We start from the raw sequence: 56503 nt of genomic DNA, 5'->3' as shown, positions 1-56503 counted from the left end.
CAAACTCTACAACCGCGCGTACTACGAGGATGAACTGGCGCGGCTGGGCCGCAAGGGGCCGTGGCCGGTCAGCGTGATCGCGGTGGACCTGAATGGACTGAAGGCCGTGAACGATCAGTTCGGCCACGGGGACGGCGATGGCCTGCTACGCCGCACTGGCGAAGTGCTGAAGAAAGCCGTGGGCGAACAGGCATGCATTGCGCGCACCGGTGGCGACGAGTTCATGGTGCTGCTTCCCGGACGCGACGAACGGGGTGCAGCGACGGTGGTGGAGCAGATCGAAGAGGTGGTCGTCCTCAACAACCAGTTCTATCCCGGGGCGCGGCTTTCATTCTCGATCGGGTCGGCCACCTGCATGCAGGGAGACCGCCTGACCGATGCCGTGAAAACTGCGGACAGACGGATGTACGACGCCAAGCGCGCCTACTACGAGGCGCTGGGCAACGAACGCGCGACGCAGAACGACTGAGTACGAAAAAAGCCGGCTAAGCCGGCTTTTTCATTTTCGTTTGCGGCGACGCACGTCACTCAGATAAACACGATCAACGCCACGCCACCGATGATCAGGCCAAACTTGGTCACGTAGTACAGGTTCTTGTTCCAGGCCTTGAAGCGGCGACGGTACTGACCGCCGAGCCAGACAAAGCGGAACAGCTTGTTGATCATGCCGGTCTGGTCGTTTTCGTCATTCGGCGAACTGGCGGCGGTCATCACCTTGCGCCCCAACCAATGATTGACCGCGGCAGCCCAGCGGTAGCGCATCGGCCGCTCGATATCGCAGAACAGGATCAGGCGATCGGTCTCGCTCTTGTTCTCGGCCCAGTGCAGGTACGTTTCGTCGAACACCACACCCTGCCCGTCACGCCAGCTATGCCGCTCGCCATCTACCTCGATGAAGCAGCGATCGTCATTCGGCGTGGCCAGGCCCAGGTGATAACGCAGCGATCCAGCGAACGGATCACGGTGCGGATTGAGCTTGCCGCCGGGCGGCAGTTCGGCAAACATCGCGGCCTTGACCGATGGCATATCGCGCAGCAGTGCGACCGTGTTGGGGCAAAGCACTTCCGCCGACGGGTGCTGCGCTTCGTACCACTTCAGGTAGAAGCGCTTCCAGCCGTACTTGAAGAACGAATTGAATCCGGCGTCATCGTTCTTGTCGGCGGCCTTGATCTTTCGCATCGCGATCAGCGCCAGGCCTTCGTCACGAATCTGCGGCCAGGCCGAACGGATCTTCTCCAGATCGGGAAACCGCTCGACCGGAATGTACGGCGTGCGCGGCACTCCGGAGAAGATGTACATGAAGCAGTTAAAAGGCGCGACAAGCGCTGAATGATCCAGCAACTGGCGCATAAAAGGCAGACGTACCTTGCCGCGGAAGTGCACATACAGGATGGCACCCAGATAGGCCGCGACGATAATCCACTTGATCACCCGAAATCCTCCAGGACAGACGCCGCCCGAGTGCCGGGCGGGAAACGCGCTATTTTAGCGAATCGGCGATCCCGGCGCACTCGTGTGATTCAGGCGGCATTTTGTCTGCGCACGGCACTCAGGACTTGCCTCGCGACTGGCGGGAGATCCTGTCGATCAGCACTCGCGCGTCATCCGACTTGCCCTGCAGGGTAAGCAGCCTGGCATTGAGCACGATGTTCTCGAGCACGAGCTTGGCGGTGGACGCCCAAAGCGTGGCCAGCAGCGCCTCATGCGACATGCCGGAAGTCTCGAGTTCGGTGGAACGCTCGGCGATCAGTTTGCAGGCCATCGCCCGCAGGGCTTCATCGTCGAACGGCAGGTTTGCGTAGTCGATGGGATCGGCCTTCTCCACCTCCACCATCAGTTGCAGCAGCATCTGTTCGGTCATCGGCAACCTCCTCTGGCAAGCGATCGTCACACGCGGAAATCTGCAGCCATATCAACATCCGTACGTGCTTCAAGGCGCCCGGAGCGACAGGCCTTCACGAACAGATCGTAATCCCGTTCCACCTGATCGGCGTAAGCGTTCGAATAGGCGATCAGGGACTCGGCCATGCGGTCGCTGGCACCGAGATACCCGCTGATCTCGGCGGCGTGTCCGCTGGCCTTGGCATGGGCGCGCGCCAGCACCCAGCCGCACACCTGGCCGTAGGTCGCCAGCAGATCGGCGTCCATGAGTTCGATATCGACCGAGAACTTCATGTCGCGCAACTGGCGGATGTAGAAATGGCGCCCGAACGGCCCCTTCGACCAACCGAGAAACAGGTCACTGGCCGCCTGCATCAGACGCTGCCCGTCCACGACGCGGCGGCCTTCGTGCGACACAGCCGCCGACTTGAAGTAGCGCGCGACCACCGACTTGGTAGCCTCCTTGACCTGCAGGAACAACGGCTTGCCGTGGCCATCGATCAGCAACAGGATCAGGCAGCGCGTGCCGACGCTGCCAACGCCGACCACCTTGAAAGCCATGTCCTGCAGCGTGAAATGATCGAGCAGCCGGCGACGGTCGGCCGCAAGCGTCGACTTGTAGTCGCTGAAGGATTGGTCGATCAGCTTGGACGGATCGTCGATACTGAGCCAGTCATCGTCGGTCTCGAACAGCGTTTGCGCGCCATGGACATGGAACACCGCAGGCGGCGCATCGAGAATGCGCCAGCGGTCCCCATCGTGTTCGGTAAGCTTTGGCAACAGCGATTCATGGGTTCGCGCCGCGGCCCTCTCCATCGCGCGCCGGATGCGCTTCTGCACTTCCGGGTTGACTGCGGATTCGAGCAGGCGCTCGAAGGTAATGCGGTCGTACCAGGTATCGAGAATGGCCATCTCCGCATACTCGGCCATACGGTCACGGTAGCTGTTGGCGACCTGGTAGACCATGTTGTCGGCGGCAGTGGCGCCGTGGCGAAGATGGCGTGCGGCAACGACAAAACTTGCGGCCAGGCGCTTCAGGTCCCACTCCCATGGTCCCGGGCTGGTTTCGTCAAAGTCATTGACGTCGAACAGTAACGCGCGCTCGGGCGTGGCGAAGCCGCCAAAATTCATCAGGTGGCAGTCGCCGCAGATCTGCATCGTGAGCGATGAGTTCGGCGTTCCGGCCAGATCGTGTGCCTGGATGATTGCGCTACCGCGATAGAACGTGAATGGCGAAGCGATCATTCGCCCGTAACGCAGCGGGATGAGGCGAGAGACGCGACCGGCGCTACTCTCTTCCAGCAGCGAAATCGGATCGCGGTCGACGTTGCCAATCACTGCGTGATCACGTCGCTGCACTTTCTGCCGCAGGGCCTTGCCGCGCGCGCGGCGTTCTTCGACTTCTGCCACGTTTTCCACACATCCTCCATGTCTGAGCGTTACGACATTTCTGATTTGTGCAGCATATGCAACCACGCTAAGCGAACGCCGACAGCTTGTCAATTTGGCGCCGCACTCCGGGTACAGCCTGCGTGAAAGTGCCCTGGCGTCACATTCCCTTGACCACCCGCAGAAAATCAGACGGGGCCCTACAAATCTGTCACAACTATCCGTGTAAGCTGTGGTCTGAGTTTCGCATTGCCAACGAGAACATCAGAATTTCATGACCAAAAGTTTTCTTGCTGCCATGCGTCAATACGTGTGGTTCAAAGGGGTCAAGCATCATGTGGTCCAAGGCGTCGAAGCGCTGTCGGACCTGCTTAAGTCCCCCTCCGCTGCGGCCCGCGCGGTTGCTGCGATCGTTGCCGAAACCGAACAAGGTGTGCAGGTATGGGTCTCCTACTTCGGCAAGCCCATGGACCCGCACACCAACTATGTACTGTGGCCGAACCGTGCGCTGAGACCCGTGCGCCGACGCGCCACGATACCGGAGCATCTGCTGCGCGACCGGTAACACGTTGACCGGCGCCCAGACGTTTCTCAATCGCTCGACAAGGAGTGGCCATGCCTGAACCGAAGCATGACGAAGCGCTGGTCAACAACTACCTCGAGCGCATCTCGGCGCTGTCCGTCAGTGCGTTCGATGGAGCGGATGTTGGCCAGGAACTCACGCAGCTCATGCGCGAGGCAAAGCGACATTGCTCCGGCGGCAACCTTGACGTGCTGACGTCGCGATTGAGAGATCGCATCGACGCCGCTGATCGCGAGGATCAACCTCAAGTACGCGATACCTTCGCCATGGCTGTTTCGCTGATTCAGGGCTAGGCCACCAGCTCTCCTCCGACACACAGGCACGACACAAGCTTCTACGCAGCACATGCGAACACGGCGCATGAAAAAGTGCCGCGCTTACGCGCACTCAACTTCAATTCGTATAACTGGGAAACGTTGGCCGGACGGCCGATGAACAACTTGAGGACTTAGACCCAAGACATAAAGGTCTTGGTTGCGGGGGCAGGATTTGAACCTGCGACCTTCGGGTTATGAGCCCGACGAGCTGCCAGACTGCTCCACCCCGCGTCTGAAGAAAGAGATTATGACGCAGTTGCGCGAGCATCGCAAGCCTTTCTTGCACCAATTTTAAGAATGGCCGCGCGAACTGCACCAGCATCACCTCCCAGATGCACCTATGCGGCGCGGCTCGCACGCGATGCGGCCTCGAATTCATCGATCGTGGCACCGACATAGCGATTCACGTTATCCAGCGCTTCCAGCCTGGTATCGAACGGCTGGCGCGGGAACGGGTTGTGCAATGCCATCAGCACTTCGCCATCCTCACGGCGAATGATCTCGATCATGATGGCCCACTTGCCCTTCGGCAAGGCAACGACCTCGTAGATGATCTTGAACCCATCGTACTCGGGCATGGTGAACTCCCTTCTCTGCTGCTGACGCGCACGTACTGGCGCGCCTCACATTCAGGCTAGGAGTCATCCCCGGAAGCAAAAATGATCGCGATCAAACGATGCCGGATTCGGCTTGATATGCGCCATTGCGTGTATCGCAATGGCTGACCCGCTGCTGCCGGACTCAGCGCACCGGCCCAATCAACTTGTCGATCAGGGCATATGCCGCGCTGAATGCGGCAACCTCCGCCGCATGGCGCGTGACGAAGGATGGAGCACTTGACAGGAGTTCGGTATCGCCGGCATCTGAGGGATCCATCCCTTCCTGACCTACGCGTGCCTCATAGCCCCAGCAGCGCTTGCCTGCAGCACCGGCGCCTTCCGTCACCAGCACATACGCATCCATGCCGCGATAACCCTCCACTCGCCACTCTTCTGCTTGCTGCTGCATATGCCGCCTCCCTCGAAGGTCCTGACGATATGAAACTGGAACCGGTCCGCCGCGACGCATTCCGATTCGAAGATCCACCACTGGAGAAAGGATAGGCGCGAGAGCCTGGGAAATACTGGAGGAGAAGATGAAGATTGCGTCGAATGCGCAAATGAGAAAAGGGCCTCCATTTCTGGAAGCCCTTTTCTCGTATAGGTTGGCGCGGCTGGCAGGATTCGAACCCACGACCCCTTGGTTCGTAGCCAAGTACTCTATCCAACTGAGCTACAGCCGCAACCGAGAAAAGAGATTATATAGAAGTTTTCAGTTTTGTGAACCCCCTTCGTGCATTTTTTTCATGTGAAGGGTTCGGCAGTCGCAACTTCCTATAATGAGAGCCCGATGAAGTGATCCGGACCATGAACAAGGCTTTTGTCAAAGAGTCGTCGAACGATGACGACGAAGATCTTCCCGAAGGCGCCACGCCACTGCCCGCCGGCACCAAGAACTACATCACCGCCGCGGGCTACAAGCGCTTGCGCGACGAATTGATGCACCTGATCGACGTAGAGCGTCCGGACATCGTGCAGATCGTGTCGTGGGCTGCCTCGAACGGCGACCGCTCCGAGAATGGCGACTATCTTTACGGCAAGAAGCGCCTGCGCGAAATCGACCGCCGCATTCGCTTCCTCACCCGTCGCCTGGACAAGGCCGAAGTCGTCGATCCTTCGATGCAGGGCGACAACGATCAGATCTTCTTCGGGGCCACGGTCACCTATGCCAATCAGTCAGGCGAGGAAACGACGATCACGATCGTAGGCATGGACGAGGTCGATCTCGACAGCAATCACGTAAGCTGGATTTCGCCGATCGCCAAGGCACTGATCAAGGCGCGCGAGGGCGACACGGTGCCGCTTCGCACACCGGCCGGCATCGAACAGATCGATATTCTGGAAGTCCGCTACCCGCAGAAGTCTTAGCCGTCGTTGCGGTCGCGGAAGATTCGGATCACATCAGGGTTGCGGCGCAGCGCCCGCATGACGTTGGCCAGGTGCAGGCGGTTCTGTACCTGGATCACGAACTGCATGTAGGTAGCCTCCTGATGGCCGCCCTGCTGCGGTTCCATCGCCACGTGCGCGACGTTGGCATCCGCGGAGGTCAGGTCCGCAGCGACGCGGGCCACGATACCCTTGACGTTGCGGACCATGATCTTGATCGAAACGTCGAACGCGCGCGTCGTCTTCTTGGCCCACATCACCTCGATCCAGTGCTCCGGGTCCTTGCTGTGCAGCCGCTTGGCCACCTTGCAATCCTGCACGTGGATCTGCAGCCCTTCGCCCTTGCCGAGGTAGCCGACGATCGAATCGCCGGGGATCGGACGGCAGCAAGCCGAGAAGATCATCGACATGCCTTCGTCGCCGGTAATCGGCACGGCCGGCGCATCTTCCCCCGCGAACGTCTGGACGGCCGCCAGCAACGCGCTATCGACATCTCCCGACAGTTCCTGCAGCAGGATTTCCATCCGGCGCGCGACCACTGCGGGCACACGGCGTCCCAGCGCGAGGTCGGCGAAGATGTCTTCCTTGAGCTTGTTGCCTGTCCACTGGATCATGCGATCCCAGACCGACTGTGGCACCGCCTTGAGCTCGATGCCGAGCTGGCGCGTTGATTGTTCCAGCAGGCGCTCGCCGAGCTGGATCGCCTCGTCGAGCTTGGTGGTCTTCAGGTAGTGGCGAATCGCCGCGCGCGCCTTGCCCGTGCGCACGAACGCCAGCCATGACGGATTCGGCTTCGAGTACGGCGCCGTCACGACCTCGACGATGTCGCCACTCTTGAGCTCCGTGCGCAACGGCAGAAGCTCGTTGTTGATCTTGACCGCCACACACTGGTTGCCCAGGTCGCTGTGGACCGCGTAGGCAAAATCGAGTGCCGTCGCGCCGCGGGGCAGCGCCCGAATATGCCCCTTCGGCGTGAACACGTACACGGCGTCCGGGAACAGATCGATCTTGACGTGTTCGAGGAATTCCTGCGAATCGCCGGTCTGGCTCTGGATATCGAGCAGCGACTGCAGCCACTGGTGCGCCTGCTGCTGGATATCGTTGGCATGGTCTGCCTGGTGCTTGTACATCCAGTGCGCAGCCACGCCGGCCTCGGCGATCTGATGCATCCCACGGGTGCGGATCTGGAACTCCACCGGCGTGCCGAACGGGCCAACCAAAGTCGTGTGCAGCGACTGGTAGCCGTTGATCTTCGGAATGGCGATGTAATCCTTGAACTTGCCCGGCATCGGCTTGTAAAGGCCGTGCAGCGCGCCCATCGCCATGTAGCAGTGCATCTGCGTTTCCACAACCACGCGGAAACCATAGACATCGAGTACCTGCGAGAACGACAACTGCTTGTCGTGCATCTTGCGGTAGATGCTGTAGAGCGTCTTCTCGCGGCCCGATAATTCCGCCACGATGCCGGCCCCGGCCAGCGCGGACTGGGCGGCTTCCAGAATCCGCTTGACCACTTCGCGCCGGTTGCCGCGCGCGGCCTTCACGGCTTTCTCGAGCGTGGCGTAGCGGAATGGCGAGCCGACCTTGAACGACAGTTCCTGCAGCTCGCGATAAATCGTATTGAGACCCAACCGATGCGCGATCGGCGCGTAGATCTCCATGGTCTCCAGCGCGATCCGTCGCCGCTTCTCGGGCGGCACGAAATCGAGCGTGCGCATGTTGTGCGTGCGATCGGCCAGCTTGACCAGAATCACCCGCACGTCACGCGCCATCGCCAGCAGCATCTTGCGGAAGCTCTCCGCCTGTGCCTGCTCCCGGCTCTGGAATTCGAGCTTGTCCAGCTTGGTCAGACCATCTACGAGTTCGGAGACCTTCGGACCGAATTTCTCGGCCAGTTCGCTCTTCGTGATGCCCTGGTCCTCCATCACGTCGTGCAGCAGCGCCGCCATGATGGATTGCACATCGAGCTTCCAGTCGGCACAAAGCTCGGCCACCGCCACCGGGTGCGTGATGTACGGTTCCCCACTTTGCCGGTACTGGCCCAGGTGGGCCTCGTCGGAAAACTGGAATGCCTCGCGCACCAGGGCCTGATCGGCAGGCTTCAGGTAAGCGAGCTTCTCCATCAGCCGCGTGATCGAGATGACCTGTTGGCGCGGCGGCACCGCCGGCTGCGAGGTCGGCCCGAAAAAGTGCCGATAAGACTGCGCCAGCACGGCGTCGATGAACAGATCGCCACCGGGAGCCGCGGGCACCGTGCCAGCCACGGGCTCGGCATTGAGCTCGTTGGTCAACGCGGTGCGTGACTTGCCCTGCTGGATCGGCGGTACGACGGCACGCTCGCCGACGACGTTGTCGCCGAGCGGATCGGGAAGATTGGGAGCACCGGTACGGGCAGTCACAGTGGATTGTCCTGGACGCTTACGTCCGGTCGGTCCGGCTTGCGATGGTGTGGACGCCAGTGCGGAGGAAGCCGGCAGCGGCGCTCCGGAACCCACTGTCGTGGCGGAGGCGGACTGCCCGCTGGTCGCCGGCCGGCCATGCGGAGCCCGCGACGCCGGTTCGGCGGGCGGAGCAACGGCAGGATCGGGCGGCGGGAAAGTCATGGGGACGGCCCCTGTCATTCAGCGGAACGCGCGGCTGAAAGCGCATATATGCGAAGCGACGATGAACCACAGGCCGTCCCGGCAATCAGGTCGGTACCTTCTTCAGCATCTCGATGCCAACCTGGCCCGATGCAATCTCGCGGAGCGCCACCACGGTGGGCTTGTCCTTTGCCTCGACCTTGGGCGTGTGGCCCTGCACGAGCTGACGTGCACGGTACGTCGCGGCGAGAGCGAGCTCGAAGCGGTTCGGGATGTGTTTCAGACAATCTTCGACGGTAATACGCGCCATATCAAATCCACCTTGGGATGAAACCTGTTCGACAGGCCGGTATTTTACAGCACGCGGCCGGAACCTTCCGGCCGCGCGCCTGCTTTAGTGAATTCCGAGCTCGATGAACAACTCGGCGTGCCGTGCTTTCTGCGACGAAAAGCGCAAACGGGTCGCGTGAACGACGTTCTGCAGCTGCTTCAACGCGTCATCGAATACCTCGTTGATGATCACGTAATCGGACTCCGATGCATGCGACATCTCGCTACCCGCAGCAAGCAAGCGGCGGACGATCACATTGGGCTCGTCCTGGCCCCGCTTCTTGAGGCGCTCTTCCAGCGCCGTCAGCGACGGCGGCAGGATGAAGATCTCGACGGCGTTCGAAAACCGCTTGTGCACCTGCTGCGCACCCTGCCAGTCGATCTCCAGCAGCACGTCGGTACCCTGGGCCATCTGCTCCTCGATCCAGACGCGGGACGTGGCGTAGTAATTGCCGTGCACTTCCGCCCACTCCAGGAATTCGCCCCGATCGCGCGCGGCGCGGAACTCGTCCACGGAGATGAAGTGGTACTCGCGGCCGTTCTGCTCACCGGGACGCGGACTGCGCGTGGTGTGCGAGATCGACAGGCGGATTGCCTTGTCCTGCGCCAGCAGCGCGTTGACCAGCGTGGATTTGCCGGCCCCGGACGGGGCCACCACCATGAACAGGTTGCCCGGATAGGCGGTATCGATGGCGGTGTGGGTCGTTTCGCTCATGATCTTATTCGAGGTTTTGAATCTGCTCGCGCATCTGCTCGATCAGGAGCTTGAGCTCCATCGAGGCATCGGCGAGTTCCTTCGCGGCGGCTTTCGAGCCGAGCGTGTTCGCTTCGCGGTTGAGCTCCTGCATCATGAAGTCCAGCCGCTTACCGACCTGGCCACCCTTCTTCAGGATATGCCGGGTTTCGTTGAGATGGGTCTGCAGGCGCGCCAGTTCTTCGGCGATGTCGATGCGGATGCCGTAGACCGTGGCTTCCTGGCGGATGCGCTCGGCAATCTCGTCGCGGCTCATTGACGGCATGCCGTTCGGCGCGACCAGGTTGAAAGCCTCCTTCAGGCGTTCGGTCAGCTTTTCCTGGTGGTGGGCGATCAACTGCGGAATCATCGGCGTCAGGCGCTCGACGATCGCCAGCATGGCGTCGATCCGCTCCTCCAGCGTGGCCTTGAGCGCCGCGCCTTCACGGCGGCGGGCTTCCAGAAGCTGGTTCAGCGCTTCCCGGGCGGCGCCCATCACGGCATCGCGCAGGGCTTCCTGCGACAGTTCGGGCTCCACCAGCACGCCCGGCCAGCGCAGGATTTCGCCCATGCGCATCGTGCCGGCCGAAGCAAACGTTGCCCCGACGGTGGCTTCGAGCGCACGGATCTGGTCGAGCAGTGTCTGGTTCAGCGCCAGCGTGGCGCCGCCGGTGTCGGTGCGCTGGAGGTTGATCCGGCACTCCAGCTTGCCACGCGACAGCTCGCCCATCAGCATCTCGCGCAGGGCCGGCTCGAAGGCGCGACACTCTTCCGGCGCGCGGAACAGCAGGTCGAGGAAGCGCGAGTTGACAGTGCGGAACTCCACCGAAACCGACGCGGTACGGCCACTCGGTTCGCCCTGGGCGTTGGTGAGCGGTGCCTGGCCCGTGGCCAGGCCATAGCCTGTCATGCTGTGGATCATCGTCGGTAATCTCGCGAAAAAATCGAATAATCGAAAAACGCCGGGTAAGGCGCGGCGACCGGCTCCCCGAAAAGATCGGGGGCAGGCGGATCGCCTGAAAAATCAACTGAAAACAGAGGCAGAAAAGCGCGGATATTTGGCAACAGTCCCCGCCAATGAATTCTTTACAAGTGACCGATTAGCCCGGAGAATCCGGGAGCAAATAAGGTCCCGAATCCTATGACAGAGTCCAAGGGCGCTAACCAGTCCAAGAGCGCGCCGCTGCCAATCGGCACGCTGCTGGCCAACTACCGTATTGTAAAGAAGTTGGCCAGTGGGGGGTTCAGTTTCGTCTACCTCGCCACGGACGAAACGGGCGCCCCGGTGGCCATCAAGGAATACCTGCCGTCGTCACTGGCCCGCCGCAGTCCCGGCGAGCTGATCCCGGTCGTTCCGGACGAGAACGTGGCCTCATTTCGCCTCGGCCTGAAGTATTTCTTTGAGGAAGGACGGTCGCTGGCCCGTATTTCGCACCCCAGCGTGGTCCGCGTGGTGAATTTCTTCCGCGAGAATTCCACGGTCTACATGGTCATGAACTACGAGCTGGGCAAGACGCTGCAGGAGCATATCCTGCAGGCCCGGCAGCAGGGCAAGGCCAAAGTCCTCCGCGAACGGTTCATCCGCAAGGTATTCCACGACCTGATGAGCGGCCTGCGGGAAGTGCATATCCACAAGCTGCTGCATCTGGACATCAAGCCGGGAAATATTTACCTGCGCGAGGACGAATCGCCGATCCTGCTTGATTTCGGCGCGGCCCGCCAGATCCTGACCATGGAAGCATCACGTTTCCAGCCGATGTACACCCCGGGGTTCGCGGCACCCGAGCTCTACGGCAAGCATACGGACCTCGGCCCGTGGACCGACATCTACAGCCTGGGCGCCACGCTCTATGCCTGCATGGCCGGAATGCCGCCGCAGGAGGCCAACCAGCGTGAGAAGGAAGACCGCATGACCGAGTCGTTCGGTCGGCTGCGCGCCACCTACACGAACGGACTGGTCGATCTGGTTGAGTGGTGCCTGCGCCTGACACCCGCCGAGCGCCCGCAAAGCGTGTTCCGGCTGCAGAAGGAGCTGCGCGACCAATCGAACGCGCTGGGCGAGCAGTCGGCCGCGGCCATGGCCGCCAATCCCGCAGGCCCCGTCACCGAGCGCCTGAACGCCACCAGCCGTTTCATGACCTTGCTGCGCCGCCGCGAAGAGAAGGCCCTGCCCGCCACCGAGGCAGGCCACGGCGGCAACTGATGCCAAACCGGCACGAACATAACGCATTCCGCTAAGCCAACATGCGATTCTCCGTCTATCAGGAAAGCCGCAAGGGCGGCCGCCGTATCAACCAGGACCGCATGGGCTACTGCTTCACGCGCGACGCCCTGCTGATGGTGCTGGCCGATGGCCTTGGCGGCCACGCGCTCGGCGAAGTTGCCGCGCAGCAAGCCTTGCAGACGCTGGCGCGCCAGTTCCAAACCCAGGCCCGTCCGGCGATCCGGAATCCTGCCGACTTTCTGCAGGACACGATCATGCTGGCGCATCGCGAGATCCACCGCTATGCCGAAGCCAACCGGCTGGCCGATATCCCGCGTACCACTGTGGTGTGCTGCCTGATCCAGCATGGCCAGATCCACTGGGCGCACGCCGGCGACTCGCGCTTCTACCTGATGCGCAAGGGCGCCCTGCTGACCCGCACGCGCGACCACTCGAAGATCGAGAATCTGTTGCAGCAGGAACGCGTGCTGCCGATGGACGTTGCCAACCACCCGGAACGCAACAAGCTCTACAACTGCCTCGGCTCACCGAACCTGCCGCTGATCGACATCGGCGGCCCGGTGCGGCTGAACCCGGGCGACGTGGCGCTGCTGTGCTCCGACGGCCTCTGGGGCAGCCTTGAGGAAGACATCATCGTCGACAAGGTCACCCATCTTTCGGTGGTCCATGCGATACCTGACCTGATCGAACGGGCGCTTGCGAACGCCGGCGAAGGTGCCGATAACACCACCGCCATCGCAATGATGTGGGAAGCTGACGCCAATGTGCCGAACGACGACGCGGTGCTGACCGACACCTTGCCGCTCAATGCGTTCACCACCTCCATCCTCGAGCGTACGGGCAGCGAGACCGATTTGCTGTCGGAGGAAGAAATCGAACGCTCGATTGCCGAAATTCGCGCTGCGATCGACAAGACCAGCAACCTGATGCGCTGAGGCGCCGGGGGTCCCGCAGGCACGCAAGGCTCGCCGGCGTTAGAATCGCGGTCTCACACGATTCTAACGAAAGACTCCACATGCGACCCAGCGGACGCGCGGCCGATGCGCTGCGACCCATCACCCTGACCCGCCAGTACACCCGCCACGCCGAAGGCTCGGTGCTGAGTGCCTTTGGCGATACCAAGGTGCTGTGCACCGCCAGCGTGCTGGCAAAGGTGCCTCCGCACAAGAAAGGCAGCGGTGAAGGCTGGGTCACAGCCGAGTACGGCATGTTGCCGCGCGCCACGCACACCCGCTCGGACCGCGAAGCCGCCCGAGGCAAGCAAACCGGCCGCACCCAGGAAATCCAGCGCCTTATCGGGCGCGCCATGCGTTCGGTGTTCGAACTGGCAGCGCTGGGCGAATACACGATCCACCTCGATTGCGACGTGCTGCAGGCCGACGGCGGCACGCGCACCGCCGCCATCACGGGTGCCTTCGTGGCGGCGCACGACGCCGTATCCGCGATGCTGCGCGATGGCCAGATCAAGGCGAGCCCGATCCGCGACTTCGTGGCGGCCGTCTCCGTCGGCATGGTGAATGGCGTGCCGGTGCTCGACCTCGACTACGCCGAAGACAGCAACTGCGATACCGACATGAACGTGGTCATGACCGGCAGTGGCGGCTTCGTGGAAGTCCAGGGCACGGCCGAAGGCACGCCCTTCAGCCGCGCCGACCTCGACGCCATGACGCGCCTGGCCGAGGCCGGCATCGCCGAACTCGTGCGCCATCAGAAGCAGGCGCTCGGGCTGTAAGCGCAGGGGAATATGTCGATGCAACGTCTGGTTCTGGCCTCCAACAATCCCGGCAAGCTGCGCGAGTTCAGCGCGCTGCTCTCTCCGCTCGGCTTTGATGTCGTGCCGCAAGGCGAACTGGGCGTGCCCGAAGCCGAGGAACCGTTCGCCACATTCGTCGAGAACGCGCTGACCAAGGCCCGCCACGCTGCACGGCTGACGGGAATGCCCGCGCTGGCGGATGACTCGGGTATCTGCGTCGAAGCGCTCGACGGTGCACCTGGCGTGTACTCGGCGCGTTATGCCCAGACCGTCGGCAAGCCAAAGTCGGACGCTGCCAACAACGCCCACTTGATCTCGCAACTGGCAGGCAAGCTGAACCGCCGCGCGCACTACTACTGCGTGCTGGTGATGGTGCGGCACGCCGATGATCCGCGCCCCATCATCGCCGAAGGCATCTGGGCCGGCGAGGTGGTTGACGCCCCGCGCGGCAATGGTGGCTTTGGCTATGATCCGCACTTCCTGCTGCCCAGCGTCGGCAAGACGGCCGCCGAACTGAGCGCTGAAGAGAAGAACGCAATCAGCCATCGTGCCCTGGCACTGCAGGAACTGGTGGCCCGCTTGCAGACCGCCGGCATCAAGAGCTGCGCATGATCCCGATCGTCCCCGTCGGCGGTGGCACGCCGGCCACATCCTCGCCGCTATCCCCGGCCGATAACCAGAAGCTTTGGCTCAAGCCGGGCCAGATCGCCCTGCCCGGCTCGCCGCCGCTTTCTCTCTACGTGCACATCCCATGGTGCGTGCGCAAATGCCCGTACTGTGATTTCAACTCGCACGCGGCACCGGGAAAGCCGGATAGCCACGAGATTCCCGAGGACGCCTACCTCGACGCGCTACGCGCAGATCTTGAGCAATCGCTGCCACTGGTATGGGGACGTCCCGTGCATACGGTGTTCATCGGCGGCGGCACACCGAGCCTGCTGTCGGCCGCTGGCATGGACCGCCTGCTATCGGACATCCGCGCGCTGCTACCGCTCGATGCCGATGCCGAGATTACGATGGAAGCCAACCCCGGCACCTTCGAAGCCGAACGGTTCGCAAGCTATCGCGCCAGCGGCATCAACCGGCTGTCGATCGGCATCCAGAGTTTCAACGACGCCCACCTGAAAGCGCTTGGCCGGATCCACGGCGAGCGCGAGGCACGCGCGGCCATCGACATCGCGCTGAAGCACTTCGACAACGTCAATCTGGACTTGATGTATGCGCTGCCGGGGCAGACCCTGGACGAATGCGCGCGCGACCTGGACGCAGCGTTGTCGTACGGCACCACGCACCTGTCGCTCTATCACCTGACGCTGGAACCGAACACGCTGTTTGCAAAGTTTCCGCCCGCGCTGCCGGACGAGGACACCGCCTACGAGATGCAGGACATCGTCGAGGCCCGTACGGCCCAGGCTGGGTATCGCCACTACGAGACATCGGCCTATGCGAAGCCGCATCGCGAGGCGCGCCACAACCTCAACTACTGGCGCTTCGGCGACTACCTCGGCATCGGCGCCGGCGCCCACGGCAAGCTTTCGTTTCCAAACCGGATCCTGCGGCAGATGCGACACAAGCACCCAGCCACTTATATGGAGCAGGCCCTGGCTGGCAACGCCGTGCAGGAAGCGCGCGAAGTCGGCGCTGACGAACTCCCGTTCGAATTCATGCTCAACGCGCTGCGTCTGACGGACGGCGTGCCGGCATCGAGTTTCCACGACTACACCGGCCTGCCATTGCACATGATCGGCAAGCAGCTTGCCGCAGCCGAGAAGAAGGGACTGCTCGACGCCGACCCTACCGTGATCAAGCCGACTGAACTCGGCCGACGCTTCCTCAACGACCTGCAGGAGATGTTCCTGAAGGATTGAGGTTGCCCACACGGACGACGCAACGAGAGCGTCGAGCCAGAATGAAAAACGCCACGCGATTGCCGCGTGGCGTTTTCTTTTGCCGATGTATCGAGATATCCGATCGGCTTAGTACGCCGTCGCCATATCGTTGGCCACTCGCGCGCGATCGCCGACGCGCAGGTTGCCGATATTGCTTTGCGTCACCGTCGCCACGCGGCCATCGTCCAGTCGGACATTGACGCGATACGCAGTGCTGGTGTTCGACCCGGCCCGCTTCTCGATCTGATTACCCGCCACCGCGCCACCCACCGCGCCGACGATCGTTGCCACGGTCTGGCCAGAACCGCCACCGATCTGGTGTCCAAGCAAACCGCCGGCTGCACCACCAATCACGGTGCCCAGAATGCCCGAGCTGCCCTGCGTGGTCTGGACCGGCTCGATCGATTCCACGCGACCCACGAACACCGAACCGGCAGGCGCCTGATAGGTGTTGGTTCCCGGCTGTTGATAACCAGTCGGCGGCGGCGCCGTGCTGTAGTTGCCGTAACCGCCATAGCCCGGCTGCGCACAACCGGCCAGTCCGGCCACCAGCGCCAGAGCACCGGCAGCACCAAGGACCTGCCACGGTTTACGTTGTTCTTGCATGAAGTATTCTCCTCAAATCGCCTGTACAAACAGCGAACCTGCAGTATGAGACTGCATTCGCGCCTCTCTTAGGAGGCGCGATGGGCTGACAAGGTTCCGCTGAGTCGGACAACTCGAAGAACGACTCCAAAACAGCGAATCCACTCCATCATGATACTGCCAGCCCGCGCATCCCTGTATAATGCGCGGCCGGGCATACGCGCTGTCACGCTACAATGCCCGCAAATCTTCCAGACACCGGAAGCGTGGCCGAGTGGTTTAAGGCAGCAGTCTTGAAAACTGCCGATGGGGTGACCCATCCGTGAGTTCGAATCTCACCGCTTCCGCCAGATTCCTCCGTTCGCAAACAGTCGGACGGTCGGACTGCCCTCGGCATATGCCCGCCTCCCGGGCGGCTCCACCGAATCAGGCCCCCAGACAGGACTTCGCGATAATGCCCAGCTGGACCTCGGCCGCGCCGCCGAAGATCGTGTAGGCCCGCGCATTGAGGAAGTCAGGCAGCAAACACGCGCGCAACACCTCGTCTTCGGAAGGCTCCTCATCGTGGGCGTCGTCCGCGCGCCATCGCAAGCTCTCGGCGCCAACAACCGTCGTCCCCATTTCGCTGATTGCCTGCCGCAGCCTGCTGGCGCGGAGCTTCAGGACCGACGCCACCGGACCGGGGCTCTCACCCGGCGCCACCGAACACATCGTCTTCAATTCGAGCATCTCGAAGGCGTCGAGATCGGCGCGCACCTCTCCGAACCGGAGCCGCCGCAAGGCCGTGACAGTGGTATCGCCATCACACTGTGCCTCTCTCGCCAGCACGTCGCCGATCCGCTTGAGTTGCGAGCGCAGGCGAGGACTGAAGATGCCGGCCCCGCGCTCGAACTCCAGCAGATAGCGCGCGCACTGCCAGCCTTCGTTCTCCGCGCCGATGCGGTTGGCGACGGGCACGCGCACGTTGTCGAAGAACACTTCGTTGACGTCATGGTCGCCACCTATGGTTGGAATCGGGCGAACCGAGATCCCGGGCGTTTCCATGTCGATAAGAATGAAGCTGATGCCCTCCTGCCGCCGCCCTTCGGTGCTGGTGCGCACGAGTGCGAACATGCGATTCGCGTGGTGGGCGTGGGTCGTCCACAACTTGCTGCCGTTGATGACGTAGTGGTCACCATCGCGTACGGCACGGGTTCGCAGCGATGCCAGATCAGAACCGGCGCCGGGCTCCGAGAATCCCTGGCACCAGTAGTCCTGCCCGGAAAGGATGCGCGACAGATATGTCTGCTTTTGCGCCTCGGTGCCGTATCGCAGTATCACCGGCCCGACCAGCCTCACCCCCATCGGATGGACAAGCGGCGCGCCAGCGAGTGCGCATTCCGTTTCGAAGATGAATCGTTCGATACTGCTCCATCCCGTGCCGCCCCACTCCCTGGGCCACAGTGGGACGAGCCATCCACGCTCACGCAGACGTGCCTGCCACGGGCCCGAGATTTCCGGCTCCGGATACATCGCCGTCGTGAGTTGCTGCCCCCGACGCAGTTCCGCAGGCAGATGCTCGCGCAGAAAAGCGCGTACGGTGTCCCGAAACTCGACAAGTTCGGGTGTCAACAGCAGATCCATCAGTGTGCCTCCGCATATGCCGCCACAGCCTGGCCAGATGTCGCCGGATCAAGCAAGGTCTGGCTCATGCGCCAGTCGCCGGTGTACATGTCATTCCCCAATTGCATCGAATGCCAGTCGGCATGGCCATCCTGCAACCGGAAGCGCGTCAGCAGCCGGAACAACGCTGCTACGTGAAGCTCCTCCGAAACGCCCATCCCCCCATGCAACTGCACGGCCTGGGCGGCAACATAGCGTGCGGCACGGCCCGTACAGGACTGGGCTAGCGATGCCGCATCGCGTGCCAGCCGCCGGTCCGCAGCGATGCGAAGCGCGGCCAGTTCGCAAGCGGCACCCGCTTCCTCGCAGCAGACCGCCATTTCGGCAAGCCCGTGCTGTACCGATTGCAGGGCGGAGAGCGGCCGACCGAACTGTTCACGCTGCGTGACGTGAGACACGGTTGCTTCCAGCGCCGCTCGCATCGCGCCAGCAGCTTCCCAGCAGGAAGCGACCAACGCCTCCGCAACGATCGTCATGAAGCCCTCGGCGATCTCCTGCTCGGGAGCGTTTTGACCCAAGCGGGCGTCATCCGACAGATAAACCTCGTCGAGCACGAGGTCTGCCGCGCGGCCGCCGTCCGCGACCAGGCATGCGCGCGACGTCATGCCGTCCACAGCCGACGGAACGATGAACAAGCCGATTCGAGGATGTTCGCCCTCAGCATGAATCGAGGCGCTGATCACCAGAGCATCGGCATCCGCCCCACCCGTAACCAGCGACTTCTTCCCGCGCAGCGTCCATCGCTCGCCGCGCGGATCCCATGTCGCCGTGGTCGCCGGCATCGCCCATGGGTCTTCACGCCCCGGCTCCGTATGAGCCATCGCAAGACAGCGCTCGCCTGTGATCAGCGGCGCCAGCCAGGTATCGCGCTGCTGCATGCTTCCCAGTGCCGCGATGAGCTTGCCGGCCATCAGCACGCCACTCCGATAACCGGGCGCTGCCACGCGATACCGGCCGAACGCCCGCATGAGCAACCCCACCTCGATCGGGCCACCGCCGAAGCCGCCATCGGCGTCGGCAAATGGCAGGGCGAGCCAGCCCATTTCCGCGAACGCTGGCCAGTACGCGCGCGCATCCCTGGCCTGCCGGATGTCGTCGGCATTGCCCGCCAGCCAATGCAGCGCACTGCTCTCGAGCAACGTCTGCGTTTCCGTGAGTGTCAGCTGCATGACTCAATCCGCCTGCGCGCCGGAAGCCTTTGCGACCTTCGCCCACTTCACGGCATCCTGCTTGACGAAACCTGCGAACTGCGTGGGCGTGTTGCCGATGATGTCAAGACCGAGATCACGGAATTGCTGGATCAGCGCCGGGTCCTTGAGCGATTCCTGGACGGCCACGTAGACCCGTTGCACCGCCTCGGGCGACGTACCCGCCGGCGCCAGCAGCCCCAGCCACGGCATGGCTTCGTAGCCGGGCAGGCCCGATTCAGCCACAGTGGGAACGTTCGGCAACGTGGCCGATCGCTTCGCCGTGGTCACCGCCAGCGCACGCACGCTGCCGGCCTTGATGAACGGCGCCGATGACGCATAGGCATCCACCATGACCTGGACGTTCCCGCCTACCAGGTCCGTCAGCGCCGGGGCGCTGCCCTTGTACGGGATATGCGTCATGTCCACCCCAGCCATCGACTTGAACAGTTCGGCCTCCAGGTGTGTGGACGTTCCGGTGCCGGCGGAGCTGTAGCTGAGTGCCTTGCCGCTCGTCTTCATGTAGGCGATCAAGTCCTTCACGCTATGCACGGGCACCGCGGCGTTGACTTCCAGCACGTGGACGACCGAAGCCACCAGCGTGATCGGCGCGAAGTCCCGAACCGGATCGTAGTTGACGTTCTTGTAGATGCTTGGCGCGATGCCCAGCGACGACGCAGCCATCAGCAACGTGTAGCCGTCCGGCGCCTGCTTTGCGACGTAGTCTGACGCAATGACGGTACCAGCGCCAGGCTTGTTCTCGATCACGATTGGCTGGCCAAGCTGCTTGCGCATGCGCTCGCCCAGCGCGCGCGTCATGATGTCAGCGGCACCGCCGGGGGGAAATGGAACGATGATGCGAACCGGCTTACTTGGATAGGCATCCGCCGCCGTCACGGGCGTCGCGGCAACGGCAGCAAGCATCACCATCGACGCTGCAATCATGCGTTTGATCATGACAGTCTCCTCTTGTAGTTTCGTAGTTCTCGATGAACGTTTCGAATCGCTGGAACGGACTAGCGCGCCGCAGGAAGCACCAGCGCGTCAAGCATCGCCACACCCTGACCACGCTCGCGCACCGTCAGCGGATTGATCTCCGCTTCCCCGGCGGTCTCCCCGAGCGCCACGAACGCACGCCCGAACGCAGCGATCGCTTCGCAAGCGCCGTCGATATCCCGAAGTGGCGCGTTGCGATAGCCATCAAGCAGCGGGAATGCCTTCAACTCTTGCAGCATCTCGCGTGCGCCCGTGGCATCCACCGGTAACAGCCGATGTGTCACGTCCCGGTAGAGCTCGGTAAGCGTGCCGCCCAACCCCACGGTCAGGGCCGGTCCGAACACGGGGTCTCGTACCGCGCCGACGATCAGCTCCACGCCCTGCGCGGCCATCCGTTGCACGATCACGCCGTCGATGCGCGCGGTTGGCACATGACGCTGCACGTTATCCATCACGACATGAAACGCCTCGCGTACCGCACCGGCGTTGGTGAGCCGTAACTGAACGCCGCCCGCCTCGGTCTTATGCGGCACATCGGCGCTCAGGACCTTCAGCGCCACCGGGAATCCGAGTTCCGCACCGGCTGCGGCTGCGTCGTCCGCGCTCGTCGCAATGCGCTCGTCGATCGTCGGCACGCCATGCGATGCGAACCACGCGCGCGCGTCGTACTCATTCCCGGGAAGCGATGCCGCGGCTGGCGTCGAACCGGCGCGTGACGCGCCGGGCTGCGCCAGCACGCGCCATGCCTTGCGGGCGCGACGCTCGTGCCAGTGGAGGAACGGCGCGAGCGTCTGCATCGTCATGCCGATATCGGTCATGACCGGAATGCCCGCATCGCGCAGAAATTCACGCCGCGTCGAACGGCCAGTGTCGACGGCGACGATGAGCCTGCCGTGCTCCGCCACGACGGTGGCGAGATCGTCGGCCATCCGGTCCAGCAGGTAGCCCGGCGCGTACACAATGATGGTATCGACGGCATCGGAGCTTGCCAGCGCCCCGAGCGCGGTGCGAACGAACCCGGGATCATTGACGACGTTGCCAGTGACGTCGATCGGATTCGACACCATGCCGTAGTCGGGAATGCCCGCCCGCAACGTATCCTGAAGCGCCGACGGCAGCGTCGGCACCTCGAGCCCGGCGCCGATGCACTTGTCCGCCAGAATTGCCCCCACCGCGCCCGAAATGCTGACGATCGCAACGCGCCGGCCAGCGGACCGCTGGCGATAGCGCGCCAGTTCGGCGATATGCGCCATCTGTGCGAAGTCCTGGCACTCGATCACATTGAGCTGGGAGAATGCGGCGCGATAGATCGCCTGGTTGCCGGCCAACGCAGACGTGTGCGAGCGCACGGCTTCGCGCCCTTTGTCTGTTTCGCCGGCCTTGTAGATGATCAGCGGCTTGTCCGCCTCCGCGCACGCCGACGCCGCCTCGATGAACCTCGCGCCGTCGCGCAGTTCCTCGATATAGCCGATCACGACATCTGTTTGCGGGTCCTGAGCCAGGTACTCAAGGTACGCCGAGTAGTCGATGCACGCTTCGTTGCCCGTGTTGATGAATTGGCTGAAGGGCACACCCAGTTCGCGGGCGATGGCGAACACCGCCGCGCAGACGTTGCCGCTTTGCGTCAGCAGGCTCACGCGCCCCCGCTCCGTCTGCGCTGGCGCGGTCTTGAATACCGATGCAAAGGCCGTATAGGCGTGCGTGTTGAGGTTGGCGAAGCCCATGCAGTTCGGGCCGGCCACCAACATGCCGCTTTCCTTCACATAGGCTTCCATGATGTCCTGCAGGGCCGCGCCGCTTTCTCCGGCTTCTGCGAAGCCTGCCGCATAGACGATCGCCGCGCGGATGCCGCGCGCGTGGCAGCGCTTGAGCATCGCGGTCACATCCTCGGCCGCGATCGCGAGCACCGCCAGGTCGATGCCTTCGGGCAGGTCTTCCACCTGCCGATAGCAACGCAGGCCGAACACGTTCTCGTACTTGGGATTGACCGGGTAGACGGCACCCGCATAGCCGAATCGAACCAGCAGGTCTATCGGCATACCGCCGATGCGGCCCGGATTGTCGCTGGCGCCGATGATCGCGATGGAGGCGGGATTCAACAGGGGTTCGAGCATGTGCGCCATGTCAGCGGGTTCCTTGCTTGTCGGCGTCCACGGCGACATTCTTGACGATGGCCTTGGCAAGGCCGGCATCCCGCGCGCGCAGGAACCCCTCCCCGAGATGAGAGAGCTGATGGGTGTCGAAGTGCGCCGACAGCGCCGAGCGAAGACCCTGCGCGTCCAGCGTGCGGTTCAGGGAGCGCTTGATCAGATGCAGGCCGAACGGCGGCGCCTTGGCGATACGGGCGGCCAGCGCATCGGTTTGCGCTTCCAGTTCCCCTTCCGCGACCACCCGATTCACCATGCCGATGCGCAACGCTTCAGCCGCATCGATCCGATCCCCGGTGAAGAGCATTTCCTTGGCTTTCCTGAGTCCCATGACCCACGGATGAATCAGCACCTCGGTGGCCGCCGCGCCGAGCGAATGGCCGACCGGATCGGAGAAGTACGCCGACTCGGAAGCCACCACCAGATCGCACATATTGGCGATCATGAAGCCGCCGGAGACGCAGGCGCCCTGCACTTGCGCGATGGTCGGCTTTGGGAAATCCCAGATGCGCATGCAGTAGTTGAAATACCGCTCGCTTTCGTACGCCCAGCGCTCCTCCACCGTGAAGTTGGCGCGTTTCTCCTGCGCTTCCTTGAGATCGTGCCCGGCGGAAAAGTGCGCACCGCGACCGCCGATCACCACCACGCGCACCGAGTCGTCGGTGGCTGCTTCGGACATCGCGTGATCCAGTTCGTCCAGCATCAGCTGGCTTTGCGCATTACGGGCGCTTTCGCGCGCCAGCCAGACGCGACGCACGGCGTCGCGCTGTTCGATTTCGATGGTGGTGTAAGGCATCCCGGCTCCTCTGTTCGATGTGGTTTGACGTCTTGGCTGTGTCGAGTGATTCCAATCGAGTGTAAAAGCAGGTATTTTCACAATACAAACACAAGCAACTGTTTTGACCACTATATGGACACCAAGAAAACCCGGAGTACGAGCGAGGGAGAGACAGAAATGCGCGATGAGGCGGTGGGAAGGAAGACCGCGGGCGCGCAAACATTGCGCCGGGGGCTGGAAATCCTGAGGCTGCTGGCCCGCCATCAGGAAGAAGGCGCGACGCTGGCGGATATCGTCACGGAAAGCGGCCTGGAGCGGCCGACGGCATATCGGCTGCTCTGCTCGCTCGAGGAGGAACGCTTCGTCGAGCGCAACATCCACAGCAAGCGCTACCGGCTCGGCATCGACGCTATGCAGCTTGGCGCCGCCGCCGCGGAGAAGGCGCCAATCGTCGATCTGGTCGCGCCTCTGATGAAAAAGCTGGCTCGCGTGTCGGGCGACACGGTCTTCCTGGTGGTGCCACAAGGAGACTTCACGGTCTGCCTGCACCGCGAGGAAGGGCCGTTCCCCGTGCGCGTGTTCACGACGGTGCCGGGCCAACGCCGGCTACTGGGCATCGGCGCTGGCGGCCTCGCGCTGATGTCGGCAATGTCGGACGACGCGATCCGCGAGGTTCACAAGCGCAAGCACACACTTTATGCCGAAGCCGGAATGCCGATCTCGCGACTACTGGCGGCGGCAGCCAGAAGCCGACGCAAGGGCTATGCGGAGATCGTGGATACCATCACCGAAGGCGTCTCCGGCGTGGGATGCGCGTTCCAGTTGCCGTTTGGCGCGTCGGCGGCCATCAGCTTCGGCGCGATCAGCAGCCGCATGAACGCAAGCCGCCGAGACGAACTCGGCGCGTTGATGGTCCGGGAGCTATCGACGATGAACCCGGCTGGATAGCGCTACGCCGTCCGGCCCATCAACGTCGACGCATCAATATCGCGCAGTGTCGGCCTGCCGAGCAATGCCATCGCGGCTTCCAGTTCGGTTTGCAGCAGCGTCAGCATATGGACCACGCCCGGCATCCCGCCGACCGCCAGCGCGTGCAACACTGGCTGGCCAAGCAGTACCGCGGAGGCACCCAGCGCGATCGCCTTGACGATATCCGTACCGCGCCGCACGCCGCCGTCGAGCAGGATCGGCACGGCACCAGCCACGGCGGCGGCAACAGCGGGCAGCACGTCGATCGTGGCGGGAAGCGTGTCGAGCACGCGGCCACCGTGATTCGACACGATGATGCCCGACACCCCCGCATTCAGCGCGGCAGGCACGTCGGCCGGATTGAGCAAGCCCTTGACGAGTACCGGCAACGTGGTCTGTCCGCATAGCCACTCGATGTCAGACCAGGTAGGTGCATGGGCCAACATACCGCGAAAGATCGGACTCCCGACGCTTGCGCGAATCGGCTCGTTCGCGGCAAACCCAGCAAGATTGACCGCGCTGACGCCATCGGGCAATCGAAACCCCGCGCGCTGCTCGACATTGCGGATGCCGCTGACAGCAGCGTCGATCGTCACCACCAACGCCTTGTAGCCCGCCTGCTCCGCCCTGCGGACCAGCGCCAGCGAATCCTCGCGACGTGGCTGCATGTAGAGCTGAAACCAGAGTGGCGCAGTGGATGCGCGCGCGACCTCTTCCAGCGTGACGCTGGCCTGGGTGCTGACAGTCATCCAGGTGCGGGTGAGGGACGCCCCCTGAACCGTCGCCAGCTCACCGTCGGGATGGACGAGCTTGTGATACGCGGTTGGGGCAATCAGGATCGGATAGTCGAGCGTCTCGCCGAACAGTTCGGACCGGGCCGATGCCTGCGACATGTCGACAAGCGCGCGAGGCATCAGCCTGATGCGCTCGAATGCGGCACCGTTCTCGCGCTGCGTTACTGCATCGGCCGCCGCGCCCGCGATGTAGGCGCGAATCGCCGGGTCCGCCCTTTCGTGAAAGCGATATTCGTAGTCACGCAGCGAAACAGTGTCGGTGGGGATCTGCATGAGAGTCAAAGCTCTGCCCAGCGCCTGAGCAGGTTGTGATAGTGGTTGACCAGCGCGAGCACGGCGTCTTTGTCGTCGCCGAGTTGCCTGCGGACTTCCATGATCGTCAGATCGAGTTCGTAGAGCATCGTCCGCTGGCCGTCGTCCTTGACCATCGATTGCGCCCAGAAGAACGAAGCCCAGCGAGCGCCGCGCGTGACCGGAGTCACGGCGTGCAGCGACGACGCAGGATAGACCACCATGTGCCCGGCCGGCAGCTTCACCGTATGGCTACCGTACAGGTCCTTGATCACGAGTTCTCCGCCGTCGTACTCGTCGGGATCGGTCAGGAAGAGCGTGCTAGAGACATCGGCGCGGATACGCATCCCGCCGGTGCCCGGCACGGTACGGATGGCATTGTCCACGTGCGTGCCGAATGTCATGCCGCCTTCATAGCGATTGAACATCGGCGGCAAGACGCGCAGAGGCAGCGCGGCGGAGTGATACGAGGCATTGCGACCCAGCGCGGTCAGGATGAACTCGCCGAGTTCCTGTGCTACCTCGCTATCGACGGGAATCTGCAGATTGAGCTTGGACTGGGCCGCGAGATCGCCCGCAGTAACGCGACCGTCGACCCAGTTCGAACTTTCCAGCCGTTGCCTGCAGTACCGGACTTCCTCCGGCGTGAGGACATTGGGTATCTGAATGAGCATGGCACTTCAAGGTTTGGCGGAGCGGCGCACGTACGCCGGAAAGCGTATGGTAGCCGCTCCGTAAAGCCCGCTACTTGCGTTAGAACGTCATGCCGACGTTAAACAGGAACGTCCGCCCAGATGTGGGTACGGCACGCGCCACGTTGAACGACGACTGATAGTTCAGGCGATTCGTCAGGTTGTAGGCATTGAGCGACGCGCGAAACTTGCCCTGCTTGTAACCGATCATCGCATCGAGCGAGAAGTTATCGGGCATACGCGCGGTGTTCGCCGTGTCCGCCCAATAGGCCGAGGCGTACTGGAGACCACCACCCACCGTGAGCCGGCCCGGCAGTGGCAGGATCGTGTGCGGAATGTCATAGCTGGTCCAGAGCGTCACATTGTGGCGCGAGACGCCTGGGGCGACATTGCCAATCGAGGTAGGCGCCGTGGCCGAGGTGACGATGCCGTCCAGGTAGGCATATGCCATCGTGGCCGACCAGTTGTTCGTAATCCGCCCGCTCAGGCCAATTTCCGCGCCGCGGATGCGTCGGCCTTCACCCGAATCCGAGAAACCGTTGGTGATGTCTCCGGTGATCGGGTCAACCGTGTACGCGTTGTACTTCTTCGTCTGGAAGATCGCACCGGTCACGCCCAGGCGCTTTTCGAGGAAATCCAGCTTGGCGCCCACTTCGATCGTGTCGGCACGCTCTGGCTCGGTGTTGACGCCGTTCTGCGGCACCTCGGACTGCACGCCGCCGACCGCCACCGCGATATCGGTCCCGACCGGACGATAGGTGCGCGAGAACGACGTGTAGAACATGTAGTCCTTGGTCGGCTCCCAGATCGCGCTGATAGCCGGGCTCAGCTTCTTCGAATCGGATACGCCACCGACCGAGGACGCGTTGGTCGAGTACTCGCTGCGGAAGTAGTCCCAGCGCAGGCTGCCCATCAACGAGAACTGGTCGTTGAACCAGACGCGGTCGTTGGCGAATACGCCAACGTCGATCGAGTTCGCATCGCGCGTGGTGCCACCATAACTGACCGTCGCCCCCGGGCTGTTGTAGAAAATCGGGTTCATGACGGTCTGGTTGTTCATGCGGCCCGTCCACGTGCCCATGTCGCGATGGTCACGCTGGTAGATCGTATCCAGGCCGACCATGGCCTTGTGACGGAAGCTACCGGTATGGAACTCGCCCTTGGCGCTCAGCACGTTCTGAATGCCCCAGCCGCGCTGCAGATAGGTGGAGCCGCCGCCCGCGCCGTACGACAAACTCACGTTGCCGCCCGCCAGCAACCGCTGCAGGCTCGCGTAGTTGAGCGACGCCGGGTTGGTTGACGAGAAATCGCGCTCGTAGAAGCTGAAACGCGTGTCGTTGTTGATGGTGATGCCGTTGTCGAGTCGTTTCATGAACGACGACGAGACGATATGGGCGTCGGTGATGTCGCGGTCGGTATTGCGGACGTAGGACGTCGACGACGCGTAACCCGGTACGTTGTACTCAGGCAGCGGACGGAAGATGCCATCCGCACCCTGCGCCAGCGGCACACCGAAATCCGGCGCGCCGCTACGGTGCAGGTAGGAGTAATTCAGGTGCCATTCCGTGCTGGTGCCGAGGCCGGTGCCGAAATCGATGGCGATACCGCGGCGGTCGTCGTCGACATGGTCGCGATCCGCGACACGGCCATTCTGGAACACGCCGTTGATACGTACGGCGGACGTATCATTCAGGCGGATATTGCTGTCGACCGTCGTGCGGTACGTCGACGCCGACCCGACGCCCTGGTCGATGCTGGTGCTCGTGTTCAGGTTCGCCCGCTTGGTCGACTGGTTGATCAGACCACCGATATTGCCCACGCCGAACGCCTCACCCGACGGTCCCTTGATCACTTCCACGCTTTCGGTGTTGAAGCTGTCGCGCTTGTATGCGCCGAAGTCTCGCAGACCATCGACATAGATGTCGCCCTTGGCGGAAAGGCCGCGAATGCGGAACTGGTCGCCGTTCTGCCCGCCGTTGCCCTCACCCGTGGAAATCGTAATGCCCGGCACGTTCTTCAGGATCTGTTCGAGCGAAGTGGCCTGCTGCTGCTCGATAACCTCCTTGGGCACGACGTTGATCGTCTTGGGCGTTTCCTTGATGGTCTCCGGCAGACGAGAGATCCCCGTCGGTGCGTCATTGGTGTTTGGAACACCCTTGCCCGTTACCGTGACAGACGGCAGCACATTTCTGTCGTCGGCCGATCCAGCCGAACTCTGACCTTCAGGCGCGGTTTGCGCATGTACGACCAGCGGAACAGCTGACACGGAGATTGCCAGACCGGCTGAGGCCGCGCCAGAAACCAGCACGCGGATGGCACTCGATAGGATTTTTTGCTGCACGGAAGACTCCAGCATGAATGACTTGAAATGACGTTCAGTGCTGCCGCGCCAGTCGAAGTCAGGCCGCGATCCAGCTTCGATCGCGGCCACCTCATTGCGGGAATGCGGTGTTGCAAGGCAAAGGGATACCCACTCGCGTCCGGGTGGGACGCGAGAACGTTTTCACTCTCGTGGAATGGCGGGTCACGGCCAACCGGAACAACTGGCGCTGGCCTTGGCCCTTGTCAGGCGGGTGTTCGCATTTGCGATTGAATCAAGTGACGGCAGGAAGCACAGGCTTGTAAATGTAAATTATTCGCATTTACATTGTCAACTATAAAGCACTCTGGTTGACCTTATATGCAGACATTTGGAGCCTAGATCCAACGCCGCGCAGCGCCCTTCACCGAACGGCTTCCTGCGTCCCCGTCCGGACCTCGTCGTGGTCCGGGCGGTTCAAGCTACATCAAATCAATACTGTTGCCAGACGCCCCCGGCGAAGGCCCAGCCGCCGCCGTTGCGATACCAGTGCCCGGGCACCCAGAAAGCGCTGTCGCGCCGCGCTTCCCATTGGCCGGCGACCCATTCATGCCGGCCGCCTGACCACCGCCAGTACCCGCCAATCCAGACATGCCCTGGACCGGGCGGTGGCGGCATGACTTCCACGCGTGGCATTGGCGGCGGCACGTTCACGACGATCGGCGCCACACGGGCCTGCTGCACCAGCTCCACCCAGCGCCCGGGATGGAACACCCATTCTCCATGCTCGTCACTCCAGTGCGCGCGCTGGTACACCATGTTCACGCGCGCCTGCTCCCAATGCCCGCCGTTCCATGCATAGCGGCCGCCCTTCCAGGCCCAGTGTCCGGGAATCCAGTAGGCGTCGACATATGGGGCCGGAGGAATCTCCTCGACGATCGGCGCCGGCGGTGCCTGGGTAATGTGTTGCACTTCGACGCGCTCGACATGACGCTGCGGCTCGACGACACAACCGCTCAGGCCGGCGGCCGCAACGCAAACGGCCGAGAGCAGAACAGTGCCGGGAAGTGAAAGACGAGAAGACATCGGGGCGATCCTCCAGAGTTATGTGCCCATAACGGGAGGCGCCAAAACCACGATGACAGACTTACAAACGGTTGCATCGATGTCAGGCCGCACACCGAAGCCTGAAAGCAAAAAGCCCCGCCATCAAGGCGGGGCAAGCACTTCCATGGAGCTACCTGAATTGACCCCCCCAAATTGCGGAGCCGGGCGTGTGCGGCAAGCACACGGCGATCACTCGGCCGTGATCTTGCCCTGCTCGATCACGGTCTTCCACCGCTTGAGCTCCTGCGTCTCGAACTCCGCGAATTGCTCGGGAGAGTTCCCCACGACCTCGAAGCCCTGCTCATTGAGCTTCTGCTGCATCTTCGCGTCCTTGAGTGCCGTCACGATGGCCCCATGCAGGCGCGATTTCACATCGGCAGGCAGGCCCTTCGGCGCCGCCACGCCCTGCCACGAATACACCTCCACGTCCTTCACGCCGCCCTCGGCCATGGTCGGCACGTTCGGCAGCACAGCCGACCGCTTGTCTGACGTTACGGCCAGCGCGCGCAGTTTGCCCGAGCGGATGTGCTGAAGCACCGCGTTGATGTTCTGGAAGGACACGTCCACCTGGCCGGCCAGCAGATCCGAGATCGCGGGCGCGCCGCCCTTGTACGGCACATGCAAGCCATCCGTGCCGCTCTTCTGCCAGAACAGCGCCGCGGTCAGATGGTCGGACGAACCGGCCCCCGACGTGGCGAAGCTGACCTTGCCCGGGTTCTTCTTCATGTAGGCCACCAGTTCTTGCAGCGTCTTGGCCGGGAAGTTCGGATTGGCGACCAGCACATTGGGCGCGCGCACGGCCACGGTGAGCAGGTCGAAGTCCTTGGCCGGGTCGTACTGCAGGTTCTTCTGCAGGAACGGATTGACGGCATAGACACCGATCGACGCCACCATCATCGTGTAGCCATCAGCGGGTGCGCGCTTGACGAACGTCGCGCCGATCGCGCCGGTAGCCCCCGGCCGGTTGTCGATCACGAACGGCTGACCAAGCTTCTCGTTGAGCGGGGCCGCCAGCATCCGCGCGATGGTGTCGGTGGAACCGCCAGCCGGGAACGGCACGACCACCGTAACGGCCTTCTGCGGCCACGCGGTGGTCCCGGTGGTGTTAGCCAGCGCGGTGGTGCTTACGGTCGCCCCGGCGGCCAATGCGATGGCCACACCAAGGCAGCGGCGCAGCAACGTGGAGAGGTGGGACACGCGCCGCGTGCCCCCTTGCGCCGCAATGGGCGAGAGTGTCTGGAACATCGTTTGTCTCCTGCTTTGACGAAAAGCGTTTGGCTTGTTGTTATCTGTCTGTCGTGGCGAAACACCCACTGCCCCCGCCACGCGGCATGGCCCGTCAGCGCACCATGCAGGGCATCTTGTTGTTGAACTTCCAGCCCGGGATCAGGAACTGCATCGCGATCGCATCGTCGCGCGCGCCGAGTCCCTTTTCCTGATAGAGGCGGTTGGCGCGCGCGAGCGCATCCATATCCAGCTCCACGCCCAGACCAGGAGTCTTCGGTACCTGCACCAGGCCACCTTCGATCCTGAGCGGGTTGCGTGTCAGGTGCTCACCGTCCTGCCAGATCCAGTGCGTGTCGATTGCCGTCACGCGGCCCGGCGCGGCGGCGGCCACATGCGTGAACATGGCCAACGAAATATCGAAGTGATTGTTCGAGTGCGAGCCCCAGGTCAGCCCCCACTCCGCGCACATCTGCGCCACGCGGACCGAGCCCTGCATGGTCCAGAAGTGCGGATCGGCCAGCGGAATGTCGACCGAATGCAGGCGCACCGCATGACCCATCTGACGCCAGTCGGTGGCGATCATGTTGGTGGCCGTAGGTAGTCCGGTGGCAGTGCGGAACTCGGCCATGATCTCGCGGCCCGAGTAGCCGTCCTCGGCGCCACAGGGGTCCTCCGCATAGGCCAGCACGCCATGCTTGTCGCGGCAGAGGCGGATCGCATCGGCCAGCAGCCAGCCGCCGTTCGGGTCGAGCGTGACGCGTGCTTTCGGAAAACGCTCATGCAGCGCGAGGATCGCCTCCATTTCCTCGTCACCGCTCAGCACGCCACCCTTGAGCTTGAAATCGTTGAAGCCGTAGCGCTCGTACGCGGCCTCGGCCAGTCGCACCACGCCTTTCGCATCCATCGCCACTTCATTGCGCAGGCGGAACCATTCGTTGTCCGCATCGGGCTCGGTGCGATAGTCAAGCGTCGTACGCTGGCGATCACCGACGTAGAACAGGTAGCCCAGCATCTCCACCGCGTCGCGCTGCTGGCCTTCGCCGAGCAGGGCCGCCACGGGCACCTGGAGGTGCTTGCCGAGCAGATCGAGCAGCGCGGCTTCAAGCGCCGTCACGGCATGGATCGTGATGCGCAGGTCGAAGGTCTGCAGACCACGTCCCCCGGCATCGCGGCTCGCGAACGTGGCTCGAACCTTGTTCAGCATCGCCTGGTACTGGCCGATCGGTTGACCAACCACGAGCGGGCGCGCGTCCTCGAGCGTCTTGCGAATGCCCTCGCCGCCCGGCACTTCGCCAACGCCGGTATTGCCTGCGCTGTCGCGCAGGATCACGATGTTGCGGGTGAAGTACGGGCCGTGCGCCCCCGACAAGTTCATCAGCATGCTGTCGTGGCCGGCGACGGGGACAACGGTCAGTTCAGTGACGACAGGCGTGGCACCAGCGGCGCCTTGAAGGGAAGCGGCATTCATGTCGGTTGTCTCCGGGCCGGCGCTGCCACAACGTGAGGGTAGCTGCAAGCACCTGTGTGTTATCGGTCGTCGTATGACTTATGACGAAGTATAATGAGCGCATCACTACACGGTCAACAACCAGTGATCGCCACTGGCCAAGATCCAAGATATCTGCCCGCCATGTCCAATGCCCCGCTGACTTCGCCCGCTCCCCTGCGCCGCCGTGGCCGCACGCTCGCCGAAGAGGTGGTCGGCAGCCTGACCGAGAATATCCAGCAGGGCCAGCTCAAACCGGGCGACAAACTCCCGACCGAATCCGAAATCATGGCCAGGCTCGGCGTGAGCCGCACGGTGGTGCGCGAGGCGCTATCACGGCTGCAGGCCAGCGGCATGGTGGAAACGCGCCACGGCATCGGCACTTTTGTCCTGAATCGCCCCGCGGAAACGCAATCGCCGTTCCGCATCGACCCTTCGGCCATTGTCACGGCGATGGATGTGCTGGCAATGCTGGAATTCCGCGTCAGCCTGGAAGCCGAAGCAGCCAGCCTGGCTGCCACGCGCCGCAGTGACGACCAACTACGGGCAATTCGCCGGGCACTCGACGACATCAAGCACAGCGCGCTGGAGGGCAGCGATGCGGTAGGTGCCGATTTCGAGTTTCATCTGTCTATCGCACGCGCCACGGGCAACCGATACTTCACGGACATCATGGGCCACCTCGGCACGATGGTGATCCCGCGCAGCCGCCTGCAAGTCAGTCAGCCCGAGCGCGAGCAGTATCTGGAACGCGTGAATTTCGAGCACGAAAGCATCTACGACGCCATCGAGCGACGCGACCCGGAAGCCGCCAAGGCTGCCATGCGGATGCACCTGACCAATAGCCGGGAGCGTTTGCGCAAGGCATCTGCAATGGCGGGATCGGCGGCCTAAGGCACGCCCGCTATATGTTGCCCGCGGGGGAATCCCTACGGGCGACGCGGTTGCGGCATGCCGCGCCATGTCATATGATGTCTTACGACAAAATCACTTCCAATCTGATGTGACGGCCACGCTGGCCGCCATGCCAATCCCTCCTCACCCGCAGGACCCAAGATCATGACGATTACCGGCGAAATGCTGATCGGCGCGAGCGCCGTGCGCGGCACAGAAGAGACGTTTTACGGAATCAACCCGGCCACCGGCGAGCAACTCGAACCGGCATTCCACAGCGGCAATGCCAACGACGTCGAGCGCGCCTGCGTGCTGGCGGAGGCGGCGTTCGATGCCTATCGCGCCACCACGCCCGAACAACGTGCCCAGTTCCTGGAGTCGATTGCCGACGCCATCGAAGCCATTGGCGACGAACTGATCCAGCGCGCGCACGCCGAAACGGCGCTGCCGCTCGCCCGCCTCCAGGGCGAGCGCGGCCGAACCACCGGCCAATTGCGCCTGTTCGCCCGGGTGCTGCGCGACGGCCGCTGGCAGGATGCCACGCTCGACAGCGCCCTGCCCGAGCGCACCCCGCCGCGCCCCGACCTGCGGATGCAGAAGATCGCGGTCGGTCCCGTGGCCGTGTTCGGCGCCAGCAACTTCCCGCTGGCGTTCTCGGTGGCTGGCGGCGACACGGCGTCCGCGCTGGCCGCCGGTTGTCCGGTGGTTGCCAAGGCCCACCCCGCTCACCCCGGCACGTCCGAACTGGTTGGCCGCGCCATCCAGAAGGCCGTGGCCGACAGCGGTCTGCCTGAAGGCGTGTTCTCGCTCGTAATGGGTGTAGGTAATGCGATCGGCACGGCGCTGGTTGCCCACCCTGCCATCCAGGCGGTCGGGTTCACCGGATCGCGCACCGGCGGGCTGGCCCTGATGAACGTGGCTAACACGCGCCCGCAGCCGATCCCGGTCTATGCCGAGATGAGCAGCATCAACCCCGTATACCTGCTGCCCGAAGCCTTGGCCGCGCGCGGCGAACAGATTGCCCGCGACCTGATCGACTCGCTGGTGCTCGGCGTCGGCCAGTTCTGCACGAACCCCGGCTTGCTGCTGGCCATCGAAGGTCCGGCCCTCGAGGCATTCCGCGCGACTGCTCTGGCCGCGCTGACCGGCAAACCCGCCGCCACCATGCTGACGCCTGGCATCCACCAGGCGTTCGAACGTGGCGTCACGCAACTCTCCGATATCGCCGGGCTCTCGCGTGCGGCCTGCGGACTGGATGCGACGGGCCCGAACCAGGCGCGCCCGGTATTCTTCGAGACCTCGGCGGAGCAGTTCATTGCCGACCACCGCATGCACGTCGAAGTCTTCGGCCCGTCCACGGTACTGGTCACCTGCAAGGATGCCGAGACGCTGCTAGCCGTGACGCGCATCCTGGAAGGCCAGCTCACCGCCACGGTGCAGGCGGATGCCGGCGACCACGCACTGGCGGCCCGCTTGCTCCCCGCGCTGGAGCGCAAGGTCGGTCGTGTGCTGTTCAATGGCTTCCCGACCGGCGTGGAAGTGTCGTTCGCGATGGTCCACGGTGGCCCGTTCCCGGCCACGTCGGACACGCGCACAACCTCGGTAGGCGCTAGCGCGATCGACCGGTTCCTGCGTCCGGTGTGCTACCAGAACGTGCCGGCGGACCTGCTGCCGCAAGCGGTGCGGGACAGCAACCCGCTAAACCTGTGGCGACTGAAGGACGGCGAACTCGGCCGCGCCTGATCTGTCGACTTCGCAATAAAAAACGGCTGCTCACGCAGCCGTTTTTTATTTCTCGAGAAAGGCCTTCCGTTACGGGAGGCCTTTCTCATTGATGCCGACGGGGATCAGACCTTCGCCGACACCCACTCCGTCACGCCAGCCAGCGCCTTCGGCAGATTTGCCGGATCGGTGCCGCCTGCCTGGGCCATGTCCGGACGGCCACCGCCCTTGCCGCCTACTTGCTGGGCAACGAAGTTGACCAGTTCGCCGGCCTTGACCTTCGACGTGGCGTCGGCAGTCACACCCGCGATCAGGCTCACCTTGCCGTCAGCCACAGCCGCCAGCACGATGGCCGCGCTCTGCAGCTTGTCCTTGAGCTTGTCCATCGTTTCGCGCAGCGTCTTCACGTCGGCGCCGTCGAGCTGGGCAGCCAGCACCTTCAGGCCCTTGACGTCCACGGCCTGCGCGGCGAGTTCATCGCCTTGCGACGAAGCCAGCTTGCTCTTGAGCTTTTCCAGTTCCTTCTCGAGCGCGCGAACCTGGTCCTGCACCTGGCCGATGCGCGGCACCAGCTCCGAAGGCTGCGCGCGCAGCGCGGCGGCGGCTTCGTTGAGACGGGCGTCGAGCGATTGCAGGTAGTGCAGCGCGTTGTCGCCGGTGATCGCCTCCACGCGGCGGATGCCAGCGGCCACGCCAGCTTCCACGACGATCTTGAACAGGCCGATATCGCCGGTGCGGGTCACGTGCGTGCCGCCGCACAGTTCCTTCGAGGTACCGATTGACAGCACACGCACATCGTCAGCGTACTTCTCGCCGAACAGTGCCATCGCGCCGCTCTTGACCGCGTCGTCGAACGGCATGACCTGCGCCACGGTCGGCGCATTGCTCAGGATCTCGGCGTTGACGATCTCTTCGATCTGACGGATCTGTGCGTCGGTCAGCGGCGCGTTGTGCGAGAAGTCGAAGCGGGTCTTGTCCGGATCGACCAGCGAGCCCTTCTGCTGCACATGGGTGCCCAGCACTTCGCGCAGCGCCTTGTGCATCAGGTGGGTAGCCGAGTGGTTGCGCACGGTGCGGGCGCGGCGGACCGCGTCAACCTGTGCCGCTACGGTATCGCCCACCTTGAGCGCGCCATTGGCCAGCGTGCCCTGATGACCGAACACGTCGGACTGGATCTTGGTGGTATCCGCCACGGCGAACACGGCCGGGCCCGACACCAGCGTGCCCTGATCGCCCACCTGACCGCCCGACTCGGCATAGAACGGCGTGTTGTCCAGCACAACTACACCGCTCTGGCCCGGCTGCATCGTGTCGACCGATGCGCCATCAACGTACAACGCGGTCACACGCACGCCATCCATCGAGAGCGCGTCGTAGCCGTGGAACACGGTCTTCTCGCCCGAGTATTCGAGGCCTGCGGCCATCTTGAACTTGCCGGCCGCACGGGCCTGTTCGCGCTGGCGGGTCATCGCGGCGTCGAACGCCGCTTCGTCCACCGTGATCTCCTGCTCGCGCGCCACGTCCTGCGTCAGGTCGAGCGGGAAGCCGAACGTATCGTGCAGCTTGAACGCCAGTTCGCCGTCGAGCACCTTGCCGCCCTTGGCCTTCAGGTCCGCCACGGCGGCGTCGAGGATCGACATGCCGTTTTCGATGGTTTCGAAGAAGCGCTCTTCCTCGGCCTTCAGCACTTCCACCACGCGCGACTGGGCTTCGGCCAGTTCCGGATAGGCTTCGCCCATCTGCGCGACGAGGTCGCCCACGAGCTTGTGGAAGAACGGCGTCTTCTGACCGAGCTTGTAGCCATGACGAATCGCGCGGCGCACGATACGGCGCAGCACATAGCCACGGCCTTCGTTGCCCGGAATCACGCCGTCGACGATCAGGAACGAGCAGGCGCGGATGTGGTCGGCGATGACCTTCAGCGAATTCTGGTTCAGGTCCGCGATATGCGTTTCACGGCCGGCACCCTTGATCAGTGCCTGGAACAGATCGATCTCGTAATTGCTGTGCACGTGCTGCAGCACGGCGGCAATACGCTCCAGGCCCATGCCGGTGTCCACGCACGGCTTGGGCAGCGGCGTCATGGTGCCCTGCTCGTCGCGGTTGAACTGCATGAACACCAGGTTCCAGATCTCGATGTAGCGGTCGCCGTCTTCTTCCGGCGATCCCGGGGGGCCGCCCCACACATCCGGGCCGTGGTCGTAGAAGATTTCCGAGCACGGGCCGCACGGGCCGGTGTCGGCCATCTGCCAGAAGTTGTCCGACGCGTAGCGCGCGCCCTTGTTGTCGCCGATGCGCACGATGCGGTCGGCCGGCACGCCCACTTCCTTGGCCCAGATGTCGTAAGCCTCGTCGTCCTCGGCGTAGACCGTGACCCAGAGCTTATCGGCGGGGAGCTGGTAGACCTTGGTCAGCAGTTCCCACGCGTACTGGATGGCCTCGCGCTTGAAGTAGTCGCCGAACGAGAAATTGCCCAGCATTTCGAAGAACGTGTGGTGACGTGCCGTGTAACCCACATTCTCGAGGTCGTTGTGCTTGCCGCCGGCGCGCACCGAGCGCTGCGATGACGTGGCTCGCACGTAGGGACGCTTGTCAGTGCCGAGGAACACGTCCTTGAACTGCACCATGCCCGAATTGGTAAACAGCAGCGTCGGGTCGTTCGCCGGCACCAGGCTGGACGAGCGGACCACCGTGTGGCCCTTCGACTCGAAGAACTGAAGGAACTTGCTGCGAATGTCGGAGACTTTCATGTTGTGCGGGCGCAGCCGGCGTCGAGGCACGGCGCAGTCAGTCAGGTTGGATTTGCAAACCGTTGATTATACGGGGAAGGCCCGTCCCGGGGCAGTGGTGGGCAGGTGTCCGTCGGCAAGCGCCCTGGCAGGCAGACGGCTGTCCGATTATCGCCCAAGGATCGTCCCTCGGGATTCCGCGCAGGGACATCGCCCGACTGCCCCGGTGATAGAGTGCTGGCTCTTTCGAACCTGCCTGCCGCCATCGCCATGGGAGCTTTAAGCCATCTTCGCGTCCTCGACCTGACCCGCGTGCTCGCGGGCCCGTGGTGCGCCCAGAATCTTGCCGATTTCGGCGCCGACGTGATCAAGATCGAGCGCCCAGGCGCCGGTGACGACACGCGCATCTGGGGCCCGCCCTGGCTCAAGACCCCCGAGGGTGAAGACACGGCCGAGGCCGCCTACTACCTGGCGGCCAACCGCAACAAGCGTTCGGTGACGTGCGACATCAGCACGCCGGAAGGGCAGCAACTCGTGCGCGACCTGGCCGCGCAGAGCGATGTGGTGCTCGAAAACTACAAGGTCGGACAACTCAAGAAGTATGGCCTCGATTATGAATCGCTCAAAGCGATCAAGCCGGACCTGATCTACTGCTCGGTCACCGGCTTCGGACAGACCGGCCCCTACGCCCAGCGCCCGGGCTACGATTTCATCATCCAGGGCATGGGTGGCTTCATGAGCATCACGGGCGAGCGCGATGACCTGCCCGGAGGCGGCCCGCAGAAAGCCGGCGTGGCGATCTCCGACCTCATGACGGGCCAGTACGCCACCATCGCCGTGCTGGCCGCGCTGGCCCACCGCGACCGTACCGGCGAAGGCCAGTACATCGACATGGCGCTGCTGGACGTGCAGGTGTCGATGCTGGCGAACATGAACACCAACTACCTGGCCAGCGGCGTCCCGCCGAAGCGCTGGGGCAACGCGCACCCGAACATCGTCCCTTATCAGACGTTCCAGGCCGCCGATGGATGGCTCATCGTCGCGGTGGGCAACGACGGCCAGTTCCGCAAGTTCGTCACCGCCGGCGGCCGCCCCGAGTTGGCCGACGACCCGCGCTTCGCCACCAATCCGCAGCGCGTGGCGCACCGAGACGTGCTGGTACCGATCCTGGCCGAGATGGTGGCGCCGCGCACGCGTGAACAGTGGATTCTGGACCTCGAGCGTGCCAGCGTGCCATGCGGGCCGATCAACACGCTCGACGAGGTCTTCGAGAACGAGCAGGTGGTGGCGCGTGGCCTGCGCGTGGACCTGCCCCACCCCTCGGCCGGCACGGTCAAGCTGGTGGGCAGCCCGATGAAGATGAGCGCCACGCCGACCGAGGCGCTGCGCCATCCGCCGTTGCTTGGGGAGCACACGGATGTGGTGCTTGGCGAGACACTCGGCTACAGTGCCGAACACATCGCCGCCCTGCGCAACAAGGGCGTGGTCTGACCTGCCCCGCCCACGCTTTTCGCCATTGACTTGACCGCACCCGCTCCGGCGGGTGCGCGCAGCCGGTGATCATGACGTTTCCCCAACCCTGAGGAGAATGCATGCTGACCGACGCCTTGCTCGCGTTCCTGCACTTCACGGCGATTTTCGTCCTTGTCACGCTGATGGCCGCCGAGGCCGTCGTGCTGCGCCCGGACATGCCGCCTTCCGCCGTGCGCCGCCTGTCCCAATACGACTTCTTCTATTTCCTGTCGGCGATGGTGGTGCTGGCCACCGGGCTGTTGCGCCTGTTCTATGGCGCCAAGGGTGTGGACTTCTATCTGCACAACCCGTGGTTCCACGCCAAGATCACCGTGTTCGTGCTGATCGCGCTGGCCACGCTGCCACCGACGTTTGCCTTTGCGCGGTGGCGCAAGCAGTCGCTGAAGCTGCCCGAGTTCGTGCCGACCCCGGCCGAAATCAAGAAGGTGCGCCGCTGGGTCATGATCGAAGCGCACGCGTTCATCCTGCTACCGCTTTGCGCGGTGATGATGGCGCGCGGCATCGGCATCCACTGACACCTCGACGGGCCGCGTCCTGCCGCGGCCTCCGGCCAGTCGCACCCGCGCTGGCCATCCGCTTTCCTCCCGCTTTCCTCCATTCATCCACTGACTTATGTTGAAGACCCTGCTCTCCGCCGCGATGGGCGCCGCAATGGCCGCCACGCTGGCCTTTGCCGCACCGGCCAGCGCCGCCAGCAACTGGCCCACCAAGCCGATCCGCTTCGTCGTGCCCTACCCGGCCGGCGGCCCGCTCGACACCGTAGCGCGCGCCATCGGCGAAAAGCTGCGCGATAGCCTCGGTCAGCCCGTGGTGGTGGAGAACCGGCCCGGCGCGGGCGGAAATCTTGGCGCGGACTTCGTGGCCAAGCAGCCCGCCGACGGCTACACGATCGTGATGGGCGCAGTGGCCACCCATGCGATCAATCCGACGCTGTTCGCCAAGATGCCGTATGACCCGGTCAAGGATTTCACGCCGATCACGCTCGTGGCCGACGTGCCGAACGTGCTCGTGATGCACCCTGGCAAGGCCGCCGAACTGCACATCAATACCGTGCGCGATCTGGTCGAATACGCGCGTAAGCATCCGGGCAAGCTCGACTACGCGTCGGGTGGCAACGGCAGCGCCGGACACCTGTCGGGCGAGCTGTTCAAGAGCATGGCGCATGTCAGCATGGTCCATATCCCGTACAACGGCGCGGCGCCCGCGCAAATGTCGGTGCTGTCGGGCCAAACCGACCTGATCTTCGACAACCTCGCGTCGGCGTCGGCCAACATCAAGGCGGGCAAGCTCAAGGCGTTCGCGGTCACCACGGCCAGCCGTGCGGCTGCATTCCCGGAACTGCCGACGATTGCCGAAGCCGGCAAGGGACTGGGCCTGGAGAACTTCGATATCTCCACGTGGTTCGGCGTGCTCGCACCGGCCGGCACCCCGCGCGACATTGTCGATCGGCTCAATCGCGACATCGTGGCGATCCTGAAGACCGACGACATGAAGGCGAAGCTGGCACGCATTGGCGCGCAGCCGGCGCCGACCACGCCTGACCAGTTCGCCACCCTGATCCAGCGCGAACTGAAGAAGTACAGCCAGATCGTCAAGGTTTCCGGCGCGAAGGTCGACTGACCCGGTCCAGCCCCGGCCGTGCCCGGTGACGCCGGCGCCTGCGATGGTTAGTGCCATCGCCAGCGCCCGCCGCCACCGGGCGCGGCAGCAGCAATCCCACCTGCACGATGCGGGGCCCGTCCATGCGGGTCACCGTCAGCCGCAAGCCGGCAATCTCCAGCGCATCCCCCTCTACCGGCGGCGACCGGAACACTGCCAGCATCGCCTGTTCGAGCGTGCTCAACTGCTCGTGCGGCAGCAGCGCCCGGGTGCCATAGAGCGCGGCGACATCGGCCAGACTCGCCTGTCCGGCAAGCAGAAAATCGTAGGTCACCTGGTCCCAGGCAGGCGGGGGTCCTGACGTCAGGAACAGGCGAGAAAGCACCGGCAGAACACCGCCAGGCGCCAGCACCGAGACGGTATCGCCAGCACGCAGGATGGCGCGGTCGAGCGGCACCAGCGCCCCGTCACGCGCCACGGTCATCAGGCGGCTGCGCATTGGCAATTCGAGTTGGTCCGCGCGCAAGCTGTCCACCGGTGAATTAGCGGCCACCTCGAACTGCATCAACTCCAGTGCTGGCGCCTGGGTGCCGCGCATCCGCTCACGCGATAGCGGTTCGTTGTAGAGCGGCCGCAGCACGCGCGCCAGCCGTGCAGCCAGGGCGACCGTGGTGCCCTGGCACAGCAGGCTGGCCAGCACCACCGCGAACGCCACGCGAAACAGCAACCCCGAATCCTTCATGCCCTGCAGCATCGGGAACAACGACAGCACGATCGGCACCGCGCCGCGCAACCCCATCCACGCCACGAAACCCTTCTCGCGCGCGTTGAACCGGAACGGCAGCAACGAGATCCAGACGGCTACGGGCCGCGCCACGCACATCAGAAACAACGCCACGGCCGCGGCGGGCAGCGCGATGTCCCAGATCCGGTGCGGAGACACCAGCAGCCCAAGCAGCAGGAACATCGCCGACTGCGCCAACCAGGCCATGCCATCCATCGCCCGCATCGTGTCGCCGCCGACCGCGTGTTCCCGGTTGCCGACGATCATCCCGGTCAGGTAGACCGCCAGGAAGCCACTGCCGCCGGCAGTCTGCACGATCGCCCAGACCATGCAGCCGCCCGAACAGACCAGAATGGCCTGCAGGCCCTCGGCCACGTTGACGCGCTCCATCACGTTGGCCAGGCAGTAGCCCAGCGCCGCGCCAAGTATCCCGCCCACCCCGAACTGCACGACCAGCCGCGTCACAAGCGCGCCGGGCGACAGCCCCTGCGGCGAGGTGATCCACTCGATCAACGTCAGGGTCAGGAAGATCGCCATGGGATCGTTGATACCCGACTCGATCTCGAGCACGCTGGCCACGCGCTCCGTGAGCCGCACACCGCTACCGTTGAGCAGGGAGAAGACGGCGGCGGCATCGGTAGAGCCTACGATGGCGCCTAGCAACAGCCCGAGCTTCCAGTCGATCCCGAGCAACCAGGAAGCAAACGCGCCGACCAGCACCGCCGTGATGACCACCCCCAGCGTGGCCAGGGACAAGGACGGCCGCAGCGCCACGCGGAAGGTGGCAAGGCGCGTGCGCAACCCCCCATCGAGCAGGATCACGGCCAGCGCGATATTGCCCACCAGGAAGCTGAGCCAGGTGTTGGAGAAGCGGATGCCACCGGGGCCGTCGACCCCGGCCGCCATGCCGACGCCCAGGAAGACCAGCAGGAACGGGACACCGAAGCGCGACGAGAAAACCCCAAGCAGGATGCCCGCCGTCATCACGACGGCACCGAGCAGAATGGCGTGGTCAATGCTTTCCATCCCGTGGCTCCCCGTACCGTCTTACCGTCGATATACCGACCGGTTCTGTCGATGATAGTGCACGCCGAGGCCGGCTCCACGCCCCGCTGCCAGACGTCCAATCTCCCGTTCTCCTCGTGATTTCCCTTGCATCGTCAACGACTTACGTCCGCCTTTCGAACAGCTTTCGGACGTATGCCTAGGGACATACCCTGAGGATGCACCCAAATGCAGACATATGAAAGGTAGCTGAAAGGATGCACTTTTAACTTCCACCCTGCCCGCGACGGGGAGTGTCGCAGGGCCGTGGGTGACGTGCACCCGCGACCCAGTTGACAGGCCGGTTTTCCGGCACGTCGCGTCAAGTTCAAGCAAGTCAATCGAGGAGAATCATTTTGCGCATACGCAGCCAAAAGGACTTTGCCTCCGGCCTGATGTTCATTCTGGTCGGTCTGGGCTTTTCCTTCGTCGCCCGTGGCTATTCCATGGGAACAGCCGCCAAGATGGGACCGGGGTACTTCCCGTTCTGGCTCGGCATCGTGCTCGCCCTGCTGGGCGCGCTGGTACTGTGGGGTTCGCTGTCGTCCAAGGCGGCGCAAGACAGCCTGGAACGCTGGGATATCAAGATCCTGCTGTGGATCCTGGGTGCGGTCGTGCTGTTCGGCCTGCTGCTCAAGCCGCTCGGCATGGTGCTGTCGGTCGTGGTGCTGGTGCTGGTTTCCTCGATGGCCAGCCATGAATTCAGCTGGAAGGGTGCCGTTCTGAACGCGATCATCCTCGTGCTGATCAGCATGGGCGCCTTCGTGTACGGCATCAACCTGCAGATGCCGGTGTGGCCGGCTTTCCTGGCAAGCTAAGGAGACGGGCCTCATGGAACTGTTAGACAACCTCGGACTGGGCTTTGCAACCGCCCTGTCACTGCAAAACCTCGCCTACGCATTCCTGGGCTGCGTGCTCGGGACGCTGATTGGTGTGCTGCCGGGCCTCGGGCCTCTGGCCACCATCGCCATGCTGCTGCCGGTGACGTACACGCTGCCGCCGGTGGCTGCGCTGATCATGCTGGCCGGTATCTACTACGGCGCGCAGTACGGTGGGTCGACCACCGCCATTCTGGTGAACCTGCCTGGTGAATCATCATCAGTGGTGACCACGATCGACGGCTACCAGATGGCGCGTCGTGGCCGTGCCGGTGTGGCACTGGCTACCGCCGGTCTCGGCTCGTTCTTCGCTGGCTGCGTGGCTACCCTGATCCTGGCCGCGTTTGCCGCGCCGCTGTCGGAACTGGCGTTCAAGTTCGGTCCCGCCGAGTACTTCTCGCTGATGGTGCTGGGTCTGATCGGCGCCGTGGTGCTGGCTTCGGGCTCGCTGTCGAAGGCCGTGGCGATGATCGTGCTGGGCCTGTTGCTGGGTCTGGTCGGTACCGACGTGAACTCGGGCGCTGCGCGCTTCTCGTTCGACGTGCCTGAACTGACCGACGGCCTGAACTTCGTGTCGGTGGCAATGGGTGTGTTCGGCTTCGCGGAAATCATTGCGAACCTGGAGCAAAAGGAAGCCCGCGAAACCTTCACGGACAGCGTGACGAACCTGTTCCCGACCAAGGAAGACTTCAAGCGCATGATTCCGGCGGTGCTGCGTGGCACGGCGCTGGGTTCGGCACTGGGTATCCTGCCGGGTGGCGGTGCCGCGCTGGCTTCGTTCGCGGCCTACTCGCTGGAAAAGAAGACGTCGAAGTTCTCGCACGAGTTCGGCAAGGGTGCGATCGAAGGCGTGGCGGGTCCGGAATCGGCCAACAACGCCGCTGCCCAGACCTCGTTCATCCCGCTGCTGACGCTGGGCATTCCGCCCAACGCCGTGATGGCGCTGATGGTCGGTGCGATGACGATCCACAACATCCAGCCTGGTCCGCAGGTGATGAGCAGCAACCCCGCGCTGTTCTGGGGCCTGATCGCCTCGATGTGGATTGGCAACTTCATGCTGATCATCCTGAACCTGCCGATGATCGGCGTGTGGGTGAAGCTGCTCAAGGTGCCGTACCGCTTCCTGTTCCCGGCGATCCTGACGTTCTGCTGCATCGGCGTGTACTCGGTCCAGAACACCACGTTCGACGTGTTCCAGACCGCGGCCTTCGGCGTGATCGGCTACCTGTTCATCAAGCTGAAGTGCGAACCCGCACCGCTGCTGCTGGGCTTCGTGCTCGGACCGATGATGGAAGAGAACTTCCGCCGCTCGCTGCTGCTGTCGCGTGGTGACTTCAGCGTGTTCGTGACGCGCCCGCTGTCGCTGGGTCTGCTGATCGGCGCGGCAGTGCTGGTGCTGATCGTGGCCATGCCGTCGATCAAGGCCAAGCGCGAAGAAGCATTCCAGGAAGAGTAAGGCCTCCGGTCTCAGCTTCCGCTGTAAAGGAAGGGCGCCCATTGCGGCGCCCTTTTTTCATTCCGGCACCGCAGCAATGCGGCGTTCAGGGGGAATTCAGGCGACGTTCAGGCCGCGAACAACTCGGCACACGCAGCGCGGATCGCCTCGGTCACGTGCGCGCGGCCGTGATCGCGCCGCTCCAGCATGCCGATGGTGCGGACCATTGGCTCGCCATCGGCCTGCAACGGCAGGATGCGCAGCGCCTCGTCTTCCTGCCAGCGGGCACGTTTTAGCAGCGGCACCACGGTCACCCCCACCTCCTGACGCACGAGTTCCACCAAGGCCTCGATCGAATTCAGTTCGAGAAACTCGTTGGTGCGCAGATGCGCGCGGCGGAGCGCGCGCTCCACCAGCACGCCAGTACGCTGGGTGCGATCGAACCGCAGGAACGGGTTGGCCGCCAGCGCCTGACGCGCCGTATCGCCGTCGCTGCCCCGCGACGCGATGGCCACCAGCGGCTCGTCATAGAGGGGTGTCCAGCGCAGCACCCCGGATGGGCGCGCCATGCCTTCGACCAGAAACGCCGCATCGAGCTCGCCGCCCTCCACCATCGTCGCCAGTTCGATCGACTTCGCGCCGATGAGCCGGACATCAAGCGCCGCGTGCGTGCGCTTGAGCCGCGCCACGACATGTGACAGCCCACCCATCACCGACACCACCGCGCCGACCGCCACGGCCCCCGCCATCGCATCGGACCCTGAAAGTGGCAGCCGCATCTCCTCATAGAGATCCAGCAGCCGCCGCGCCATGGGCAGCAATTCCCGGCCATCGGCATTGAGCACGGCCACGCGTCCGCTGCGGTCGAACAGTTCGCGCCGCAATTCCTCCTCCAGGGAGCGCATCTGCAGGCTCACTGCCGCCTGGGTCAGCGCCACCTGACCGGCGGCGGCAGCGAACGAGCCATGCTCGGCCACGGCTACGAAGGTCCTTAGAAAGCGAATTGTGCTCATGGGGTGCTCATTGAATGCATATGGGTCGCTGGCCTCCTTGATCGATTCACAAGTTTTTCTTGTGGATCAGGCAAGGAATATTAACTTTCATTATGTCGACTAGCGCGGAATAATTTTGGGTTGCTGGCCAGAAGAGATGTGCCGTACCCATCCGCACCGGAGAAGAGAAATGAAAACCTGGCTTCGCCTGTTTGGCGTCGGCCTTGCCACAAGCCTGACCCTGGCTGCTGCCCCGTCGCACGCAGAGAACTATCCCAGCAAGCCGATCCGGCTGATCGTGCCCTTCCCGGCCAGCGGTGCCACTGACCTGCTGGCGCGCGCCATTGCCCAGAAAGTGGGCACGAGCATGGGCCAGCAGATCGTTGTGGACAACCGGCCCGGCGCCGGCGGCGCGATCGGCTCGGACATGGCGGCCAAGGCGCCCGCCGACGGCTACACACTGCTGATCGCCACGACCAGCACGCACTCGATCGGCCCGTACATCAACACCCATCTGCCCTACAACACCGAGACGGACTTCACGCCGATCGGCCAGGTGGCCACGGCCACCAACGTGCTGGTGGTGCCGAACTCGCTGCCGGTGAAGAACGTCAAGGAACTGATCGACTACGCGAAAAAGCATCCGGGCGAATTGAACTACGCATCGAGTGGCAACGGCACGGTCGTGCATCTGACCGCCGAAGCATTCAAGGCCCAGGCCGGCGTGTTCATCACGCATATTCCATACCGTGGCACGGCGCTGGCGGTGCCTGACCTGATCTCGAACAAGGTGCAGATCCTGTTCGACAGCATCGTGTCCGGCATGCCGCACGTGAAGGACGGCAAGCTGAAAGGGCTGGCCGTGACCAGCATGAAGCGCTCGCCGCTGGCTCCGGACCTGCCGACGGTCAACGAATCGGGGCTGCCCGGATTCGAATCGGACACATGGTTCGGCATCTATGGCCCCAAGGGCCTGCCGGCTGATATCGTCAACCGCCTGAACAGCGAGTTCAACAAGGCCATCCAGTCGCAGGACGTCAAGGATCGCCTGGCCAAGCTCGGCGCCGAGCCCGTTGGCGGCACGCCGGCGCAGTTCGCCGCGATGGTGAAGAAGGACAGCGCCCGCTGGGGCAAGCTGATCAAGGATCGGAAGATCCAGGTGGATTGATTCTTTGATCCCCAATTTTGCTCTGCTCTCCTGCGCGATGGGAGCGCAGAGAAAACACTAGGCATAGCGAGAGACACCATGCAGAACTTCAACTGGACCAACCCCTACCCCACCGTGCGCATTCCGCTGTTCGCGCGCAACGTTGTGTCGACCTCGCATCCGCTGGCGGCCCAGGCCGGCCTGCGGATGCTGCTCAAGGGTGGCAACGCAGTGGACGCCGCGATTGCCGCCGCCGCGGCGATCACGCTGGTGGAACCGGTGTCGTGCGGCCTGGGCAGCGATGCCTTCGCGATCCTGTGGGACGGCAAGCAACTGCACGGCCTGAATTCGTCGGGCGTGGCACCGGCCGCGTGGAATCCGGACTACTTCAAGAACAAGTACGGCGCCGATGGCAACGGCCTTGCGAACCGGCCGATCCGTGGCTGGGATTCGGTCACCGTGCCTGGTGTCATCGCCGGCTGGGCCGCGCTGCACGAACGCTTCGGCAAGCTGCCGTTCGAAGACCTGATGGAACCCGCGATCGAGATCGCGGAACGTGGCTATGCAGTGCCGCCGGTGGTTGCGCACAAGTGGGCCGCCGCCGTGCCGGACCTCAAGAGCCAGCCCGGCTTTGCCGACACGTTCATGCCGAATGGCCGCGCGCCGGCTGTCGGCGAGAAGTTCTTGTTCAAGGATGCCGCAGACACGCTGCGCAAGATCGGCGCCACTGGCGGCCGTGCGTACTATGAAGGCGAAATCGCCGAGAAGATCGCCGCGTTCAGCAAGGCATGCGGTGGCGCGATGACGCTCGACGATCTGCGCAACTACCGCCCCGAGTGGGTCACGCCGATCAGCAAGTCCTACCGTGGCTACGAAGTGCACGAGATTCCGCCGAACGGCCAGGGCATTGCCGCGCTGATGGCGCTGGGTATCCTCGATCAGTTCGACGTCGGCTCGCTGCCGGTGGATTCGGTCGACTCGCAGCACCTGCAGATCGAGGCGATGAAGCTTGCCTTCGCGGACCTGTACCGCTACGTGGCCGATCCGCGCAGCATGGAGGTCACGCCCGAGCAGATGTTGGACGAGGCCTACCTGAAGTCCCGCGCCAAGCTGATCGACATGCAACGCGCGACGCATTTCAACTTCGGCATGCCCCGCACGGGCGGCACGATCTACCTGACCGCGGCAGACGAGAACGGCATGATGATCTCGTTCATCCAGTCGAACTACATGGGCTTCGGTTCCGGCGTCGTGGTGCCGGGCACCGGCATCAGCCTGCAGAACCGTGGCGTTGGATTCTCGATGGATCCGAAGTCGGCCAACGTGGTGGAAGGCGGCAAGCGCCCGTTCCACACGATTATCCCGGCCTTCCTGACCAAGCAAGGCAAGCCGGTGATGAGCTTCGGCGTCATGGGCGGTGATATGCAACCGCAAGGTCATCTGCAAACCGTTGTGCGCATGCTCGATTACAACCAGCAACCGCAGGCTGCCTGCTGCGCACCGCGCTGGAAGGTCAACCGCGACTTCACGCTGGACGTTGAAGGCACCATGGACCCGAACACCGTGGCCGGGCTCAAGGAGCGCGGCCACAAGCTCAAATCCGTGGAAGACCCGTATATGGACTTCGGCTCCGGCCAGTTCATCTGGCGTTTGTCGGACGATGCCGAGCAAGGCTATGTGGCCGCCAGCGACAGCCGCCGCGACGGTCAGGCCGTGGGCTTCTGAGGCAGAGGTTTAGTTGTACCGCTGTAGGTAGTACGTAGTAGAAGTCCTGCGAGGCGCCATGGGGAAACCCATGGCGCCTATTTTCATTCCGGGATTGCCACGCTTAGTACTCAATACACCGGCAGGCTCAGGAAGCGCTCGATCGCGACGGCATGGGCGATATCGATGCAGAACGCGCCAATCGCAATTTGCTTGAATGCGCACGCTGCTTGCATCAGGTCCCGGGCTGCAACTGTTCCGCTGCATTCGCGTGAAACTGTGCATGGCATGGCGTGGAGGCTCCCGTACACTTGCCGAGTCGCTGATTTCTGGAAAGCCGCCCCCATGCCTACTTTTGCCTACCGAATCGTCAACGTATTCGCCGAGTCCACCTTCGGCGGCAATCCCCTGTGTGTGTTCGAGGACGCGCGCGGACTCGATGACGCGACCATGCAGGCGCTGGCCCTGCAGTTCAACCTGTCGGAGACCACCTTCGTGCTCCCATCCGACAACGCCAACGCCGCCGTACGCATATTCACGCCGGGATACGAGATGCGCTTCGCAGGCCATCCGACGCTTGGCACGGCGCACGTCGTGCGGGACCTGATGAAAACGGGCGACGCGCTTTCGCTCGAATTCAAGGCCGGCGTGGTCCCGGTCACGGCCAAGGGTGACCGCTGGACACTGACCGCGCCGCACGCGGGCGCGCCGAAGACCGCCCCAGCGGGCCTGCCGGATGCCGAGATGGCATCGTTGCTGGGCCTGACCATGGACGATCTTGCCGGATCACCGATGTGGGTCGACACCGGCGCCGACCAATTGCTGGTCCCCGTGAAGACGCCCGACGCAGTACGTCGCGCACAACCGGACAGCAGCCGGCTCGATCGCTGGCCGCAAAGCAGCCTGGGCCGCAAGACCGCCTATGTCTTTGCATTCGACCCGGAACAGCCAGGCAAGGCACTCGTGCGGTATTTCTTCACCAAGCAAGGCGGCGGAGTAGCGGAAGACCCAGGCACCGGCTCCGCTTGCGCCAACCTGGGCGGATGGCTGGTGGCAACGGGCCACCAGTTGCCCGCCAGCTACGAGGTGGACCAGGGCGAGTTCGTCGATCGCCGCTGCCGGCTGGACCTGAACGTGACCACCGAGGGCGCGATTCGCGTGGGCGGCCGCGTAATCGAACTCGGTCGCGGCACCGTGACACTCTGACAAGGACTCTGCCATGCCATCGCACGACATTGCCACACTTGCCGATCTCGAATCGTTGTACGCCGAACCGTCAGGGGCATCGCTTGCCAAGGAGGTGGACTACCTCCACCCGCATTACCGAGCCTTTGTGGAGGCGTCACCGTTCTGCCTACTCTCGACGGCCAGCGGCAAGGGAGGCGACTGCTCCCCACGCGGCGACGCGCCTGGATTCGTGCATGTGCTCGACGATCGCACGTTGTTGCTGCCGGACCGTCGCGGGAACAATCGCATCGACAGCCTGCGCAATATCATTGCCGACCCGCGCGTGGGACTGCTGTTCCTGATTCCGGGCGTCAACGAAACACTGCGTGTCAGCGGGACCGCAAAGATCTCCACGGATCCGGACCTGATCGCCCGCTGCGTGGTGCAGGACAAAGCGCCGACCTCGGTGCTCGTCATCGCAATCCACTCGGTATTCTTCCAGTGCGCCCGCGCGCTGATGCGATCGCACCTGTGGTCCGCCGACGCGCAGATTTCACGCGAGGCGCTGCCGAGCAATGGCACGATCGTCGCAACGCTGAGCCAGAATGCGATCGACGCCGCCACCTACGATCGCGAACTCCCGGACCGCCTGCGCAATAACCTCTACTAGCGCGGCAGCCACTCGGCCGCGTGGGTACCGAGTGGTTCGGAAGGCAACGCCCAATATGCCGGCGTTGCCGATAACCGGGCCGCGTGACGCACCACGGTCAACTCGCCGAAGCCCGACTCCTGCACTTCGAGCAGGTCCGAAATCTCGTCGATGTGCTGGTCGGGCACGCTGAAGCCATCCGGCAGGCGACCTAGCCCGCGCAACCATTGCCCGACCTGGGCCAGCGACACGCGCACATGCCAGCTTCCGCCTTCCACCGCACGGCGGTGCAGCGCCGCCATCGCGCCAAAGGCCAGCAGATACCCCGCGGCATGATCCAGCACCTGCGCCGGGAGCGGCTTCGGCTCGGTGGAGCCCGCTGCACGGGCTTCGTCGTCATTGAAACCGGTGGCCGTTTGCACGAGCGAATCGAAACCCCGCTTGCCCGCCCACGGCCCGACATGGCCATAAGCAGATAGCGACACATAGACGATGCCTGGACGCGCGCGCGCTGCGGCTTCGGCACCGACCCCAAGCTCCGCCAGCCCGTTCGGGCGATACCCCTGCACCACGACATCGGCGCCGTGCAGCAGCTTGTGCAGCGCGCGCTTGTCATCCGCGTCACGCAGATCGAGCTGGCAGGAGCGTTTGCCACGCCCGGTATCGATAACGAGCGGCGGAATCGACGGAAGGTGCGCAGCCGTGACCAGCAACACATCGGCGCCGTGGGCGGCCAAGGTCCGCCCCGCCACCGGGCCGGCGATGATGCGAGTGAAGTCGAGCACGCGCACGCCGGACAGCGGCCTGGCATCGACATTGATTTCAGCCTGGGGGGCGAATGCCGGCAACGGCATCGGCGGCGCATCGCCGATCCGTTCGATGATGACCGGCGGGAGCCCCCGCAACGCCTGAGCCTGCGGGTGCGCCTGCCATTCGTCATAGGTCCGCATCGCCGCCACGACCATGCCGGTGTCCGAGGCCGCCGCTTCGAAGTCCTCGGCCTTCCACTTGGACAGCGCAGCGCGCACGGCATCCTTGTCGTGCGCGCAATGCAGAAGCTTCAGCACGCCATCCCGATGATGCGGAAAATTCGTATGCAGCCTGACCCAGCGGCCATCGCCGCACGGGTACAGCCCCGCGATCTTGTCCCATAGCTCGGGCGCGGCGCCACCTTTGACGCGCAGATAGCGCTCGCTGCGAAACTCGGCCATGGCATGGCGCATATCGACCGCGACGCCCTGCCAGTTGCCGGTCCGCTGCGCCCACAACGCGGCGGCAGCCAGCGCCGACGCGCCCAGGCTGGTCTGGGCCGCAGTGCCAATGGCGAAGCTGGATGGGAGAACCGGATCGGCGCCGGTCAGCGTCAGATGCCCAAGTGCTTCCGGGGGCATCCCGGCCTCGCGCCAGAGCGCGGCCAAGGCATCGGGGGCAGTTTGGGGGGGAACGGTGGCGAAGGAAGCGGAGTTCATGGCTTGTATTCCAGCAGCGGCAAGCCCCGGACTGTGCGACGATTGCGCACCACGGCCCGAGGTCTACCGCACGATGACGACCCTGATATCTGGTGGATTCTGCACCACTTCAGCCCATCGCGCCGTGAGACGATTCGGAAAAAGCCCCGCAGGTGCCGGGTTACCCCGCAGGCACGGTAAAATCGCCCCATTCCACGGAACATCAGGACCGCAAACCGGGTCAATCCAGGCCCGGACCGTCCGCCCAAGCAATCGAGCCGCCCCCGTTGCGGCGACAACATGAGCCACGACACCAAACCCAACGACACGCCCGCCGCCTCCAACTTCCTGCGGAGCATCATCGACCAGGACCTCGCCACCGGCACCTACGCCGGCCGCGCGGACAAGCAAGGCGACCCGCTGCCGACGGTCATCACGCGCTTCCCGCCGGAGCCGAACGGCTACCTGCACATTGGTCACGCCAAGAGCATCTGCGTGAACTTCGGGCTGGCCCGCGACTACGCCGGCCGCTGCCATCTGCGCTTCGATGACACGAACCCGGTGAAGGAAGACACCGAGTACGTCGACTCGATCATCGATGCCGTGCACTGGCTCGGCTTCTCCTGGGATAGCGCCCAGGCGGGCAGCACGCCGCACCTGTACTTCGCGAGCGACTACTTCGACCAGCTCTACAAGTTTGCCGAGACGCTGATCGAGCGCGGCGTGGCCTATGTGGACAGCCAGAGCGCCGAGCAGATCGCCGCCATGCGCGGCAACTTTTCCGAACCGGGCAAGCCGTCGCCGTTCCGCGACCGCTCGGTCGAGGAGAACCTGAAGCTGTTCCGCGAGATGCGCGACGGCAAGTACGCCGACGGCGAGCACGTGCTGCGCGCGAAAATCGACATGACCGCCCCGAACATCGTGATGCGCGATCCGGTGCTCTACCGCATCCGCCACGCCCATCATCACCGTACCGGCGACAAGTGGTGCATCTATCCGATGTACGACTTCACGCATTGCATTTCGGACGCGATCGAGAACATCACGCATTCGCTGTGCACGCTCGAGTTCGAAAACAACCGCCCGCTCTATGACTGGGTGCTCGAGCACCTGCGCGACGCCGGCGTGTTCGCCAATCCGCTGCCGCACCAATACGAATTCGCGCGCCTGAACCTGACCTACGCGATCACCAGCAAGCGACGCCTGAAGCAGCTCGTGGACGAGCAGCGCGTGACCGGCTGGGACGATCCGCGGATGCCCACCATCGTCGGTATCCGCCGCCGCGGCTACACGCCCGAGTCGATCCAGCTCTTCTGCGATCGCGTGGGTGTGTCGAAGGCCGATAGCTGGATCGACATGAGCACGCTCGAAGGCGCGGTCCGTGATGACCTCGACGCGCGGGCACCGCGCAGCGTTGCCGTGCTGGACCCGCTCAAGCTGATCCTGGACAACTACCCGGAAGGCCAGAGCGAGGAATGCTCGGCGCCGGTGCACCCGAAGCAGCCTGAAATGGGCCGCCGCGTATTCCCGCTGTCGCGTGAGCTGTGGATCGAGCGCGAGGACTTCAACGAGAACCCGCCGAAGGGCTACTTCCGTCTGTTCCCAGGCAACAAGGTGCGCCTGCGCTACGGCTATGTGATCGAATGCACCGGCGTCGACAAGGATGCCGACGGCAACGTGATTGCCGTGCACGCGAACTACCTGCCGGAAACCAAGAGCGGCACGCCTGGCGCGGACAGCGTAAAGGTCAAGGGCAACATCCACTGGGTCAGCGCGCCTCACGCGTGTGAAGCCGAAGTCCGCCTGTACGACCGTCTGTTCAACGACCCGAACCCGGATACCGGTGGCAAGAACTTCTTGGACGCGCTGAATCCGGAATCGAAGAAGGTCGTGACCGCCTATCTGGAGCCGGGCCTGCGCGATGCCAAACCAGAGGACCGTTTCCAGTTCGAGCGGCACGGTTACTTCGTGGCGGACCGAGTGGATTCGCAGCCGGGCAAGCCGGTGTTCAACCGCACGGTTGGACTCAAGGACAGCTGGGGCAAGTGAGCATGGCGCAAACCATTACTTTTCCGCTTGATCGCGAGTTCATCGCGCTGAATGACCTGCTGAAGCTTGCCGGCGTCTGCGACAGTGGCGGTGCCGGCAAGGCGCTGGTCGCGGCGGGCGAGGTATCGGTGGACGGTGCGCCCGAGTCGCGCAAGACCGCGAAGATCCGCGCTGGCCAGGTGGTCGGCGTCGGCGGCACCGGTGGTGTGCGCATCAAGGTGGTGGCAGCCTGAACGCCAGGCAGTGCGATCACGAGGCGGCGGCGCAATGCCGTCGCCTCGCTAACTTGTCACAGATTAGCCGTTTCAAATCGAAGGCGAAGCGGCTTCCAAGGAGCATCAATGCCAATCGCGTTCTGGTGTGTACTCGTGGCTGGCCTGATGCCAGTCCTGACCGTCGCCGTTGCCAAGGCCGGTAGCCGTGGTTACGACAACCATGACCCACGTGCCTGGCTGGAACGACAGAGCGGCCGCGCGCGGCGTGCCGACATGGCTCACCGCAATCATTTCGAGGCATTCCCATTCTTCGCGGCCGCCGTGCTGATCGCCTCGCATCTGGCCGCACCGCAAGCACGAATCGACGAACTGGCGATTGCTTTCATCGTCATCCGGGTTCTGTACACCATTTGCTACCTGACCGATCGCGCCACGCTACGCACGTTGTTCTGGACGGTTGGGCAACTGACAGTGATCGGCATATTCCTGCTGCCCGTCTTCGTTCACTGAGTCTGTCCACGGATTGTGTCCATGAAGCGGAGGCCCCAAATGCGCGTCGTCCTTCCGATTGCCGCAGCACTGCTGGCCTCCCCTGCCTTGGCCGCGCCGGCCACCTACACCGTGGACCCGACACACACCGCCGTGTACTTCGGCGCGAGTCACTTTGAACGCACCACGGTTCGTGGCCGCTTCGGCAAGATGGATGGGCGCATTCTTTACGACCCCGACAGCGGCACCGGGTCCATCGACTTCACCGTTGACACCGACTCCATCGACACGGGAAACCGCAGTCTCGATGGAGTGCTGCGTTCCGCGCAGTTCCTCGACGCCCAGAACTTCCCCGTTGCCCGGCTACAGGCGAACCGCTTTATTGTCGAGAACGGCAAGCTTGTCGCCGTGGAAGGTTCACTATCGCTCCATGGCATCAGCCAACCCTTGCGCCTCGAGGCCGATCGTTTCAGTTGCGGCGAGACGGTCCTGTTCGGTGTCAGGCGGAACGTGTGCGGCGGCGACTTCCATGCCAGTTTTCCGCGCAGCGCCTTCGGGGTAACACGCTTCCTGCCCGAGGTCGGCGATCTGGTCACACTTCAGGTGTCGGTCGAAGCATCCCCCGCCGGCGCGGCGGAACCTGCGGGAAAATAGCCAGCGGCACAGCCTGTCGAAGGCGCCCCGGCGTCACCTTTAGCTGGAAGAAGTTCAGTAAAATCAGCCCTTTGCCAAGACCATCCAGCCGCGTAGCCTCACTGCGAACGGCGATGCGCGAGCCAAGATGAGCATGATTCACCTGAACGACGTCGTTGCGGCGTCGCTAGCTGCTGCCGGCGCCTGCCTGGCGTGCAGCATTCCCGCCGATTTTCTTCGCCGATTTCCACTCTGGGCCTACAAGACCTATGGCCGTGGCGCGCTGTTGCTGCCGCTGCTCGCCGTCATGGTCGGGACGTTGATCGCTGGTGTAGCCGTTGAAGGCGACATCAACAGTGATGGCGGTATTGCATTGGTGGCGGCCGCCTCGTTCCTGGGCTTGATACTGGCTTCCGCCCTGCTGCGCTTCTGGCTCGCCGACTATCGCAAGCGCTGACCCGGCGCGGGCCAGCCGGGACAATTACCGCCCCGGCTACCCCATTTCCATCGTGTCGACGTCCGGATCACGTATGATTCGGCCTTTCGCGCACAGAGCACGATTGCTGGCGCGTGCCGCTTACCTGATCCCATGGCGCTCAAGTCCACCATTTTCAAAGCCGACCTGTCCGTGTCCGACATGGATCGGCCGTACTACGGCAGCCACACGCTGACCATTGCCCAACACCCGTCCGAGAACGACGCACGCATGATGGTCCGCCTGTTGGCCTTTGCCTGCGAAGCCACCGAGACGCTGACCTTCACTCGCGGCCTGGACGAACCCGACGAACCCGATCTTTGGGACAAGACGCTGACCGGCGACATTTCCCACTGGATCGACCTCGGCCAGCCCGACGAAACCCGGCTGAAGCGTGCCGCCGCGCGTGCCGATCACGTCACTGTCTATACGTACCAGAGCGCCAGCGCGCGTGAGTGGTGGAAAGGCATGTCGGGCAAGGCCAGCAAGCTGCGCAACGTGACCATCTACAATGTGCCTTCGGATGCCGTGGAAGCGCTGGCACGTATGGCCCAGCGTGCCATGCGCCTGTCCGTGACCATCCAGGATGGCGACATCTGGGTCAGTGACGACGACCACAATGTGCAGATTACGCGCGAAGTACTCCAGCGCGCGGACGATTGATTCCCAGCCACACTCAAAAGGAAGACTGCGATGCAAACCACTCCCTCCGGCCTGCAATTCGAAGACACCGTCGTCGGTTCGGGCGACGAAGCCAAGGCAGGCAAGCATGTGACCGTGCACTACACCGGCTGGCTCTTCGAGAACGGCCAGGCTGGCCGCAAGTTCGATTCGAGCAAGGATCGTAACGACCCGTTCGTGTTCCCGCTGGGCGCCGGCCACGTCATTCGCGGTTGGGACGAAGGCGTGCAGGGCATGAAGGTTGGTGGCACGCGCCGCCTGGTCATTCCCGCCGACCTGGGCTACGGTGCCCGTGGCGCCGGTGGTGTGATTCCTCCGAACGCCACGCTGCTGTTCGAAGTGGAACTGCT

Annotated in this window: 53 protein-coding genes and 3 tRNA genes (2 of these 56 only partly in view); 29 read left to right on the top strand and 27 right to left on the bottom strand. The window is 63.8% G+C overall.

The features are described from left to right. Positions 1 to 469 carry the end of a sensor domain-containing diguanylate cyclase gene (locus WD006_RS04030; RefSeq protein ID WP_017513105.1) on the top strand. Its footprint begins 1010 nt before the window's first position, so the window shows 469 of its 1479 coding nt (coding positions 1011-1479); its start codon lies beyond the left edge, outside the window; the stop codon is at positions 467 to 469. Between the two features lie 59 nt (positions 470 to 528). Here WD006_RS04030 and lpxO read toward each other — a convergent pair whose 3' ends face one another. The 3 genes from lpxO to WD006_RS04015 all read right to left on the bottom strand — a co-directional run bounded on the left by lpxO (position 529) and on the right by WD006_RS04015 (position 3300). Then, positions 529 to 1431: a lipid A hydroxylase LpxO gene (gene lpxO, locus WD006_RS04025; RefSeq protein ID WP_011515693.1), complete on the bottom strand. Its 903-nt coding sequence runs from the start codon at positions 1429 to 1431 to the stop codon at positions 529 to 531. Positions 1432 to 1549: 118 nt separating this feature from the next. After that, complete coding sequence (locus tag WD006_RS04020) at positions 1550 to 1861, bottom strand: hypothetical protein (RefSeq protein ID WP_008649737.1); 312 nt, start codon at positions 1859 to 1861, stop codon at positions 1550 to 1552. 26 nt (positions 1862 to 1887) lie between these two features. Further along, entirely contained in the window at positions 1888 to 3300 is a 1413-nt protein-coding gene (locus WD006_RS04015; RefSeq protein ID WP_029308274.1) for a DUF2252 domain-containing protein, read from the bottom strand. 244 nt (positions 3301 to 3544) lie between these two features. Here WD006_RS04015 and WD006_RS04010 point away from each other — a divergent pair, with 244 nt between their 5' ends. Beyond that, positions 3545 to 3835, top strand: a complete 291-nt coding sequence (locus WD006_RS04010; RefSeq protein WP_011515690.1) for a hypothetical protein — start codon at positions 3545 to 3547, stop codon at positions 3833 to 3835. 50 nt (positions 3836 to 3885) lie between these two features. Continuing rightward, positions 3886 to 4146 carry a hypothetical protein gene (locus WD006_RS04005; protein WP_011515689.1) on the top strand — a complete coding sequence of 87 codons (261 nt, stop codon included), beginning with the start codon at positions 3886 to 3888 and terminating at the stop codon, positions 4144 to 4146. Positions 4147 to 4324: 178 nt separating this feature from the next. Here WD006_RS04005 and WD006_RS04000 read toward each other — a convergent pair. The 4 genes from WD006_RS04000 to WD006_RS03985 form a co-directional block, all read right to left on the bottom strand. After that, positions 4325 to 4401: transfer RNA gene (locus tag WD006_RS04000), tRNA-Met, on the bottom strand. Between the two features lie 107 nt (positions 4402 to 4508). Beyond that, positions 4509 to 4748 carry a hypothetical protein gene (locus tag WD006_RS03995; RefSeq protein ID WP_011515688.1) on the bottom strand — a complete coding sequence of 80 codons (240 nt, stop codon included), beginning with the start codon at positions 4746 to 4748 and terminating at the stop codon, positions 4509 to 4511. Between the two features lie 163 nt (positions 4749 to 4911). Continuing rightward, positions 4912 to 5178 carry a hypothetical protein gene (locus tag WD006_RS03990; RefSeq protein ID WP_029308275.1) on the bottom strand — a complete coding sequence of 89 codons (267 nt, stop codon included), beginning with the start codon at positions 5176 to 5178 and terminating at the stop codon, positions 4912 to 4914. Between the two features lie 197 nt (positions 5179 to 5375). Beyond that, a tRNA-Arg gene (locus WD006_RS03985) sits at positions 5376 to 5452 on the bottom strand. 124 nt (positions 5453 to 5576) lie between these two features. On the opposite strand from WD006_RS03985, the gene greB reads away from it, so the two are divergent. After that, positions 5577 to 6137: a transcription elongation factor GreB gene (gene greB / locus WD006_RS03980; protein ID WP_008649726.1), complete on the top strand. Its 561-nt coding sequence runs from the start codon at positions 5577 to 5579 to the stop codon at positions 6135 to 6137. On the opposite strand, the gene WD006_RS03975 is transcribed toward greB, so the two are convergent. The 4 genes from WD006_RS03975 to WD006_RS03960 all read right to left on the bottom strand — a co-directional run bounded on the left by WD006_RS03975 (position 6134) and on the right by WD006_RS03960 (position 10722). After that, positions 6134 to 8554, bottom strand: a complete 2421-nt coding sequence (locus WD006_RS03975) for a RelA/SpoT family protein (RefSeq protein ID WP_029308276.1) — start codon at positions 8552 to 8554, stop codon at positions 6134 to 6136. The genes greB and WD006_RS03975 overlap by 4 nt on opposite strands. A 289-nt stretch (positions 8555 to 8843) precedes the next feature. After that, the gene (gene rpoZ / locus WD006_RS03970) at positions 8844 to 9047 is read right to left on the bottom strand and encodes a DNA-directed RNA polymerase subunit omega (protein ID WP_006578656.1); all 204 of its coding nucleotides are present in this window, start codon (positions 9045 to 9047) and stop codon (positions 8844 to 8846) included. An 84-nt stretch (positions 9048 to 9131) separates the two neighbouring features. After that, the gene (gene gmk / locus WD006_RS03965) at positions 9132 to 9782 is read right to left on the bottom strand and encodes a guanylate kinase (RefSeq protein ID WP_011515683.1); all 651 of its coding nucleotides are present in this window, start codon (positions 9780 to 9782) and stop codon (positions 9132 to 9134) included. A 4-nt stretch (positions 9783 to 9786) separates the two neighbouring features. Beyond that, positions 9787 to 10722: a YicC/YloC family endoribonuclease gene (locus tag WD006_RS03960; RefSeq protein WP_008647044.1), complete on the bottom strand. Its 936-nt coding sequence runs from the start codon at positions 10720 to 10722 to the stop codon at positions 9787 to 9789. 219 nt (positions 10723 to 10941) lie between these two features. Between WD006_RS03960 and WD006_RS03955 the strand changes: the two genes are divergently transcribed. The 5 genes from WD006_RS03955 (at position 10942) to hemW (ending at position 15645) form a co-directional block, all read left to right on the top strand. Continuing rightward, positions 10942 to 12003: a serine/threonine protein kinase gene (locus tag WD006_RS03955; protein WP_008647046.1), complete on the top strand. Its 1062-nt coding sequence runs from the start codon at positions 10942 to 10944 to the stop codon at positions 12001 to 12003. 41 nt (positions 12004 to 12044) lie between these two features. Continuing rightward, entirely contained in the window at positions 12045 to 12959 is a 915-nt protein-coding gene (locus WD006_RS03950) for a PP2C family protein-serine/threonine phosphatase (protein WP_011515681.1), read from the top strand. Positions 12960 to 13039: 80 nt separating this feature from the next. Beyond that, positions 13040 to 13756, top strand: a complete 717-nt coding sequence (rph, locus tag WD006_RS03945; RefSeq protein WP_029308277.1) for a ribonuclease PH — start codon at positions 13040 to 13042, stop codon at positions 13754 to 13756. A gap of 18 nt (positions 13757 to 13774) precedes the next feature. Then, the gene (gene rdgB, locus WD006_RS03940; RefSeq protein ID WP_011515679.1) at positions 13775 to 14389 is read left to right on the top strand and encodes an RdgB/HAM1 family non-canonical purine NTP pyrophosphatase; all 615 of its coding nucleotides are present in this window, start codon (positions 13775 to 13777) and stop codon (positions 14387 to 14389) included. Continuing rightward, positions 14386 to 15645, top strand: coding sequence for a radical SAM family heme chaperone HemW (hemW, locus tag WD006_RS03935; RefSeq protein WP_008646062.1), 1260 nt, complete (start codon positions 14386 to 14388; stop codon positions 15643 to 15645). Before rdgB ends, hemW begins: the two co-directional genes overlap by 4 nt. Positions 15646 to 15753: 108 nt before the next feature. On the opposite strand, the gene WD006_RS03930 is transcribed toward hemW, so the two are convergent. After that, complete coding sequence (locus tag WD006_RS03930) at positions 15754 to 16272, bottom strand: glycine zipper 2TM domain-containing protein (protein WP_011515678.1); 519 nt, start codon at positions 16270 to 16272, stop codon at positions 15754 to 15756. Positions 16273 to 16511: 239 nt separating this feature from the next. On the opposite strand from WD006_RS03930, the gene WD006_RS03925 reads away from it, so the two are divergent. Continuing rightward, positions 16512 to 16601, top strand: a tRNA-Ser gene (locus WD006_RS03925). A 76-nt stretch (positions 16602 to 16677) separates the two neighbouring features. On the opposite strand, the gene WD006_RS03920 is transcribed toward WD006_RS03925, so the two are convergent. From WD006_RS03920 to WD006_RS03900, 5 genes are read right to left on the bottom strand one after another with little or no spacing between them, the layout of a single operon-like run. Next, positions 16678 to 17874 (bottom strand): acyl-CoA dehydrogenase family protein, encoded by a 1197-nt coding sequence (locus tag WD006_RS03920; RefSeq protein WP_011515673.1) that lies wholly within the window; start codon positions 17872 to 17874, stop codon positions 16678 to 16680. Continuing rightward, positions 17874 to 19082, bottom strand: coding sequence for an acyl-CoA dehydrogenase family protein (locus WD006_RS03915; protein WP_029308278.1), 1209 nt, complete (start codon positions 19080 to 19082; stop codon positions 17874 to 17876). The genes WD006_RS03920 and WD006_RS03915 overlap by 1 nt, the downstream gene beginning before the upstream one ends. 3 nt (positions 19083 to 19085) lie before the next feature. Beyond that, a complete protein-coding gene (locus tag WD006_RS03910; RefSeq protein WP_029308279.1) occupies positions 19086 to 20057 on the bottom strand; it encodes a tripartite tricarboxylate transporter substrate binding protein in 972 nt (323 codons plus the stop codon). Positions 20058 to 20116: 59 nt separating this feature from the next. Then, on the bottom strand, positions 20117 to 22219 hold the full coding sequence (locus WD006_RS03905; RefSeq protein WP_011515670.1) for an acetate--CoA ligase family protein: 2103 nt from the start codon (positions 22217 to 22219) through the stop codon (positions 20117 to 20119). 1 nt (position 22220) lies between these two features. Further along, a complete protein-coding gene (locus tag WD006_RS03900; protein ID WP_008646053.1) occupies positions 22221 to 23039 on the bottom strand; it encodes an enoyl-CoA hydratase in 819 nt (272 codons plus the stop codon). A gap of 159 nt (positions 23040 to 23198) precedes the next feature. Here WD006_RS03900 and WD006_RS03895 point away from each other — a divergent pair, with 159 nt between their 5' ends. Then, positions 23199 to 23969, top strand: coding sequence for an IclR family transcriptional regulator (locus WD006_RS03895; protein WP_029308280.1), 771 nt, complete (start codon positions 23199 to 23201; stop codon positions 23967 to 23969). Positions 23970 to 23971: 2 nt separating this feature from the next. On the opposite strand, the gene WD006_RS03890 is transcribed toward WD006_RS03895, so the two are convergent. The 6 genes from WD006_RS03890 to gudD form a co-directional block, all read right to left on the bottom strand. Further along, positions 23972 to 25057, bottom strand: a complete 1086-nt coding sequence (locus WD006_RS03890) for an alpha-hydroxy acid oxidase (protein WP_029308281.1) — start codon at positions 25055 to 25057, stop codon at positions 23972 to 23974. Between the two features lie 5 nt (positions 25058 to 25062). Next, positions 25063 to 25749, bottom strand: coding sequence for a Fe2+-dependent dioxygenase (locus WD006_RS03885; protein ID WP_011515666.1), 687 nt, complete (start codon positions 25747 to 25749; stop codon positions 25063 to 25065). A 79-nt stretch (positions 25750 to 25828) separates the two neighbouring features. Beyond that, positions 25829 to 28108 carry a TonB-dependent receptor gene (locus tag WD006_RS03880; RefSeq protein WP_104670186.1) on the bottom strand — a complete coding sequence of 760 codons (2280 nt, stop codon included), beginning with the start codon at positions 28106 to 28108 and terminating at the stop codon, positions 25829 to 25831. Between the two features lie 450 nt (positions 28109 to 28558). Beyond that, a complete protein-coding gene (locus tag WD006_RS03875; protein ID WP_029308283.1) occupies positions 28559 to 29152 on the bottom strand; it encodes a YXWGXW repeat-containing protein in 594 nt (197 codons plus the stop codon). A 210-nt stretch (positions 29153 to 29362) separates the two neighbouring features. Next, complete coding sequence (locus tag WD006_RS03870; RefSeq protein ID WP_011515663.1) at positions 29363 to 30418, bottom strand: Bug family tripartite tricarboxylate transporter substrate binding protein; 1056 nt, start codon at positions 30416 to 30418, stop codon at positions 29363 to 29365. Positions 30419 to 30512: 94 nt separating this feature from the next. Further along, complete coding sequence (gene gudD, locus WD006_RS03865; RefSeq protein ID WP_011515662.1) at positions 30513 to 31868, bottom strand: glucarate dehydratase; 1356 nt, start codon at positions 31866 to 31868, stop codon at positions 30513 to 30515. Between the two features lie 162 nt (positions 31869 to 32030). On the opposite strand from gudD, the gene WD006_RS03860 reads away from it, so the two are divergent. Continuing rightward, on the top strand, positions 32031 to 32780 hold the full coding sequence (locus tag WD006_RS03860; protein WP_008646042.1) for a FadR/GntR family transcriptional regulator: 750 nt from the start codon (positions 32031 to 32033) through the stop codon (positions 32778 to 32780). Positions 32781 to 32945: 165 nt separating this feature from the next. Beyond that, the gene (locus WD006_RS03855; protein ID WP_029308284.1) at positions 32946 to 34523 is read left to right on the top strand and encodes an aldehyde dehydrogenase (NADP(+)); all 1578 of its coding nucleotides are present in this window, start codon (positions 32946 to 32948) and stop codon (positions 34521 to 34523) included. 104 nt (positions 34524 to 34627) lie between these two features. Here the strand turns inward: WD006_RS03855 and alaS are convergent, their stop codons facing one another. After that, complete coding sequence (gene alaS / locus WD006_RS03850) at positions 34628 to 37252, bottom strand: alanine--tRNA ligase (protein ID WP_029308285.1); 2625 nt, start codon at positions 37250 to 37252, stop codon at positions 34628 to 34630. Between the two features lie 249 nt (positions 37253 to 37501). On the opposite strand from alaS, the gene WD006_RS03845 reads away from it, so the two are divergent. The 3 genes from WD006_RS03845 (at position 37502) to WD006_RS03835 (ending at position 40384) form a co-directional block, all read left to right on the top strand. Continuing rightward, the gene (locus WD006_RS03845) at positions 37502 to 38722 is read left to right on the top strand and encodes a CaiB/BaiF CoA transferase family protein (protein ID WP_008647133.1); all 1221 of its coding nucleotides are present in this window, start codon (positions 37502 to 37504) and stop codon (positions 38720 to 38722) included. 101 nt (positions 38723 to 38823) lie between these two features. Continuing rightward, complete coding sequence (locus tag WD006_RS03840) at positions 38824 to 39279, top strand: DUF2214 family protein (protein WP_011515658.1); 456 nt, start codon at positions 38824 to 38826, stop codon at positions 39277 to 39279. A gap of 97 nt (positions 39280 to 39376) precedes the next feature. Continuing rightward, a complete protein-coding gene (locus WD006_RS03835; RefSeq protein ID WP_011515657.1) occupies positions 39377 to 40384 on the top strand; it encodes a tripartite tricarboxylate transporter substrate binding protein in 1008 nt (335 codons plus the stop codon). Here WD006_RS03835 and WD006_RS03830 read toward each other — a convergent pair. Then, positions 40356 to 42173, bottom strand: a complete 1818-nt coding sequence (locus WD006_RS03830; RefSeq protein WP_029308286.1) for a potassium/proton antiporter — start codon at positions 42171 to 42173, stop codon at positions 40356 to 40358. The genes WD006_RS03835 and WD006_RS03830 overlap by 29 nt on opposite strands. A 374-nt stretch (positions 42174 to 42547) precedes the next feature. Between WD006_RS03830 and WD006_RS03825 the strand changes: the two genes are divergently transcribed. Next, the gene (locus tag WD006_RS03825; protein ID WP_008647137.1) at positions 42548 to 43009 is read left to right on the top strand and encodes a tripartite tricarboxylate transporter TctB family protein; all 462 of its coding nucleotides are present in this window, start codon (positions 42548 to 42550) and stop codon (positions 43007 to 43009) included. Positions 43010 to 43022: 13 nt separating this feature from the next. Next, positions 43023 to 44525, top strand: coding sequence for a tripartite tricarboxylate transporter permease (locus WD006_RS03820; protein ID WP_011515655.1), 1503 nt, complete (start codon positions 43023 to 43025; stop codon positions 44523 to 44525). 107 nt (positions 44526 to 44632) lie between these two features. Here the strand turns inward: WD006_RS03820 and WD006_RS03815 are convergent, their stop codons facing one another. Beyond that, complete coding sequence (locus WD006_RS03815; protein WP_011515654.1) at positions 44633 to 45517, bottom strand: LysR substrate-binding domain-containing protein; 885 nt, start codon at positions 45515 to 45517, stop codon at positions 44633 to 44635. A 169-nt stretch (positions 45518 to 45686) separates the two neighbouring features. Between WD006_RS03815 and WD006_RS03810 the strand changes: the two genes are divergently transcribed. The 4 genes from WD006_RS03810 to WD006_RS03795 all read left to right on the top strand — a co-directional run bounded on the left by WD006_RS03810 (position 45687) and on the right by WD006_RS03795 (position 50184). Continuing rightward, positions 45687 to 46664 (top strand): Bug family tripartite tricarboxylate transporter substrate binding protein, encoded by a 978-nt coding sequence (locus tag WD006_RS03810; RefSeq protein WP_029308287.1) that lies wholly within the window; start codon positions 45687 to 45689, stop codon positions 46662 to 46664. 78 nt (positions 46665 to 46742) lie between these two features. Next, complete coding sequence (gene ggt, locus WD006_RS03805; RefSeq protein WP_011515652.1) at positions 46743 to 48368, top strand: gamma-glutamyltransferase; 1626 nt, start codon at positions 46743 to 46745, stop codon at positions 48366 to 48368. Positions 48369 to 48692: 324 nt separating this feature from the next. Further along, positions 48693 to 49553: a PhzF family phenazine biosynthesis protein gene (locus WD006_RS03800; RefSeq protein ID WP_029308288.1), complete on the top strand. Its 861-nt coding sequence runs from the start codon at positions 48693 to 48695 to the stop codon at positions 49551 to 49553. A gap of 13 nt (positions 49554 to 49566) precedes the next feature. Beyond that, positions 49567 to 50184 carry a pyridoxamine 5'-phosphate oxidase family protein gene (locus tag WD006_RS03795; RefSeq protein ID WP_029308289.1) on the top strand — a complete coding sequence of 206 codons (618 nt, stop codon included), beginning with the start codon at positions 49567 to 49569 and terminating at the stop codon, positions 50182 to 50184. Here the strand turns inward: WD006_RS03795 and WD006_RS03790 are convergent. After that, entirely contained in the window at positions 50181 to 51632 is a 1452-nt protein-coding gene (locus WD006_RS03790; RefSeq protein WP_029308290.1) for a CoA transferase, read from the bottom strand. The two genes, WD006_RS03795 and WD006_RS03790, sit on opposite strands and share 4 nt — an antisense overlap. Positions 51633 to 51911: 279 nt before the next feature. On the opposite strand from WD006_RS03790, the gene WD006_RS03785 reads away from it, so the two are divergent. The 7 genes from WD006_RS03785 to WD006_RS03755 form a co-directional block, all read left to right on the top strand. Beyond that, the gene (locus tag WD006_RS03785) at positions 51912 to 53660 is read left to right on the top strand and encodes a glutamine--tRNA ligase/YqeY domain fusion protein (protein ID WP_029308291.1); all 1749 of its coding nucleotides are present in this window, start codon (positions 51912 to 51914) and stop codon (positions 53658 to 53660) included. 2 nt (positions 53661 to 53662) lie between these two features. Continuing rightward, positions 53663 to 53893, top strand: coding sequence for an RNA-binding S4 domain-containing protein (locus WD006_RS03780; RefSeq protein ID WP_008645224.1), 231 nt, complete (start codon positions 53663 to 53665; stop codon positions 53891 to 53893). A 108-nt stretch (positions 53894 to 54001) separates the two neighbouring features. Beyond that, positions 54002 to 54385 (top strand): MAPEG family protein, encoded by a 384-nt coding sequence (locus WD006_RS03775; RefSeq protein WP_011515647.1) that lies wholly within the window; start codon positions 54002 to 54004, stop codon positions 54383 to 54385. Positions 54386 to 54424: 39 nt separating this feature from the next. After that, complete coding sequence (locus WD006_RS03770; protein ID WP_029308292.1) at positions 54425 to 55018, top strand: YceI family protein; 594 nt, start codon at positions 54425 to 54427, stop codon at positions 55016 to 55018. Between the two features lie 127 nt (positions 55019 to 55145). Then, the gene (locus WD006_RS03765) at positions 55146 to 55454 is read left to right on the top strand and encodes a hypothetical protein (RefSeq protein WP_011515645.1); all 309 of its coding nucleotides are present in this window, start codon (positions 55146 to 55148) and stop codon (positions 55452 to 55454) included. Positions 55455 to 55586: 132 nt separating this feature from the next. After that, positions 55587 to 56135 carry a YaeQ family protein gene (locus WD006_RS03760; RefSeq protein WP_008645219.1) on the top strand — a complete coding sequence of 183 codons (549 nt, stop codon included), beginning with the start codon at positions 55587 to 55589 and terminating at the stop codon, positions 56133 to 56135. Positions 56136 to 56165: 30 nt separating this feature from the next. Beyond that, positions 56166 to 56503, top strand: the 5' portion of a protein-coding gene (locus WD006_RS03755; RefSeq protein ID WP_008645218.1) for an FKBP-type peptidyl-prolyl cis-trans isomerase. Its footprint extends 10 nt past the window's final position; the window shows 338 of its 348 coding nt (coding positions 1-338); it begins with the start codon at positions 56166 to 56168; its stop codon lies off the right edge, out of view.

This window comes from Cupriavidus sp. Met-2 (assembly GCF_049843575.1).
Lineage (GTDB): Bacteria > Pseudomonadota > Gammaproteobacteria > Burkholderiales > Burkholderiaceae > Cupriavidus > Cupriavidus metallidurans.
Note: the sequence above shows the minus strand (reverse complement) of the source record. Positions and strands in the feature narration are given on the sequence as shown.

What these genes read in the sequence shown, in the direction of transcription:
- WD006_RS04020 (WP_008649737.1), bottom strand. Translation starts at nt 1,861, where the DNA reads ATGACCGAACAGATGCTGCTGCAACTGATGGTGGAGGTGGAGAAGGCC.
- WD006_RS04010 (WP_011515690.1), top strand. Translation starts at nt 3,545, where the DNA reads ATGACCAAAAGTTTTCTTGCTGCCATGCGTCAATACGTGTGGTTCAAA.
- WD006_RS04005 (WP_011515689.1), top strand. Translation starts at nt 3,886, where the DNA reads ATGCCTGAACCGAAGCATGACGAAGCGCTGGTCAACAACTACCTCGAG.
- WD006_RS03995 (WP_011515688.1), bottom strand. Translation starts at nt 4,748, where the DNA reads ATGCCCGAGTACGATGGGTTCAAGATCATCTACGAGGTCGTTGCCTTG.
- WD006_RS03990 (WP_029308275.1), bottom strand. Translation starts at nt 5,178, where the DNA reads ATGCAGCAGCAAGCAGAAGAGTGGCGAGTGGAGGGTTATCGCGGCATG.
- greB (WP_008649726.1), top strand. Translation starts at nt 5,577, where the DNA reads ATGAACAAGGCTTTTGTCAAAGAGTCGTCGAACGATGACGACGAAGAT.
- rpoZ (WP_006578656.1), bottom strand. Translation starts at nt 9,047, where the DNA reads ATGGCGCGTATTACCGTCGAAGATTGTCTGAAACACATCCCGAACCGC.
- gmk (WP_011515683.1), bottom strand. Translation starts at nt 9,782, where the DNA reads ATGAGCGAAACGACCCACACCGCCATCGATACCGCCTATCCGGGCAAC.
- WD006_RS03960 (WP_008647044.1), bottom strand. Translation starts at nt 10,722, where the DNA reads ATGATCCACAGCATGACAGGCTATGGCCTGGCCACGGGCCAGGCACCG.
- WD006_RS03955 (WP_008647046.1), top strand. Translation starts at nt 10,942, where the DNA reads ATGACAGAGTCCAAGGGCGCTAACCAGTCCAAGAGCGCGCCGCTGCCA.
- WD006_RS03950 (WP_011515681.1), top strand. Translation starts at nt 12,045, where the DNA reads ATGCGATTCTCCGTCTATCAGGAAAGCCGCAAGGGCGGCCGCCGTATC.
- rph (WP_029308277.1), top strand. Translation starts at nt 13,040, where the DNA reads ATGCGACCCAGCGGACGCGCGGCCGATGCGCTGCGACCCATCACCCTG.
- rdgB (WP_011515679.1), top strand. Translation starts at nt 13,775, where the DNA reads ATGCAACGTCTGGTTCTGGCCTCCAACAATCCCGGCAAGCTGCGCGAG.
- hemW (WP_008646062.1), top strand. Translation starts at nt 14,386, where the DNA reads ATGATCCCGATCGTCCCCGTCGGCGGTGGCACGCCGGCCACATCCTCG.
- WD006_RS03930 (WP_011515678.1), bottom strand. Translation starts at nt 16,272, where the DNA reads ATGCAAGAACAACGTAAACCGTGGCAGGTCCTTGGTGCTGCCGGTGCT.
- WD006_RS03920 (WP_011515673.1), bottom strand. Translation starts at nt 17,874, where the DNA reads ATGGATCTGCTGTTGACACCCGAACTTGTCGAGTTTCGGGACACCGTA.
- WD006_RS03915 (WP_029308278.1), bottom strand. Translation starts at nt 19,082, where the DNA reads ATGCAGCTGACACTCACGGAAACGCAGACGTTGCTCGAGAGCAGTGCG.
- WD006_RS03910 (WP_029308279.1), bottom strand. Translation starts at nt 20,057, where the DNA reads ATGATCAAACGCATGATTGCAGCGTCGATGGTGATGCTTGCTGCCGTT.
- WD006_RS03905 (WP_011515670.1), bottom strand. Translation starts at nt 22,219, where the DNA reads ATGGCGCACATGCTCGAACCCCTGTTGAATCCCGCCTCCATCGCGATC.
- WD006_RS03900 (WP_008646053.1), bottom strand. Translation starts at nt 23,039, where the DNA reads ATGCCTTACACCACCATCGAAATCGAACAGCGCGACGCCGTGCGTCGC.
- WD006_RS03895 (WP_029308280.1), top strand. Translation starts at nt 23,199, where the DNA reads ATGCGCGATGAGGCGGTGGGAAGGAAGACCGCGGGCGCGCAAACATTG.
- WD006_RS03890 (WP_029308281.1), bottom strand. Translation starts at nt 25,057, where the DNA reads ATGCAGATCCCCACCGACACTGTTTCGCTGCGTGACTACGAATATCGC.
- WD006_RS03885 (WP_011515666.1), bottom strand. Translation starts at nt 25,749, where the DNA reads ATGCTCATTCAGATACCCAATGTCCTCACGCCGGAGGAAGTCCGGTAC.
- WD006_RS03875 (WP_029308283.1), bottom strand. Translation starts at nt 29,152, where the DNA reads ATGTCTTCTCGTCTTTCACTTCCCGGCACTGTTCTGCTCTCGGCCGTT.
- WD006_RS03870 (WP_011515663.1), bottom strand. Translation starts at nt 30,418, where the DNA reads ATGTTCCAGACACTCTCGCCCATTGCGGCGCAAGGGGGCACGCGGCGC.
- gudD (WP_011515662.1), bottom strand. Translation starts at nt 31,868, where the DNA reads ATGAATGCCGCTTCCCTTCAAGGCGCCGCTGGTGCCACGCCTGTCGTC.
- WD006_RS03860 (WP_008646042.1), top strand. Translation starts at nt 32,031, where the DNA reads ATGTCCAATGCCCCGCTGACTTCGCCCGCTCCCCTGCGCCGCCGTGGC.
- WD006_RS03855 (WP_029308284.1), top strand. Translation starts at nt 32,946, where the DNA reads ATGACGATTACCGGCGAAATGCTGATCGGCGCGAGCGCCGTGCGCGGC.
- alaS (WP_029308285.1), bottom strand. Translation starts at nt 37,252, where the DNA reads ATGAAAGTCTCCGACATTCGCAGCAAGTTCCTTCAGTTCTTCGAGTCG.
- WD006_RS03845 (WP_008647133.1), top strand. Translation starts at nt 37,502, where the DNA reads ATGGGAGCTTTAAGCCATCTTCGCGTCCTCGACCTGACCCGCGTGCTC.
- WD006_RS03840 (WP_011515658.1), top strand. Translation starts at nt 38,824, where the DNA reads ATGCTGACCGACGCCTTGCTCGCGTTCCTGCACTTCACGGCGATTTTC.
- WD006_RS03835 (WP_011515657.1), top strand. Translation starts at nt 39,377, where the DNA reads ATGTTGAAGACCCTGCTCTCCGCCGCGATGGGCGCCGCAATGGCCGCC.
- WD006_RS03830 (WP_029308286.1), bottom strand. Translation starts at nt 42,173, where the DNA reads ATGGAAAGCATTGACCACGCCATTCTGCTCGGTGCCGTCGTGATGACG.
- WD006_RS03820 (WP_011515655.1), top strand. Translation starts at nt 43,023, where the DNA reads ATGGAACTGTTAGACAACCTCGGACTGGGCTTTGCAACCGCCCTGTCA.
- WD006_RS03815 (WP_011515654.1), bottom strand. Translation starts at nt 45,517, where the DNA reads ATGAGCACAATTCGCTTTCTAAGGACCTTCGTAGCCGTGGCCGAGCAT.
- WD006_RS03810 (WP_029308287.1), top strand. Translation starts at nt 45,687, where the DNA reads ATGAAAACCTGGCTTCGCCTGTTTGGCGTCGGCCTTGCCACAAGCCTG.
- ggt (WP_011515652.1), top strand. Translation starts at nt 46,743, where the DNA reads ATGCAGAACTTCAACTGGACCAACCCCTACCCCACCGTGCGCATTCCG.
- WD006_RS03800 (WP_029308288.1), top strand. Translation starts at nt 48,693, where the DNA reads ATGCCTACTTTTGCCTACCGAATCGTCAACGTATTCGCCGAGTCCACC.
- WD006_RS03795 (WP_029308289.1), top strand. Translation starts at nt 49,567, where the DNA reads ATGCCATCGCACGACATTGCCACACTTGCCGATCTCGAATCGTTGTAC.
- WD006_RS03790 (WP_029308290.1), bottom strand. Translation starts at nt 51,632, where the DNA reads ATGAACTCCGCTTCCTTCGCCACCGTTCCCCCCCAAACTGCCCCCGAT.
- WD006_RS03785 (WP_029308291.1), top strand. Translation starts at nt 51,912, where the DNA reads ATGAGCCACGACACCAAACCCAACGACACGCCCGCCGCCTCCAACTTC.
- WD006_RS03780 (WP_008645224.1), top strand. Translation starts at nt 53,663, where the DNA reads ATGGCGCAAACCATTACTTTTCCGCTTGATCGCGAGTTCATCGCGCTG.
- WD006_RS03775 (WP_011515647.1), top strand. Translation starts at nt 54,002, where the DNA reads ATGCCAATCGCGTTCTGGTGTGTACTCGTGGCTGGCCTGATGCCAGTC.
- WD006_RS03770 (WP_029308292.1), top strand. Translation starts at nt 54,425, where the DNA reads ATGCGCGTCGTCCTTCCGATTGCCGCAGCACTGCTGGCCTCCCCTGCC.
- WD006_RS03765 (WP_011515645.1), top strand. Translation starts at nt 55,146, where the DNA reads ATGAGCATGATTCACCTGAACGACGTCGTTGCGGCGTCGCTAGCTGCT.
- WD006_RS03760 (WP_008645219.1), top strand. Translation starts at nt 55,587, where the DNA reads ATGGCGCTCAAGTCCACCATTTTCAAAGCCGACCTGTCCGTGTCCGAC.